The organism is Mycoplasma parvum str. Indiana, assembly GCF_000477415.1.
Lineage (GTDB): Bacteria > Bacillota_I > Bacilli_A > Mycoplasmatales > Mycoplasmoidaceae > Eperythrozoon_A > Eperythrozoon_A parvum.
On sequence record NC_022575.1, the window covers coordinates 403,700 to 461,370 of the forward strand.

50 protein-coding genes and 2 tRNA genes (2 of these 52 running past the window's edge) are annotated in these 57,671 nt (G+C 26.5%); 9 read left to right on the plus strand and 43 right to left on the minus strand.

The features are described from left to right. Positions 1-159, minus strand: the 5' portion of a protein-coding gene (locus PRV_RS02070) for an HAD-IIB family hydrolase (protein WP_022770155.1). 726 nt of this gene lie to the left of the window's left edge; only the first 159 of its 885 coding nucleotides appear in the window; the start codon lies at positions 157-159; the stop codon falls past the left edge of the window. A gap of 3 nt (positions 160-162) precedes the next feature. Further along, positions 163-759 (minus strand): guanylate kinase, encoded by a 597-nt coding sequence (gmk, locus tag PRV_RS02075; RefSeq protein WP_052312108.1) that lies wholly within the window; start codon positions 757-759, stop codon positions 163-165. A gap of 121 nt (positions 760-880) precedes the next feature. Between gmk and ileS the strand changes: the two genes are divergently transcribed. Further along, positions 881-3,613: an isoleucine--tRNA ligase gene (gene ileS / locus PRV_RS02080; protein WP_022770163.1), complete on the plus strand. Its 2,733-nt coding sequence runs from the start codon at positions 881-883 to the stop codon at positions 3,611-3,613. Here ileS and PRV_RS02085 read toward each other — a convergent pair. The 29 genes from PRV_RS02085 to rpsB form a co-directional block, all read right to left on the minus strand. Then, on the minus strand, positions 3,599-4,762 hold the full coding sequence (locus tag PRV_RS02085; RefSeq protein ID WP_022770167.1) for a hypothetical protein: 1,164 nt from the start codon (positions 4,760-4,762) through the stop codon (positions 3,599-3,601). The two genes, ileS and PRV_RS02085, sit on opposite strands and share 15 nt — an antisense overlap. Before the next feature lie 248 nt (positions 4,763-5,010). Continuing rightward, positions 5,011-5,670 carry a hypothetical protein gene (locus tag PRV_RS02090; protein ID WP_144062311.1) on the minus strand — a complete coding sequence of 220 codons (660 nt, stop codon included), beginning with the start codon at positions 5,668-5,670 and terminating at the stop codon, positions 5,011-5,013. Positions 5,671-6,111: 441 nt separating this feature from the next. After that, the gene (locus PRV_RS02095) at positions 6,112-6,768 is read right to left on the minus strand and encodes a hypothetical protein (protein WP_144062312.1); all 657 of its coding nucleotides are present in this window, start codon (positions 6,766-6,768) and stop codon (positions 6,112-6,114) included. Between the two features lie 249 nt (positions 6,769-7,017). Next, positions 7,018-7,668: a hypothetical protein gene (locus PRV_RS02100; protein ID WP_022770183.1), complete on the minus strand. Its 651-nt coding sequence runs from the start codon at positions 7,666-7,668 to the stop codon at positions 7,018-7,020. Positions 7,669-8,162: 494 nt separating this feature from the next. Continuing rightward, positions 8,163-8,816 (minus strand): hypothetical protein, encoded by a 654-nt coding sequence (locus tag PRV_RS02105; RefSeq protein WP_022770185.1) that lies wholly within the window; start codon positions 8,814-8,816, stop codon positions 8,163-8,165. Between the two features lie 434 nt (positions 8,817-9,250). Further along, the gene (locus tag PRV_RS02110) at positions 9,251-9,907 is read right to left on the minus strand and encodes a hypothetical protein (RefSeq protein ID WP_022770187.1); all 657 of its coding nucleotides are present in this window, start codon (positions 9,905-9,907) and stop codon (positions 9,251-9,253) included. A 508-nt stretch (positions 9,908-10,415) separates the two neighbouring features. Beyond that, positions 10,416-11,063 (minus strand): hypothetical protein, encoded by a 648-nt coding sequence (locus PRV_RS02115; RefSeq protein WP_022770195.1) that lies wholly within the window; start codon positions 11,061-11,063, stop codon positions 10,416-10,418. A gap of 573 nt (positions 11,064-11,636) precedes the next feature. Beyond that, a tRNA-Trp gene (locus PRV_RS02120) sits at positions 11,637-11,712 on the minus strand. A gap of 31 nt (positions 11,713-11,743) precedes the next feature. Further along, positions 11,744-11,836, minus strand: a tRNA-Ser gene (locus tag PRV_RS03015). Further along, positions 11,814-12,986, minus strand: a complete 1,173-nt coding sequence (locus PRV_RS02125) for a DHH family phosphoesterase (protein WP_022770199.1) — start codon at positions 12,984-12,986, stop codon at positions 11,814-11,816. The genes PRV_RS03015 and PRV_RS02125 overlap by 23 nt, the downstream gene beginning before the upstream one ends. 36 nt (positions 12,987-13,022) lie before the next feature. Beyond that, complete coding sequence (locus tag PRV_RS02130) at positions 13,023-13,508, minus strand: hypothetical protein (RefSeq protein WP_022770203.1); 486 nt, start codon at positions 13,506-13,508, stop codon at positions 13,023-13,025. A gap of 15 nt (positions 13,509-13,523) precedes the next feature. Next, positions 13,524-13,970, minus strand: coding sequence for a restriction endonuclease subunit S domain-containing protein (locus tag PRV_RS03140; protein WP_022770207.1), 447 nt, complete (start codon positions 13,968-13,970; stop codon positions 13,524-13,526). Next, positions 13,855-14,676 carry a restriction endonuclease subunit S gene (locus PRV_RS02140; RefSeq protein ID WP_022770211.1) on the minus strand — a complete coding sequence of 274 codons (822 nt, stop codon included), beginning with the start codon at positions 14,674-14,676 and terminating at the stop codon, positions 13,855-13,857. The genes PRV_RS03140 and PRV_RS02140 overlap by 116 nt, the downstream gene beginning before the upstream one ends. A gap of 145 nt (positions 14,677-14,821) precedes the next feature. After that, positions 14,822-15,652 (minus strand): hypothetical protein, encoded by an 831-nt coding sequence (locus PRV_RS02145; protein WP_022770215.1) that lies wholly within the window; start codon positions 15,650-15,652, stop codon positions 14,822-14,824. A 77-nt stretch (positions 15,653-15,729) separates the two neighbouring features. Beyond that, on the minus strand, positions 15,730-15,870 hold the full coding sequence (locus tag PRV_RS03055) for a hypothetical protein (protein ID WP_158430850.1): 141 nt from the start codon (positions 15,868-15,870) through the stop codon (positions 15,730-15,732). 206 nt (positions 15,871-16,076) lie between these two features. Continuing rightward, positions 16,077-16,577, minus strand: a complete 501-nt coding sequence (locus PRV_RS02155) for a hypothetical protein (protein WP_144062313.1) — start codon at positions 16,575-16,577, stop codon at positions 16,077-16,079. A 214-nt stretch (positions 16,578-16,791) separates the two neighbouring features. After that, on the minus strand, positions 16,792-17,655 hold the full coding sequence (locus PRV_RS02160) for an MPN551 family DNA-binding protein (RefSeq protein WP_022770230.1): 864 nt from the start codon (positions 17,653-17,655) through the stop codon (positions 16,792-16,794). A 60-nt stretch (positions 17,656-17,715) separates the two neighbouring features. Further along, positions 17,716-19,941 (minus strand): class I tRNA ligase family protein, encoded by a 2,226-nt coding sequence (locus PRV_RS02165; protein WP_022770234.1) that lies wholly within the window; start codon positions 19,939-19,941, stop codon positions 17,716-17,718. Further along, the gene (aspS, locus tag PRV_RS02170; RefSeq protein WP_236608062.1) at positions 19,942-21,579 is read right to left on the minus strand and encodes an aspartate--tRNA ligase; all 1,638 of its coding nucleotides are present in this window, start codon (positions 21,577-21,579) and stop codon (positions 19,942-19,944) included. 1 nt (position 21,580) lies between these two features. Further along, the gene (gene hisS, locus PRV_RS02175; protein WP_022770242.1) at positions 21,581-22,861 is read right to left on the minus strand and encodes a histidine--tRNA ligase; all 1,281 of its coding nucleotides are present in this window, start codon (positions 22,859-22,861) and stop codon (positions 21,581-21,583) included. A 54-nt stretch (positions 22,862-22,915) separates the two neighbouring features. Next, complete coding sequence (locus PRV_RS02180) at positions 22,916-24,496, minus strand: CTP synthase (RefSeq protein WP_022770246.1); 1,581 nt, start codon at positions 24,494-24,496, stop codon at positions 22,916-22,918. A 19-nt stretch (positions 24,497-24,515) separates the two neighbouring features. Next, positions 24,516-25,694: a DUF1967 domain-containing protein gene (locus PRV_RS02185; RefSeq protein WP_022770250.1), complete on the minus strand. Its 1,179-nt coding sequence runs from the start codon at positions 25,692-25,694 to the stop codon at positions 24,516-24,518. Between the two features lie 32 nt (positions 25,695-25,726). Then, entirely contained in the window at positions 25,727-26,578 is an 852-nt protein-coding gene (locus PRV_RS02190) for a hypothetical protein (protein ID WP_022770254.1), read from the minus strand. A 5-nt stretch (positions 26,579-26,583) separates the two neighbouring features. Beyond that, positions 26,584-26,928 (minus strand): ribosome-binding factor A, encoded by a 345-nt coding sequence (locus tag PRV_RS02195; RefSeq protein WP_022770258.1) that lies wholly within the window; start codon positions 26,926-26,928, stop codon positions 26,584-26,586. A 4-nt stretch (positions 26,929-26,932) separates the two neighbouring features. Continuing rightward, a complete protein-coding gene (gene infB, locus PRV_RS02200; protein ID WP_022770262.1) occupies positions 26,933-28,657 on the minus strand; it encodes a translation initiation factor IF-2 in 1,725 nt (574 codons plus the stop codon). 45 nt (positions 28,658-28,702) lie between these two features. After that, the gene (locus PRV_RS02205) at positions 28,703-29,995 is read right to left on the minus strand and encodes a NusA N-terminal domain-containing protein (RefSeq protein WP_022770266.1); all 1,293 of its coding nucleotides are present in this window, start codon (positions 29,993-29,995) and stop codon (positions 28,703-28,705) included. Continuing rightward, the gene (locus tag PRV_RS02210) at positions 29,988-30,320 is read right to left on the minus strand and encodes a hypothetical protein (protein WP_022770270.1); all 333 of its coding nucleotides are present in this window, start codon (positions 30,318-30,320) and stop codon (positions 29,988-29,990) included. Before PRV_RS02210 ends, PRV_RS02205 begins: the two co-directional genes overlap by 8 nt. A gap of 185 nt (positions 30,321-30,505) precedes the next feature. Continuing rightward, positions 30,506-30,952, minus strand: a complete 447-nt coding sequence (locus PRV_RS02215; RefSeq protein ID WP_022770274.1) for a transcription antitermination factor NusB — start codon at positions 30,950-30,952, stop codon at positions 30,506-30,508. A gap of 5 nt (positions 30,953-30,957) precedes the next feature. Further along, a complete protein-coding gene (gene rpsB / locus PRV_RS02220; protein WP_022770276.1) occupies positions 30,958-31,749 on the minus strand; it encodes a 30S ribosomal protein S2 in 792 nt (263 codons plus the stop codon). A gap of 173 nt (positions 31,750-31,922) precedes the next feature. Between rpsB and PRV_RS02225 the strand changes: the two genes are divergently transcribed. Both PRV_RS02225 and nadD read left to right on the plus strand, forming a co-directional pair. Beyond that, positions 31,923-33,437 (plus strand): hypothetical protein, encoded by a 1,515-nt coding sequence (locus PRV_RS02225; RefSeq protein WP_022770279.1) that lies wholly within the window; start codon positions 31,923-31,925, stop codon positions 33,435-33,437. A gap of 16 nt (positions 33,438-33,453) precedes the next feature. Next, the gene (gene nadD, locus PRV_RS02230) at positions 33,454-34,050 is read left to right on the plus strand and encodes a nicotinate (nicotinamide) nucleotide adenylyltransferase (protein WP_022770283.1); all 597 of its coding nucleotides are present in this window, start codon (positions 33,454-33,456) and stop codon (positions 34,048-34,050) included. 10 nt (positions 34,051-34,060) lie between these two features. On the opposite strand, the gene PRV_RS02235 is transcribed toward nadD, so the two are convergent. Further along, complete coding sequence (locus PRV_RS02235; RefSeq protein WP_022770287.1) at positions 34,061-35,530, minus strand: MFS transporter; 1,470 nt, start codon at positions 35,528-35,530, stop codon at positions 34,061-34,063. Between the two features lie 122 nt (positions 35,531-35,652). Between PRV_RS02235 and PRV_RS02240 the strand changes: the two genes are divergently transcribed. Further along, positions 35,653-36,651, plus strand: coding sequence for a CPBP family intramembrane glutamic endopeptidase (locus PRV_RS02240; RefSeq protein ID WP_022770290.1), 999 nt, complete (start codon positions 35,653-35,655; stop codon positions 36,649-36,651). Here PRV_RS02240 and PRV_RS02245 read toward each other — a convergent pair. Continuing rightward, positions 36,648-37,682 carry a nicotinate phosphoribosyltransferase gene (locus PRV_RS02245; protein WP_022770294.1) on the minus strand — a complete coding sequence of 345 codons (1,035 nt, stop codon included), beginning with the start codon at positions 37,680-37,682 and terminating at the stop codon, positions 36,648-36,650. The two genes, PRV_RS02240 and PRV_RS02245, sit on opposite strands and share 4 nt — an antisense overlap. Before the next feature lie 315 nt (positions 37,683-37,997). Between PRV_RS02245 and PRV_RS02250 the strand changes: the two genes are divergently transcribed. Next, positions 37,998-38,624 carry a DJ-1/PfpI family protein gene (locus PRV_RS02250; RefSeq protein ID WP_022770298.1) on the plus strand — a complete coding sequence of 209 codons (627 nt, stop codon included), beginning with the start codon at positions 37,998-38,000 and terminating at the stop codon, positions 38,622-38,624. Here the strand turns inward: PRV_RS02250 and PRV_RS02255 are convergent. Together PRV_RS02255 and PRV_RS02260 are read right to left on the minus strand one after the other, a co-directional pair. Continuing rightward, the gene (locus tag PRV_RS02255) at positions 38,613-42,023 is read right to left on the minus strand and encodes a DUF3713 domain-containing protein (protein ID WP_022770302.1); all 3,411 of its coding nucleotides are present in this window, start codon (positions 42,021-42,023) and stop codon (positions 38,613-38,615) included. The genes PRV_RS02250 and PRV_RS02255 overlap by 12 nt on opposite strands. A 27-nt stretch (positions 42,024-42,050) precedes the next feature. Then, positions 42,051-45,788, minus strand: coding sequence for a DUF3713 domain-containing protein (locus PRV_RS02260; protein WP_022770305.1), 3,738 nt, complete (start codon positions 45,786-45,788; stop codon positions 42,051-42,053). Positions 45,789-45,834: 46 nt separating this feature from the next. Between PRV_RS02260 and lysS the strand changes: the two genes are divergently transcribed. The 4 genes from lysS to PRV_RS02280 all read left to right on the plus strand — a co-directional run bounded on the left by lysS (position 45,835) and on the right by PRV_RS02280 (position 53,178). Further along, positions 45,835-47,256, plus strand: coding sequence for a lysine--tRNA ligase (lysS, locus tag PRV_RS02265; RefSeq protein ID WP_236608063.1), 1,422 nt, complete (start codon positions 45,835-45,837; stop codon positions 47,254-47,256). A 36-nt stretch (positions 47,257-47,292) separates the two neighbouring features. Then, the gene (locus tag PRV_RS02270) at positions 47,293-49,785 is read left to right on the plus strand and encodes a PHP domain-containing protein (protein ID WP_022770312.1); all 2,493 of its coding nucleotides are present in this window, start codon (positions 47,293-47,295) and stop codon (positions 49,783-49,785) included. A 326-nt stretch (positions 49,786-50,111) separates the two neighbouring features. Further along, complete coding sequence (locus PRV_RS02275; RefSeq protein WP_022770316.1) at positions 50,112-52,226, plus strand: hypothetical protein; 2,115 nt, start codon at positions 50,112-50,114, stop codon at positions 52,224-52,226. A gap of 148 nt (positions 52,227-52,374) precedes the next feature. Next, positions 52,375-53,178, plus strand: coding sequence for a 5'-3' exonuclease (locus tag PRV_RS02280; RefSeq protein ID WP_022770319.1), 804 nt, complete (start codon positions 52,375-52,377; stop codon positions 53,176-53,178). A 350-nt stretch (positions 53,179-53,528) separates the two neighbouring features. On the opposite strand, the gene PRV_RS02290 is transcribed toward PRV_RS02280, so the two are convergent. The 8 genes from PRV_RS02290 to tsf all read right to left on the minus strand — a co-directional run. Then, entirely contained in the window at positions 53,529-53,945 is a 417-nt protein-coding gene (locus PRV_RS02290; RefSeq protein ID WP_144062314.1) for a hypothetical protein, read from the minus strand. A gap of 17 nt (positions 53,946-53,962) precedes the next feature. After that, a complete protein-coding gene (locus PRV_RS02295; RefSeq protein ID WP_022770329.1) occupies positions 53,963-54,421 on the minus strand; it encodes a hypothetical protein in 459 nt (152 codons plus the stop codon). A gap of 120 nt (positions 54,422-54,541) precedes the next feature. Continuing rightward, positions 54,542-54,973, minus strand: coding sequence for a hypothetical protein (locus PRV_RS02300; protein ID WP_144062315.1), 432 nt, complete (start codon positions 54,971-54,973; stop codon positions 54,542-54,544). 10 nt (positions 54,974-54,983) lie between these two features. Then, on the minus strand, positions 54,984-55,478 hold the full coding sequence (locus tag PRV_RS02305; RefSeq protein WP_022770337.1) for a hypothetical protein: 495 nt from the start codon (positions 55,476-55,478) through the stop codon (positions 54,984-54,986). A 36-nt stretch (positions 55,479-55,514) separates the two neighbouring features. Then, positions 55,515-56,009: a hypothetical protein gene (locus PRV_RS02310; protein WP_022770341.1), complete on the minus strand. Its 495-nt coding sequence runs from the start codon at positions 56,007-56,009 to the stop codon at positions 55,515-55,517. Between the two features lie 104 nt (positions 56,010-56,113). After that, on the minus strand, positions 56,114-56,518 hold the full coding sequence (locus PRV_RS02315; RefSeq protein ID WP_022770345.1) for a hypothetical protein: 405 nt from the start codon (positions 56,516-56,518) through the stop codon (positions 56,114-56,116). A gap of 151 nt (positions 56,519-56,669) precedes the next feature. Further along, positions 56,670-57,263 (minus strand): hypothetical protein, encoded by a 594-nt coding sequence (locus PRV_RS02320; protein ID WP_022770349.1) that lies wholly within the window; start codon positions 57,261-57,263, stop codon positions 56,670-56,672. A gap of 250 nt (positions 57,264-57,513) precedes the next feature. Beyond that, positions 57,514-57,671: the final stretch of a translation elongation factor Ts gene (gene tsf, locus PRV_RS02325; protein ID WP_022770352.1), read on the minus strand. 721 nt of this gene lie beyond the right edge of the window; 158 of the gene's 879 nt are visible here — the last part of the coding sequence; the start codon falls outside the window, past its right edge; it ends in the stop codon at positions 57,514-57,516.

A 57,671-nucleotide genomic window follows, 5' to 3' on the forward strand; every position in this document is an offset into this window, starting at 1 on the left:
ATGATTTTCACCTTTATCTAAGAAAGAACCTAAAATAGAGAGAGTATGCGTCCTTACTTTCCCCCACAATCAAGGCTTAGGAGAGAGAAGGGTTCCATCTAAATCTGTAAATAATACTCTTATTTTTGTTCTATATTGAGCTCTTTTTTTCTCTGGCATTATTTATCCTTTATTAATTTCTTGAGTGACTATTTGAGTCAAGCTTAAAAGAGCTTGATCAATAGAATCATTCAATACTTTATATTGAAAATTAATAATTTCTTTTAATTCTTCTTCAGCTTTTTGTAATCTTTTCACTATACTTTCCGAATTTTCTGTCTTTCTAAGAAGTAACCTCTCTTTTAAATGTTCTATACTTGGAGGATAAATAAAAATAGAAATAAAATCCTTAACTTTTTCTTTGATTTGATGAAAACCTAAAACTTCTATTTCAAGAATTACATTTCTTCCATTTTCAAGTAATTCTTGAACAGTATCTCTTAAAGTACCATAATATTCTCCGAAAAAATAAGCATATTCTAAAAATTTATTTTCAACTATTAAAGATTGAAATTCTTCTTTAGAGATAAAGTAATAATCTTTTTTATTTATCTCTCCTTTTCTAGGAGATCTAGAAGTGCAAGAGATGTTAATACTTAAATTGAGTTCTTCATTTTTCACTAATTCTGAAAGTAATGTTTTTTTTCCTACCCCACTAGGGCCACTAATAACAAATAACTTGCCTTGTTTTACTATTTTGTTTTGACTACTTCCCTTAATATTGAAAAACTAAAAATTTATTAAATTTTTACTCTGATAAAAACAAAATTAGAGAGCTAAAAAATTAAAAAATTTCAAGAAAACTCATATAATTAAATTTTTATAAAAAAATATTAAATTAATGTCCTCCCTAAAAGAGACATTATTTCTACCAAAAACTAATTTTTCTATGAAAGCTAATCTAGTTCAAAAACAAGAAAAATTCTCTAAATTTTGGTTAAATTCTCAAATTTATCAAAAAAGATTAGAGCAAAATAAAGATAATCCTAAATTTGTAGTTATGGATGGCCCTCCTTATGCTAACGGATCAATTCATATGGGGCATGCTTTAAACAAAATTTTGAAAGACTTAATAGTTAGATGAAAAAATATTTCAGGTTTTTATTCTGATTTAAAACTTGGATGAGATATGCATGGACTACCTATCGAATCCAAATTAGAAAAAGAAATAAAGGATTTTAAATCTCTACCAATTACTGAAAAAATTAAAAAATCTTTAAATTATGCTCTTTCTCAAGTTTCAATACAAGCCAATCAATTATCCAAATTAAATTTATCCTTTCCCTGCATTCCTTCCTATTTAACTTCAAATTCAGACTTTATAGAAAATGAATATTTCATTTTCAAAGAATTATTTGCTAAAAATTTAATTTTTCAAGAATATAAGCCTGTAGCTTGATCTTACTCTTCTTTAACTGCTTTGGCAGATTCTGAATTAAATTATGAAGATAGCGATTGCGATAGCATCTATTTTACTTGAGAAATAATCTCAAACTTACCTTTTGAGCTTGAAAAAGCTCAAATAATTTTGTGAACAACTACACCATATAGCTTGGAAGCTAATTTAGCAATAGTTTTCAATCCTTCTTTGAAATATTCTTTTTTCAAATATCAAGAAAATATTTATTTATCTTCCAACACTTTTATTTCTAATATTCCCGAAATATTAGGATGAGAAAATTCAGAAATAAAGGTTATTGGAGAAATAAATGCTGAAAAATTATCTAATTTGAAATATCATAACAGTTTAACTGGAGAGGAAAATTCTATTTTCCCTGCCAATTTCTTAGTAGAAGGAAAGGGAAGTGGATTTGTTCACACTGCCCCTGGACTAGGAGAAGAAGACTATTTAATTTGCAAAAAAAATAATATTCAACCTTATTGTGCTATTGATGAAAAAGGTATATTTTTCGAAAAAGTTAAATTTTCTCCTATTGCTAAAGTTTTTTACCAAGAAGCTTCAAAAATTGTTATAGAATTCTTACAAAAAAAAGAACAATTATTAAAAGTACATAGAATCAAGCATAGAATAGGTAAAGATTGACGAACAAATTTACCTATTCTTTATAGATCTACTAAACAATGGTTTTTAAATCTTGATACTCTAAAAAGAGAGTTAAATTCTCTTTTTTCCAAGAAAATATTTACTCAACCTCCTTGATTATTTTCTAAATTAAAAGATCAACTCAATTCTAGAGCTGAATGATGTATTTCTAGACAACGAGCTTGAGGTCTTCCAATTCCCATTATTTTCAAAGAAGAAGAAATTTTTGGTGGGCTTGAGCAATTATCAAGAAATATTGAAATTATTACTAAAGAAGGCATTGATAGTTGATATCTTAAGCCAATTTCTTATTTTGTAGAAAATTTATCTCCCGAAGAAGAAAAAAAACTATCTAAATGCACTGACACTTTAGATGTATGATTTGATTCTGGATCTGCTTTCTTTCTTAATAGAAGTGAAAATAATGAAGTTATTCCCTCAGATCTATATGTAGAAGGGGGAGATCAACTGAGAGGTTGATTTAATTCTTCTTCAATTCTTTCTTTGTTGATAAAAAAAGAATTGCCTTTTAAAGCTTTAGTCGCTCATGGTTTTGTATTAGATGAAAAAGGACATAAAATGTCCAAATCAAAAGGTAATGTAATTGATCCATTGGAAATAATTTCCAAATTTGGTTCAGATATTTTCAGATTATGAATTATTAATTCAAATTTTTTAAAAGACCTCAAATTTAGTGAGAATCAAATGAACTCTATTCAATTGCAATATCGAAAAATAAGAAATATTCTATTTAAGTTTTCCCTTTCTGTATTGGGAAAACTTAAATGAGAAGAACTTAAATTAGACTCTAAAAGCTTTAAATATCCAGAAAATGAATATATTTATTTAATTTTTTTAGAAACTATCTCTTTTATTGAAAATGAATTAAATCTTTTCAATTTTCATAAAGTTATTAAAAAAATTATTGATTTTATTGATCTTTACTCTAGTTGATATTTGGAAATAGTAAAACCAATTCTTTACTCTAGCTCTCCAGAAAATCCTTATAAAAAAGAAGTTATTACTGTTATTTCAGTAGTACTGAAATACTCTTTACTTCTTTTCTCTATATTTTTACCTCAGACAGCTGAAGAAGTTTATAGTCATCTTGATTTAGAAAATAAAAAAGATTCTATCTGACTAGAAAATTGGGATGTTAAAAACTTAAATAAAGAGTTTTATTCAGAAAATAGAGAAAAATGAGATACTTTTTTCTCTATCAAAAATAAACTATTTTCTTTGATGGAGGAAAAATATTCAACTAAAGAATTTAACTCATTAAAGGAAGTTTCACTAACTCTTTCAGATAAATTAATTAAAGATTTTGAAACAGAAGATTTAAGAAGAATGCTTGGAGTAGCCGAACTTCACTTAAATTCTGAAGAAAAAGAATTGAAAATTTCTAAAAGTTCTAATTCTGCTTGCGAAAGATGTCTTTTGTATTGTTATAAAGATATTAAATCTCATTTATTTAAAGGGAAAGATTATTTATTGTGCCCTTGTTGTATTGAACTTTTAAGAAAAAGCTAAGGAAGAAGCAATAAGGGCCAAAGCAATATATAAAAGAACTATAGCAAAACTTCAATTAATATTTCAGTAAATACTTTTAATTCCCTTAATAAAAGTCCCTTTCTTATTAATATAAAAGCCCGTCACAAAACAAATATTTATTAATAATATAGTGAAAATTCAAAAAACTAAAGGAATTTGTTCTTTTCCTGTGCCAATACTCTCAAATAATCATCCTCCCTTTATTAATTGAGTTAATGCTGGAAGCATTAAATTAAATAAGGCTGAACCTAAAAAGCCAGAACAAGCTGCATCATAACACTTAGATTGAAATAGAAAAAAGAAAGAAGAGAATTCAGGTAAAGAGGTTACTAGACTTAAAATAGTTCCTAAGCCTATATTTTTATCAATTTTTAATACTTTTTCAAATTTAGAAACTAATTGAAAATTGACAAATGCCAAAATAGCAAAAGCTGCAAAAATTAATAAAAAAACTATAGAGAAGTTGAAACTAGATAACTTTTGAAATATATTTTTATATTTTGGCGGGAGAGCAGAAAAATTAGTTGGTAAAGCGGTTGTAGGAGAGCTTTTTTTAGAAAAAATAAGATATAAAACTCATACAGCTAAATATAAAAAGGGTATAAGGTTGTAACCAAATATATTTATCTCTTTAGAAAAAGAGCTAAATATAAAAAATATTCCCAATAGAGCAAGCTCAATTGTAGAAATAGTTCATAAAAATAATTTTCCTTGAAATACTGAAGTAATAAATTTCTTACATTCTATTTGATCTTTCTTTCTTTTATAAGCTCTTTTTCAAATATATAGGGTAACTATAGCTAAAAATACTATTTGAACTAAATTAGCCCCTGTTAGGTTATATAGAGAATTAAGGGAAAATGGCATATCAAATTGTTGTCCATTTTGTGTTTGAGAAGATCCATCTTTTCTATCATAAAAGCCAGCAGTTATTGCATTAATAGTTTCTGACAATGATGTCCCAATTGCTAATAAACTAGAGCCTACAAATTTTTCAGAGAGATTAAATCTCTCTAAAATATTCTTTATTGATTCAGTAAATAAAAAAGATAAGGAGGCAATGCCTCCACTAACAACTAAAAAAGTAAAGAGTAATACAAAAGGATCTTTATCAAATATAGAAAACATTAAAACTTAAAAGGATTTAAACCCTCTTTGAAGAGGGTATTTTTATTATCCTATTAACCCTTTCTTATAGAAATAATAAGCCTTTCCATTTCTTTTATTTATTATTAAAACCTAAAATCATAAAACTTTTAATAAAAATTGCCAAGACGATTATTTTTATTTATTAGAAAATGCGCTAACCCGCGCATTTTCAAAAATTTAAGTATTTTTTTTAAAAAATAATGTGAATAAATCTATTTGATTAATTTTTATTTTGTTATTATTTTGTCTCAAACTTCACTAACTGATATGCTTTTTCTATTATTGAATTCTTTAAAGTTTTGTCGCACTAAATCACCAATTTTTCAAGCAAACTCAACTCGCGCACTTCAGGTCTTACCATCTTCGCCGCCTCATCAAGCTATTGGAAGCATAACATCTTGTTTTTTGCAATTATTTCTTTTATCACCTACCCCATCACACTTGAATGGACTTCTAAATTTAAACTGATCAACATCACCACGGCCATATCCTTCCTTGGTTGTGCTCAAATGTTTTTCTCATAATTCTCCCATTAACACTTGAAACACTTTCTTTACATTTTTCTTTCATGTCTCAGCATTGTTATCACTGCTATTAACTTTCCATAGTGATTGCATCTGATTTAACTGTTCCTTAGCGTCTTTTTTCCCTACTATACCTCTAGCAAAACTCAAAATCCCAGTACTATCTATCCCAAAGTTTCATCTATGCTTTTTAGATTTGTATTTTCCAGAAATATTAGTAAAAACCGCCTCTTTATTTTGCCCATTATTAGACTCCCTTAAAGAATCCTTTAAAGGGCGCCCCCCCCAAATTGCATAGGAAGTAGGTAAAACTGCTCCGCCGATAACCAAAGGTAAAAAGTAGGTGGCAAGTGCTCTTACCACCTTATTTCAAAAACATATTAATTAAGCCCTTTCTCGTAAACTTCTTTTCTACTTAGCAATAATTTATTATTTATTATAATAATTCTTGATATATCAATGACAAGCTTATCTTTCAAAATAATTTCTTTATCGGGGTTAGCTTTTTCGTCTTCTTACTTTATATCGCTAGTTGCAGACCCAATTTCTCACAAAGTTTCAAAAAATTCAAACTTTGAATTTGTATCTATAAAAACTCCAAACAAATAAATAATCTTTTTTATTAAATTTTTTATTGATTCGATAGGCAATATATAAAACAAAAATATTTTTTTACTGTATTTATTAAGTTAAGAATATACTAGTCTAGCAGAACTAGCTAAATACCCTACCTAACAAGGGGGGTGTTTTTAGTTATTTCATTGGCACTTTTTTGTATAGAAGTAAAAAAATCTCTTTAATTTTTTATTTTATTATTATTTTCTCTCAAATTTGACTAGCTTTTATATTTTTCTTGTCGTGAAATTCTTTAAAATTCTGACGTATTAAATCACCAATTTTCCAAGCAAACTCAACTCGCGCACTTCAAGTCCTGCCATCTTCGCCGCCTCATCAAGCCATCGGAATCATAACATCCTCTTTTTTGCAACCGTTTCTTTTATTACCTATCCCTTCACATTTAAATGGACTTCTAAATTTAAATTGATCAACTCTACCTTGCCCATAATGTTGTCCAGTTGCTTTCAAATGTTTCTCTCATAGACCGCCCATTAATACTTTAAATAAACTTTTTACTTGTTTTTTTCACGCCTCAGCACTTTGCGATCCATTTGTTTTTCATAAAATACTCATTTGATCCAAAGAATCTTTAGCTCCTCTATTTCCCACTATACCTCTAGCAAAACTCAAAATCCCAGTACTATCTATTCCAAAATTCCAACCATGCCCCTTTCCTTCGTATTTTCCAGTAATATCAGTAAAAATTGCTTCATTAGATTTTTGATTATTTAAACCTATTGAAGCTTTTTTCAAGGGTTGCCCCCCCCAAATTGCATAAGAAGTGGGTATTGCGGCCCCGCCAACAACCAAGGGTAAAACAAAAGTAATAAATGTTCTTACCATCTCATTTCAAACATATTTTAGTTAAGCTTTTCTAATAAACTTCTCTTCTACTCAAACAATAATTTACTATTTATTATAACGATTTTCAATATTTTCATTACAAGATCATCTTTCAAAAAATAATTTCTCTTATATATTAAAAATCCATATAATTTTTAAAAAAATTTAAAAAATTGTTATAAATTAAATAAAACTAAAAATTTTTTAAGAACACGCGACAAGCGACGCATATTCTTGAGTTTTAATTTTTTATTTTGTTATTATTTTTTCCCAAACCTGACCAACTGATATTCTTTTTTTATCATTGAATTCTTTAAAATTTTGACGAACTAAATCACCAATTTTTCAAGCAAACTCAACTCTAGCGCTTCATGTCTTACCATCTTCTCCGCCTCATCAAGCCATTGGAAGCATAACATTTTGTTTTGTACAACCTTCTCTCTTTTTTCCATCATCGTTACATTTAAATTGGCTTCTAAATTTAAACTGTTCAATGTCATCTTGACCATATTTTTTTCCAGTAGTCTTCAAATGTTTTTCTCATAATTCTCCCATTAACACTTGAAACACTTTTTTTACATTTTTCTTTCATTCTTCGGCATTATCATTTACGCCATTCCACAACTCACTCATGTTATTCAATTGATCCTTTGCTTTACTGCCCATTATACCTCTAGCAAAACTAAGAATCCCCGTACTATCTATCCCAAAATTTCATCTATATTTCTTAGGTTCATATTTTCCGGAAATGTCAGTAAAAACGGCCTCTTTAGTTTCCACATTTTTAATTCCTTGTAAAGAATCTTTTAAAGGGCGCCCCCCCCAGATTGCATAGGAGGTAGGCACAACTGCTCCCCCAATGACCAAAGGTAAAGCAAAGGTAGCAATAGTTCTTACCATATTATGTCAATTTCAAAAAATCTAAGTCTTTATTCAGAATTATCATTCAATAACAATAATTTATTCTTCATTATAACAATTTTCGATATTTTCATTACAAGATCATCTTTCAAAAAATAATTGCTGCGACAGGATTAGATTTTTCACTCCTCTTGCTGCATCTATTAAGCATAAACTAATTTAACATAAATAACTAAATATCCTCTTTTTTAGGTAGGGCATTTTTAATTACTATTCGCTAAACACTAAAGTCTTTTTAATTTCTTTTATTTATTCGATTACAAAATTGAAACCGAAATATTCTTATATATTAAAATCCACATAATTTTTGAAAATTTAAAAAAATCTATTACAAATAAAAATTAAAAATTTTTATCAGAAAATACGCTAAATAACGCATTTTTTGGAGTTTTAGTTTTTTTAATTTATTCTTACTTTAATATTTACCTTTTTTAAAGAGAGGATTTTAATAGTCAGGAATTGTGATTAATTTTTTATTTTATTATTATCTTCTCTCAAATTTGACTAGCTTTTATATTTTTTTTGTCATGAAATTCTTTAAAATGTTGACGTATTAAATCACCAATTTTTCAAGCAAACTCAACTCGTGCACTTCAATTTTTGCCATCTCACCAAGCCATTGGAAGCATAACATCTTCTTTTTGGCAACCTTCTCTTTTATCTCCTACCTCCCCACACTTAAATGGACTTCTAAATTTAAATTGATCAACTCTACCTTGTCCATGTTTTTGTCGAGCAATTTCCAAATGTTTCTCTCATAATTCACCCATTAACACCTTAAACACATTTCTTACTTGTCCCTTTCATTTTTCAGCAGTATCCGATCCATTTCCATTTACTTTCCATAGAAATTCCATTTCATTTAAAGTTGTTTTTGCGTTTTTGTTACCAACTAATCCCCTAGCAAAACTTAAGATTCCAGTGTTACTTATTACAAAATTCCAACCATGTTTCTTAACTTTAAATTTACCAGCCACATTTGTAAAAACTATCTCTTTATTTTCTCCATTCTTTAAACCTATTGCAGCTTTTTTCAAAGGTTGCCCCCCCCAGATTACATAAGAAGTAGGTATAGCGGCGCCACCAACCACCAAAGGTAAAACAAAAGTGACAAGTGTTCTTACCATCTTATTTAAAAAATATTAATTAATCCTTTCTAATAAACTTCTCTTCTACTTAACACAATAGTTTACTCTTTATTATAACGATTTTCGATATGTTCGTGATAAGCTTATCTTTTAAAATAATCGATTCAATTGGATTAGCTTTTTCATCATTTTACTGCGTCTGTTAAGTATACACTAATTTAACAAAACTCACTAAATGCCCTATCTAAGGGGGGATATTTTTTAATTTTTTATATAGAAATAAGAAATTTTTTTAATTTCTTTTATTTAATTACAAAACTGAAATATTCTTTAAATAAAAAATAACTTTTCCTATATATTAAAAATCCATATAATTTTTAAAAAAAAATTTAAAAAATTGTTATAAATTAAACAAAACTAAAAATTTTTTAAGAACACGCGCCGATCGGCACATATTATTGAGTTTTAATTTTTTATTTTGTTATTATTTTGTCCCAAACTTGACCAACCGATATTCTTTTTTTATCATTAAATTCTTTAAAGTTTTGACGAACTAAATCACCAATTTTTCAAGCAAACTCAACTCTAGCGCTTCAGGTCTTACCATCTTCACCTCCTCATCAAGCCATTGGAAGCATCACATTTTGTTTTTTGCACTCCTCTCTTTTACTTCCATCATTTTTACATTTAAATTGGCTTCTAAATTTAAACTGTTCAATGTCATCTTGACCATATTTTTTTCCAGTAGTCTTCAAATGTTTTTCTCATAATTCACCCATCAACACTTGAAATACTTTCTTTACATTATTCTTTCATTGCTCTGCATCATTATTACCATTTACTTTTCATAGTGAACTCATGTCTTGTAATTTATCCTTAGCTCCTTTACTTCCCATTATACCTCTAGCAAAACTAAGAATCCCCGTACTATCTATCCCAAAATTTCATCTATATTTCTTAGGTTCATATTTTCCGGAAATGTCAGTAAAAACGGCCTCTTTAGTTTCCACATTTTTAATTCCTTGTAAAGAATCTTTTAAAGGACGCCCCCCCCAGATTGCATAGGAGGTAGGCACAACTGCTCCCCCAATGACCAAAGGTAAAGCAAAGGTAGCAATCGTTCTTACCATCTTATGTCCATTTCAAAAAAGCTAAGTCCTTATTTCCAATTACCATCTAATAATAATTTATCATTCATTATAACAATTTTCGATATTTTTAATACAAAATCATCTTCCAAAAAATAATTGATGAGATTAGATTTTTTTATTCTTACTGCACTTTATTGAACATATACTAATTTAATAGAACTAAACTAAATACCCTACTTAAAAAAGGAGAGGTATTTTTATAATGACTTCACCAAAAACTGAAGTTTTTTAATTTCTTTTATTTATGCGATTAAAAAACTGAAACCGAAATACTTTTTAAATAAAAAATATATTAAAAAATCCATATAATTTGTGAAAATTTGAAGAATTGTTACAAGCAAAATTAAAAACTTTTTGTCAAAACACGCGCAAAAAGGCGCATGTTTCGGAATTTTAGTTCATTTTTTTGTTAATATTTTTCAAAATTTACAAATTATTTACTCTCAGTTTAAAAAAATTCTAATAGTTAAAGATTTTGATTAATTTTTTATTTTATTATTATCTTCTCCCAAATTTGACTAGCTTTTATATTTTTCTTATCATGAAATTCTTTAAAGTGTTGACGTATTAAATCACCAATTTTTCAAGCAAATTCAACCCGCGCGCTTCAATTATTTCCATCTCATCAAGCCATTGGAAGCATAACATCTTCTTTCTTGCAACTTCCCCTTTTATCTCCCAATTCCCCACATTTAAATGGACTTCTAAATTTAAATTGATCAACTCTACCTTGTCCATGTTGTTGCCCAGCAACTTTTAAATGTTCTTCCCATAACTCACCCATCAATACCTTAAACACTTCTCTCACTTGTACCTTTCACTGCTCGGCATTTTGCGATCCATTTACATTCCAGAGGAAGCTCATGTCCCTTAAAGTTTCTTTAGCATCTTTATTGCCAACTAATCCCCTCGCAAAACTCAAAATTCCAGTATCATTTATCTTGAAATTTCATCTATGTCTTTTAAATTCATATTTACCAGTTATATTGGTAAAAACTACTTCTTTATTTTCCCCACTCCTTAAACCTATTGCAGCTTTTTTCAAAGGTTGCCCCCCCCAGATTGCATAAGAAGTGGGTATCGCAGCTCCACCAAAAACCAAAGGTAAAACAAAGGTGGCAATGGTTCTTACCATCTTATTTCTATTTCAAAAAAGCTAAATCTTTATCTCCAATTATCATCCAACAGCAACAATAATTTATTCTTCATTATAATAATTTTCGATATGTTATTTACAAGTACATTTTTCAAAATCGCCGCTTCATTAGCAGTAGCTTCTTCAGCGTCTTACTTTATATCACTAACTGCGGACCCAACTTCCCACAAAATTTCAAAAAATTCAAACTTTGAGTTTGTATCTATAAAAGATTCACAGTAAAATGATTTTTTACTACGTTATTTTCTTTTAAACTAAGGTAATCTAACTTCCCTTTCGGGAAGTTTTAGTAAGTAAATTCTAACTAAAGAAGATAAAAAATAAAAGTAAATATTTGACTATTACATTTTTTTTGAAATATTTTTAATTAATTCAATAAAACACCTTTTTTTCGCTTTAATTTAGTATTTATTCTGAATTAATTACACCTATACTAATCTAAAAGAAATTATTGAATGTCCCCCCCTAGGGGGGGTAGTATTTTTACTATCTAACTAATCTTTTTTATAAAAATAAAAAGTCTTTTTTACTTCTATGTACTAAATAATAAAATGGCGGGGGTGGCAGGACTCGAACCCGCAACACTCAGTTTTGAAGACTGATGTTCTGCCAATTGAACTACACCCCCAACCTCTCAAAAAGAGGAAAAAAATAAATTATGGCGGAATAGAGAGGATTCAAACCTCCGCATAGAGTAAACTCTATCTAACAGCTCTCCAAGCTGCCCTCTTAAATCACTTGAGTACTATTCCAGATGTAGCACCCTCTACTTTCTATCTTAGCCCTTCATTTATCTGATTTAACTAAAACTTTGATTATCACTAAGAAAAATTTATATAAATTTAAGAATTTAGATTTACCAAAATTCCTATAGTTAGAAATATTGGTATAACCAAATTTAACTAAATATTTATCAAGAAATATAACCAAATTTAAAAAATCTATTCTTGTTTTAAATAAAACAGAAGCACTTTTTTTATGTCCTCCCCCTTTAAAGAGTTTGGCAATACTATCTATTGCTAACTCCTTAGATCTAATAGAACATTTTCATCTATCAAATGATTCATCTTGAATTAAAATGGCCCATATTTGAATTCCTTCTATTCCTTCGAGATTAGTAATCGCAGATAAATAATCTTGAATTTCATATTTTTTCAATAGTGAAGCTTTAACTATTGAAAAAGCTAATCCATTAGGAGTTACTCTAATATTTCTAACTATTTCTTGATCAAATAATTTTTTATTTAAAGAATTTTCTGAAATTACACTATTAATTTCTTTTCGATTAATTCCTTTTTCAAGAAATTTTCATAAAACATAAAAAGTTTGAGGAGTTAAATGATCTTTAAAAAAATTACTATCAGTAATTACTCCAGCATATAAATATCTAGCTATTCTAGGATCAAAATTTAATTTTTTTTCAGATTTTTCAAATATTAAGAATAATTCTCCTAATATTTCTGCAGTAGAAGAATAAGAATGATTAATAAATTCTAATTGAGCGAAAGCATCCATTTTCGGATGATGATCAATAATAATTAATTCATTACAAAAATAGTGTTTTTGAGTTAATACTCTTTCTTGATTAGGAGTATCAACTATAATTCCTAAACTTTCTTTTAATTCCTTTTCAGGAAATTCTGTTAGAATTTCACCATCTTTTCAATTAAAGAGATATTTTTCATTCTTGCTCATCTCTTCAGGATAAATTCAAAGAGCAATTATTTTGTTTTTGAAATTTATATTTATTCAATAATAAAGAGAAAATAATGATGCATAAGCATCATAATCAGGCTTAATATGCAAAAAAATAGAAATATATTCATATTCATCAATTTTATGGAGAAATTTTTCTCCAAAATCTTTAATTAATCTTCTATTAATTAATTCAGCTCTTCCCATTTATCTAAATTTAAAGGAATACAGTTATTTATTTAATTACTTTGACTTCTTTCTAAAACAACTAACTTCCAGTTTATTGTTATCTTCTTTAGATTTACTTTTAATACAGGTCATTGAATCAGATTCAGTAATTCAAGTTTTTTCATAATTTGATTCTTCATTTCCCAATAAACCATATCTACCAATAATGCCTGTAAAAACATATTCATCTGAAGAAATTCACATTCAAATATCTGGTTTAGATTCCAATTTATTTCACATTTTTTGATTACTTATTAAATCACAATTAACTGTGATCGCTTCAGGTATTAAATCTCTTCCATCGTCTAATATTTTTTTACAAATTTTTTTATTATCTTTGCCGTTTTCAATATATTCAGAAAGTAATTTCTCATTTTTATTTTCTGAATGTTTTTTCAAAATTGTTTGATTTTCTTTTGAATAATAAAGAGTTGTCAAAGTAATAACAGAAGCTCCCGAACCTATTAGTGCAATAGGCAACAAAACTTTTAAATAATGCAATTTAATTATTTATTTTTAAAAAATTTCTAATTTTTCTATAAAAATTCTATTCAACAAATCTTTTTTAGTTCTATCCAATATTTCTATTTTTGACTGTAAATTTTCAATTTTTAATTGAATATTTTCACAAAAATCATTAAATTTTTCTAAAGTTTTGTCATCTGGGATTAGTATTTCAAGATTTTTAATTTTGGACGGCGTTAAACATCTTAGTTGTATACTAGAAACTACAATTTGGTTTAATCTTGGAATATGAATATTTTTTAAAGATTCAAAAATTAAATAAAAATATTCAATATCCTTAGGTATTAATATAAAAACTCCATTACTAGCTTCGAATTTTCCTCTAAAAAGTTTTGTGTGAAAATTTGTCCCTCCTTGAGATATAAAAATAGCAGCAGAGTTTTCACAAAAAGTTGAAGATCTTTTTGTATCAAATGAAGAAGTAAAGAAAGGATACACATTTTCACCATATATATATATATATATATTGATTTTGTAACGCGTGACTTGCTGGTTTTGTTCCTTTTGTAATGCTAGCCATTTCTTCCAGTTTTAATCTTTTTCAATTATTTTGGAAATTATTTAGTAATAATTTTTTATAAAAATAAGTTCTTAAAGCTTCTAATAACTCAATTTGTCGTTCATTATTTTCAGATAATTCATCATAAGCAGAAAGAATATCTCCAATTTTTTGTTGAATTTGAAATAAAGGGTAAGGAAATTTAACAATTTTTAATCTTTCCGTAGTTAAAGAAAGTCTAGTGGTGGCACTCTTGGCGAGAGCAAGGCAAGAATCTTTTATTTGAGAAAAATCAAAACAATATTTGATGAATTTTGGATCTGAAATCCCTTGATAGGAATTGAAGCCATGTATATGACAGGATAAACAAGAGGTCTTACTCAGTAAAGCAGAATCGGCAATATTTCCTTCACTAGAAATACATACAGTATTTATAGGGAACAATTTTCCTTGTTTTAAACCTTTTTGGTTATAAAATTTTTTTACTTTTCTTATAAAAAGCCTTGATGATTTGCAATCTTGTGTTTCTACAAAAGGTATATTTCCATTTTCAAAAAGAGTTGGGTCATTTTTTGGATAATGAGTTTGTTTACCTCTATTAAATGTTCCTAATTTATCTAAAGTCGTTAATTCTCACTTATACATTTATAAAAAAATACTTAAATGGAATTAAAAAATAATTTAATAACTTAAAGAATTTTCTTTTATTTTTTAAAAAATAGAAAAAGTTTCTAATAAAAAATTAAGCTATTGATTTTTGTTATTTTAAAGAGTTATAGAGCAATTAAGACTACTTACTATTTTTTACCAAGCCTATTAAATCAACCAATTCCTTGATAATTTTTTCAGATATAGTGTTTTCAACTTCATATTCAAGCGCTTTTTGCTCTTTTTCCCATAATTCTTTATTTTGTTCTATAGCTCTTTGATTCAATTGAAAATATCAGCTTTGCCCTCGGCTTCTATTTTTAACGTTTTTTAAATTCTCGTAACGAGAATATCTCTCTTGGAACTTCTGCAATTTTTCTTCTCCCAGTATTGCTGCCAGAAGATTCTCTCCACTTTTTTTACTTCCATCTAATCATTGTGATAAATTTAAAGACCTATCAATCATACTATATTCAATCTTTCTAAGGGCAGAAACATTTGATTTTCGTTTCTCAACACTTAAATCATCTAATTCGAGTTTTCCCTCATTTCCTTTTATTTGTTCAAGTTCTTTCAATAATTTTTGTTTTTCATCTTCCAATTCACTATATCTTTTATAAAAGTTATAGATAGCTCCTCTCTTTCAAAAATTTCCATTATTAGACCTAACTTGACCAAGTGCCCCTCCTCTTCCTTGTTTATTCTCTCTTAATTTAATTTCTCCCAAAATCTTCTTGAAGTTATTGCGATAATTATTTAAATACCTATTGTATTCCTCTAACTTCTTCTTCACTTTTTCTCCAATTTCATTAATTCTATCTCCATCGGAATTTCCACTAACAACTCCTTGAACTATTTCTTGAAAGCTGTTAATATTAACCTTTCCTGTTGAAACCTTTAATAAAATAGGCTCATTAAAGCTATTGATTTGTAAATTTTTCGAAAAATCATTTTTAGGAAAATTTACCTCCATTTTTTCTTTAATTGTTTTAGATGAAAAATTATTTAAATTAACAGATTTACCTTTATTAGATAAGTCTTTTAAAGTTACTAAATATTTTCCTCCCCCCCCGCAAAAGGAATATTCGGAATTAAAAATCCTGAATTTTTATTGTTTGGAGATAAAAAATATCAGAAATTCCCTCCAGCTAACAAAGGAAATAACGAATAAATTCCATATTTGTAATTCAAAAAAATAGTTATTAATTATTCAATTTTTTCACTAGTTTCTCAATAACTAAGATAATTGCTTAAAAATATTTTCTTTAAAAATCATTTCAAATAAATCTTCTTTAAATTTTTATCTAAAAAAATAATTAATGGAGATTGAATCTCCACTAATTTCGCCCCTAAATCAACCTTTTAAAGAAAACCATTATCAAACAATTCTTATATTTCTAGGTCTTATGATCAATACCAATTTTTCTAAGATCATCTCCCGCAAACTTTGAGCAACTTATTTCAAATCTATCATGTGAATTTTCAAATTGTTTCTTATTGCATTGAAAACCATTATTAGTTTTTCAAATATTCCCTTCCATTTCATCTCCCAATAAGTTATATCTAGTCAACACCCCAGAAAAACTATCTGATAAAGTTCATAATCAAATATTCGGCCTAGAATTTATTGATTTATCTAAAACTTTATTACTTATCAATTTGCAATCAACTTCTACGGCGTCAGGAATAAAATTTCCAGACTCTTCTATTCTTTTACAAATTGTTTTGCCTTTTTCACCTTGTTCAATATATTCAGAAAGAACCTTCTCGTTCTTTTTTTCTAAATTTTTATCTAAAACTGTTTGATTGCCCCTAGGATAATAAAGGGTTGTAAAGGCAATAGCAGTTGCTCCTCCACCACTCAATGAAATAGGTAATAAAAAATTTAAATATTTCAATTTATCTAATTATTTTTTAATTAGTGTTTTACTTCAGGTGTAGGGCATACAATAATTAATCTTTTTGTAAAAATCCTTCAATTAATAGGAAAATTATTTTATTAATTTATTAATTCTTCTAATTTTTAGTAATCTTTCCTCATTGATTGCCGTAAAAACGGCTTTAAAAAATTTAAAAAAACTAATTAAATATTGAATATTTCGAGCTTAATTTTTATAAAGAAGGGAATCCATATCTAATTCAATTTAGATCTTTAGGGGTCATTGGAGGACTTATTCCTCTAATGATATATTTTTTATACCATTCTTCCGCATAATCAATCACTTTTTTAAAAGCTTGTAAATCTATATTCATTTCTTCAATAACTACGACTTGAGGATTTTCCTTTCCTAACTCCTTTTTGGGAGTGGGATTGAAATTTTCAGGCTTTAAATAATTATTTTGATTTAAAAAGGCTATACAAAAATAACCTTTTTCAATGCCCCTTAAATAAAGATATAAAGCTAATTGATATTGATATTCTTCAGGTATTTTCAATTCATTATTCGAGAAAGCAAACCATTTATGAATATTTCCCTTATATTCCTTAATTATTGGAATTCCCTTAATATCTTTTACTAATTGAAATTCATTATCCTTGAAATCTCAAGAATAACTGTCTAAGGGTGTAGTTTTAATTTCAATAATTGATTTAACTTTGCCATTTTCAAATTCTTCTCCATCGGGAATTCCCCCAAAAATCTCATTATCTGGAAACAAATCATATTGAATTTCATCTGCATTATAGGACTTAAAATGCTTTCTTAATTCTTTTTTCGCATATGTTAATAATGTTTTTTCAATTACTGTTCCAGCATTAGAAAAATAAGGTTCTATTTCGCTATCTACAAAACCTAACATTTCGCATCAAATCTGAAAAGGAGTTTTATATTTATTTCTTCCTATTACAGCTGCAATTCTTGAACCTGTAATTTTTCGTCTATATTTGGCAGATTTAAATCTGCCTAACTTAGTCAAAGAAATTTGATTATTAGCAAAATAAAAATCATCAGGATAAAAATAATTCTTGAACTTCATTAAAAGAACTTAAAAATTATTTTTTTAATAATTTCTATATTTATAAATAACAATATTTTATTAAGAAGGTTTTATAACTAAATTAATTATTTTTCCATAAACAATTATGTATTTATTTAAAAAAACTTCTTTAAGTAAATTTTGACCTAATTCACTTCCTTTTAAATAAGCCATAATTTCTTCATCTTCTTTTAATTCACTAGGAATTTGCAAACTTCCTTTATATTTATTATTTACTTGAACAGAATAATTTAAAAAAGAAGGAGGTTTACTTTCCTCTTGAGAGGGCCAAGAAGAAAGATAAACAGACTCATTATTATCTAATATTTCTCTTCAAATTTCTTCTGCGAGTGAAGGAGCTAAATAACTTAAAAATTGAATAAAAATTGAATGTTCAACTCTATTTTTATTTTCTTTTTCTTTCAAATAATTGAAAAAAATCATTAATTCTGAAACTAAAACATTGAATTTAAAAGAATTAATACTATATTCAACTTTTTCTATAAATTCATTAAGTTTTGAATTATTAAGATTTTTTTCAATTAATTTATTCTTGGTTTCGAGGAAATAAGAATAAATTTTCTTATTTCAAGCAGAAAAAGTGGACAATTGCCTATTATCTCAATATTGAGTAAGTTCCAAAGGACCTAAAAAAGCTACAGCGAGCCTAGTAATATCTCCTCCCCATTCTTTCAGTAGTTCTTCTACTGAAAGATAATTATTTTTAGATTTTGACATTTTTTTACCATCTTCTCCTAAAATCATACCTTGATTAACTAATTTCTTAAAGGGTTCAGAAATACCTTTAAGATTTAGGGCTGAATGAATTACTTTATACCAAAATCTAGCATAAATTAAATGCATAGTTGCATGTTCTTGTCCCCCAATATAAAGGTCGACAGGCATTCATCTTTCTATTAAATCTATAGCTTCTTTGCTTTTTAAGGGGAGATACGAATCTCCCTTTTTAAGTAAATAAGCTAAATAATATCAAGAAGAAGCTGCTCAGTTAGGCATTGTATTAATATCGCGCTTAAAACCCTTTTGAAAATTAACCCAATTTTCATAATGTGCTAATGGTGCGTGATATTTTTTATCAGTATTTTCAATATTTTTATAAGGAGGCAAAACTAAAGGGAGTTTTTCTTCCAAAAAAATATGCCCTTCTTCGTCATAATAAATTGGGAAAGGTTCTCCCCAATATCTTTGTCTCGAAAAAACTCAGTCTTGTAATTTAAAAGTAATTACTTTAGATAAGATTTCCCAATTTAAAAAAGAAGGGATTCTTTTTTTTGCTACAAGATCACTATAAATTGGATGTAATTCTTTTTCTGAAATATTTTCTCCTTCTCTATATTTAATAGGTATTTTGTTTAAAGTTTGAGCATCATTGTAATAAAAAAGAATTTCATTATCTTTGACTGGATGTTTTAACTCCAAAAGATTAAATATTTCAGAATTTTTATAAATATAAAAGCCAGAAATAGCTCTAAGTTTATCTATATCTTCTTCTAAATGTTCAAAAATTCTGCCTTTAAGCTTTAAAGAAAATTTAAAAGCTTCTTTTTCGCCTATTCATTCTTCTTGTATTTTTTTAATTCGGTCAGATCACTCTAAAAGAGATAAATCTTTTTTAAGTAGATGAGCAAATTCTGTAATTTTTAATACCCATTGTTTTAATTTTTTATTAATAACTGGATAATCTCCCCTATTTGAGTAGAATTTACCATCTTTTCCTTGATATATCTCTTCATTAGCTAAAACAGTATGTAATTCCTCTACTCAATTGACTTGTTTAGCTTCTAATGAAGCTAAACCTCTATTATAGAATAAAAGAAATAATTCTTGAGTAATTGCATAATAATTTGGATCAGTGCTATTTATTTCTTTTTCAAAGTCATAACTAAAGAATAATGACTTTAATTCTTCCCTAAATTTAGTAATATTTTTTTCAGTAAAAATGCTGGGATCAGCCTTATTTTGAATGGCATATTGTTCTGCTGGCAGTCCAAAAGCATCCCAACCCATTGGATGTAAAACCGAAAAACCTTTCATTTTTTTATATCTAGCTATTATGTCAGAAGCTAAATATCCTTTAACATGACCTATATGTAATCCAGCCCCAGAAGGGTATGGAAACATGTCTAAGATATAAAACTTAGGCTTATTTAAATCATCGACAAAACTATAAGTTTTTTCTTCATCTCATTTTTTAACTCACTTTTGTTCTAATAATTTAAAAAAATTTTGCTCCCCATTGGGAGCTTTAGAAGAATTATTACTCAATTAAAGAGTTTTTCTTGAGAAACTCATTGAACAATTTCCGTGGCTATTTTTAGGAAAAGCTATTACTTCCCTTATATTTTGAAGATTCAATAATTCTGATAAAAATCTATCTCAACCTATAGCTATTCCTAAATGAGGAGGAACACCATATTCTAAAGCTTCTAAAAATCAACCAAATTCTTCCTTAATTTCTTCTTTTGAATAACCAAGAATAGTGAAAATTTTTTCTTGCAATTCAGCTTTAAAAATTCGTTGCCCTCCGGAAGCTATTTCAACTCCATTTAAAACTAAATCATATCCATGAGATTTTCAATCTAAATAAGAAGGATTTTCTAAACTGTCTTGAATTGGTAGTGTAAAAGGGTGATGACAAGTACTTAATTTTCCATCTTCTCCTTCCTCAAAATATGGCCAATCAATTATTCAGAGAAATGAATAAGAATCATTTGCTCAATTTTTATCGTTTTTCTGCAAATATCTAATTAAAGAAGTTCTTAAAGTTCCCATTTTTAATAATTTTTCTTTTCTATCTTCTTTATTAGCTAATAAATAAAACAAATAATAGTTATCTTCAGAATATTCCAATTTTTCCGAAAAAGAAGATATTCATTTATCATAATTACCTCCTATTATTTTTTCTCTTGTTCTGTAAATATAGTTAAAATCTCAACCTATTTCATTTTTTAATTCTTCAATATTTAATTCCATTTTTTCTACTTTAAGAACAAAACAATATTCTGCTGGCAGAGCTTCAAAAGATCGAAAATTACTAAATAAATTGAAAATGCAAGGAGAAAATCTAAGGTCTGGTTTGTCAGTGCCATATTTTTCCATTGCTTCTTCATAACTAAGTCTCTTAAAAGGTATAGAAGGAAAATCTGCTTTTATTAATTTTTTAACCAAAAAAATTAATAAACCTTCTATTATTTCGAATAATTTTTCTTGAGTAGAAAAAGAAAGCTCTAAATCAAGCTGTGAAAATTCATATTGTCTATCTTCTCTCATTTTTTCAGCTCTAAAACTAGTAGCAAATTGAAAATATTTTTCAAACCCTCCAATCATTAATAATTGTTTATAAATTTGAGGGGATTGCGCTAATGTAAAGCTTTTTGGAACATTTACATTTTCTTGAGTCTTAAATGTTTCTGCTCCTTCTCTAGAAGAAAAAGAAAGAATAGGAGTGGTAATTTCATGAAAATCTAAATTATGTAAATAAGAAGAAGCAAGAAATTTAGCTTTAGAACAAAAAGCTAAATTTTTATGGAGCTTATCTCTTCTTAAATCTAAATAACGATATTTCATTCTGAATTTTTCTTCACTAATTTTTTCTTCACTTAAATCTATTGGAAGAGCTTTTGCAATACTTAAAAGTTCAATACTTTCTCCTATAAGTTCAAATTCTTCAGAATTTCTCTTTTGAGAAAGTATTCCTTGAATTAAAACAGTACTTTCTCTAGTTGGAAGTTCTATCTCTTTTTTTTGAAAAACTACCTGAATTTTTCCACTACTATCTCTAATAACTAGAAAAACCAACTCTTTTAATTTTCTAACTATTTCAACAAAGCCAGCAATAACAACTTTTTGATTTAAGGGGAGAGTTAAATCAGAAATTAATATTCTTTTTTCTAATAATTTCAAATTAATTGTCAAATTCAACGGTTCTTTTAACTTTTTGTATTAAGACCTCTTTATTGTCTAAAGGAAGAATTATTTGATAATTCTTATATTGCCTTTTTAAGATAATTTCTTTATTTAAGCTTTCTTTCTCCCCATAAATTAACAATCATTTAATTCCTAGTTTTTCAGAATATTTGAAATGAGAAGCTAAATCTTGAGAATCTCAATTTGTTTCTACTTTAACTCCTTCATTTTTTAAATCTTGAATTAAATTCAAGATTTTACTTTCCACTTTAGGAAGTAAATAACAAACATAAATTATTTCTTCTTTGTTCCTCAAAAATGGCCATTCATAATTAACTTCATTTAAAGCTAGTTGTAATCTATCAAAGCCAATAGCCATCCCTAGGGATGGGACTGCCTTTTTTTGCGCTTTACCAGTCTGAAATTTATCAAACAATTCATCATATCTTCCCCCTCCAGCTATTGCCAAATCATTTATCTGCCATTCAAAAACTATTCCTGTGTAATAATCTAAACCTCTAACTAAATTCTCATCTCATTGATATTTAAGATTTAGAGATCTTAAGCACTTTTGAATCTCTTTTATTCTTTCTTTCTCTTCTTCTGAAAAAAAATGAGATATTTTAGGAGCATCTTTTATGATTTTTAATTTAGAAACTTGCTTATCATCCAATATTCTTATTGGATTATTAATAATTCTTTCTTTGGATATTTGATTCAATTTATCAGAATGTTCAGTAAAATATTTGGTCAATTCTTTGGATCACTCTTTTTTAATTTTTGAAGAAGAAAGATAATTAAGTTTCAAAATGGGATTAAGTCCCAACTTTTCTCTTAGAAATTTATTCATTGAAAAAATAAGTTCTACTTCATAAAAAATTGAAGAAGCATTCACAATTTCTATCCCAAATTGAGTAAATTCTCTATATCTCCCTTTTTGAGGTCTTTCATATCTAAAACATTGTGTTAAATAGCAAAATTTTAAAGGAGAAGAAACTTTATCTAATGCTTTTTGATTAATAACTTCTCTGGCTATAGAGATTGTTCCTTCGGGCTTTAAAGCATATTTTTTACCTTCTAAAAAAAATATTTCTTTTTCAAGAATATTTTCTCCAACCTCATTACTTCCAACAAAAAGATCACTATATTCGATTGTTGGTAATTGAATTTCTAAAAAATTATTTTTTTGAGCTCACTCAAGCAAAAGATTTCCTAAATGTTTTCGTTGTTCTAGCTCATCTCCTTGAAAACTTCTAGTCCCTCTTGCTGGAGCAAACATTATTTTTTTAAATGTTGAGTTTCTAAAAAATTCTTAAAATTAGTATTTTTTAATTTATTTAATTATTGCAGCTGAAATAGCTCTAAGGAAAATTGGTTCAGCGGCCAAAGGTCTGGAATTAAATTCTGGATGATATTGAACTCCCACGAAGAAAGGATGATTTTTTAATTCAATTCCTTCTAAAATATCATCCTTTCAAGCAGATAAAACTAAATCAGAATTTTTAAATTCTTGATTTTCTTCCGCTAATTTTTTATTAAAAATATATCTACTTCTATGTCTAGCATCCTTTTTAGAAGCTCCATAAATCTTATGTAATAATGTATTTTCTGAGAAAGTAACTTTTATCTCCCCTAATCTCATTTCTTTACTATCTGATCAAGGAATAATTATTGGATAGCTAGTATTAGGATTTATCTCTACACTATTAGCATCTTCAATTTTTAAAGCATTTTTAAAAAATTCAATTATTGCTAATTGCATTCCAAAACAAATACCTAAAAAAGGTACATTTTTCTCTCTAGCATATTTAATTGCTAAGAAAATACCTTTTAAAGATTTTTCTCCAAAACCCGGAGGAATACAAATTAAATTGAACCTTTTCAATTGATCTTCTGTTTTTAAATTCTCGGATTTTAAAACAGAAATATCTAATTCAGCAGAAAGTTCATATCCTGCAAATTTCAACGATTGAATAATAGAATAATAGGATTCGGGACAAGAAGAATATTTTCCAACAATCGCAATTTTTAATTTATGTTTTTTATTAGCTTTAATAGAATCATTAAATTTTTTTCAATTACTTAATGCTCCTTCCTTGAGGGAATGATTGGTTTTCAAATTTAATAAGAAAGATAATTTAGAAAATAATTTTTCTTTTTCATATAAATGTAAAGGAATTTCAAAAATATCTAATTCATAGGAAGAAGAAAAAATATTTTCTCTAGGAATTTGAGGGAAATTAAAGCTTATTTTTGAAATTTCTATTTCACTTAAATTAGTATTACCTTTTAGTATTAAAATATCGGGAGTAATCCCGACTTCTTTCAATATAGCTAAAGAATGTTGAATGGGTTTAGTTTTTTTATCTCCATTGTAATTTAAAGATAAAACTGGAGCTAAATGGACAAAAATCATATCATTTTTTATTTGATTTTTTAAATATTCAGCAGCCAATAAAAAGGGTTTTTGCTCTAAATCAGAAACAGTTCCTCCCAACTCAACTAAAAGAATTTCAGTATCTGTATTTTCAAAATATTTAAATTTTGAGACAATTTCCTGAATTACATGAGGGACTATCTGAACTGTTTCCCCATTATATTCTCCATTCATCTCTTTTTTTAGGACATTGTAGAATATTTTTCCAGCTGTACAGCAAGAGGCAGCACTTAATTCAATTCCTAAAAATCTTTCATAATGTCCTAAGTCTAAATCAGTTTCTTCCCCATCTTTAGTAACAAAAACTTCTCCATGTTGATTTGGAGATAAAAATTTGGAGTTGTAATTTAAATAAGGATCGAATTTCAAAACACTACATTTGAAGCCTTCAAATTGTAGTACTTTTCCAATTGAAGAAAGAGCAACTCCCTTACCTAAAGAAGAATAAACACCACCAGTTAAAAAAATAATTTTCATATTTATTTATTCATAATACTTAATAAAGAGTGGCTTCAAAATTATAAATCTTGATAACTTCCCCCTCAATTCCCCCATTTTTTTTAATGATTTTCATTATTTCTTCAAGTTTTAATTTTTCTTTTAATCTTTCTAAATTATGTCAAGTAGTTTGTGGAATTCTAGAAGTTCAATAATTTAATCTACTAGATTGAATTTCTCAAATATTCTCATTTTTTGATATTTTTAATTCTTCTTTTTCGGGAAAAATTTCATCAGAATATTCTATATATCCTTCTGAATCAATATTTTGATCACTTTTAAAAGAAGGTAGTCCTTGAAATTTAGAAAATTCTTCATTTAATTTAGAAAGCAAAAAAGAATTTTTTGCTTCTAAAGGAATAAAAAAACAATTACTTTTATTTTTTTGATTTTCTTTTATATTATCTGTATAAACTATTTTTAAAAGATATTCAAAACCTTTATTTTGTAATTTTTTTTCTATAGAGGATAATAATTTTTCTAGTTTTTCTAAAAAATCATAATGAAGAATACATATAAATAATCTACATAAATCTAAATGAGAAGAATAAAAATTATTTAACTTTTCTTTTTCAAATATTTCAACTGGAAAATCAAAAAATTCTATTCTGTTATTTTGAAAATAAATCTCTTCTTTAGAATTTTCTCAATACTTTTGTAATTCAGTTTCTTCAATGTTTAATAAATTAAGCACTCCTACTCGCTTAAATTCTGAATGAAGTAATAAAATTTCTTTTTTTTCCCCTTCTTCTCCTAATTCATAAAGTTGAGGAGCTTGATATTTTGAACTTTTAAAAGATTTATTACCTCTGCCTCCTCTGCCTCCTCTGCAAACTGGAAAATCTTCAGAATTAGGAAGAATAGTTATTTTTTTAATTTTTTTTGATAAATCATAAATTTCAGTATTTTCTGGAATACTAATAAAAACATCTTTCCCTGAAAGTCCGGTTTTTCCTTCTTTTCTTCCTGGGCTGCCATTTTCAGCTTTTCAAAAATATTTAGTAATTGAAGAATAATCAGATAATTTTTTATTAATACTTAAAAAAATAGTTCCTCCGTCCCCACCATTTCCACCACTAGGGCCCATTCTAGTGTTGTATCTATTACTTGCTCAAGAAATTATTCCATCTCCACCCCTTCCAGCCTGTAGTTTTAGTTTTATAAAAAGATTGTTCAATTATTTTCTCAAAAACAATTGGCTTTTTTACTTTATTTACTTTTATAAGTAAGATTAATTGGGCCTCAACCGCCCATATAATTTATCCATTGATAAAGTAAAAAATTAAAAAAAGCAGTTAAAAACAAAATTGCTCCAACAAAACCACAGGAAATAATGAAATAGTGAAAATATTTAGTCTTATATAAATAATTAATATTTATGAAATAAAAAATTCCTAGTATTATGTAAGGAAATACTATTGCTATACATGCAATAGCAGAAAGAATTACTATTGCATATGTTCAATTAGAAAAGAAATTTATGTGTTCGCTGGCAAATCTGACTTTTTCTCAATTAAATAAAAAAGTTTTTCCAAATAATAAAAAACCCAACATAGTCAATAAAAGAACAGCTCCATATATTTCAAATTTTTTAAGTTTGTCAAAATTTTGTGGAGCTTTAAGAGTTATTTCTACAAAACCATTAAATTCAATTCAAGCATTTTTTAACTCCCTCTTAAATTGAGCTAAATAAGTATAAAAATATCTATATTCAGTACCTAAAAAAGGTATATTAGAAGAAGAAAGCTCTTCTTCTTTTCTAACTTTAAGACTTAAAGCTGAATTTATTTTTTTAAGAAACTCTTGTTTTTTCTTATATTTTTCAATAGTTTTTTCAATTTTGCTACTTAAAGGTGAATATTCAGCAATTTCTTTTCGTAATTTTTTTTGAAGTGCAAGATCAGGTTCAGGATTTTCTTCAAAAAATTCTTCTCTAGTGTGAGCAAAAAGATCTGAAATTTCAACTTCTTTAGTATTTTTAGAAGCAAAATTCTTATATAAAAAAAGTTTTGCTAACTCATCATCCCCAATTTGTTCTAATGTTCTTTTTCTATCTTCCAAAAGAATTAAATAATTTCTTGGTTTATTAAAGCTTCAACTTTTCTCGCTTGTTTAATAAATGAATCTTCTTCAAAAATTAATTTGAAATGAGTGGGAAGATTCAGCCTTTCAATTAATTTATATTTCAAAAAAGGAGCTAATTTGCGTAATTTATTTAATATCTCGTTAGTTGTATATTGATTTTTAAGCAATTCCAAGTCTAAATAAATTACTATATTACTTAAATTTGGGCTTAACTTAATATGATTTATGCCCAAAAGGGCATAAAGTTTTTCGTCTAATTCAGTTAATCAAATCCGCCTCATGACTATATAAATCTCTTTTGAAAGTTTTTCTGAATTACCTCTCATAAAATTAAATCTTTCGTTCTATTATTTCATAACTTTCTATTACATCATCTAGCTCTATATTATTTCAATTATTTAAAACAATACCACATTCTTGACCTTCTGAAGCTTCTTTTACCTCAAAAGTCTCTATCTTGAAAGATTTAATTGTGGTCTTTACTAATTGATTTCCTTCTCTAATAAGTCGAACTTTATTATCAAAATGAAATTTTCCATAAATTACTGAACAACCTGCAATTGTTCCAATTCTTGAGTGAGTCCATAATCTAATAACTTTACATCTTCCAAGAATTTTTTCAATTTTTTCAATTCTTCTATGTTTTTCTTTATGATCTAATATTTTTTCTTCTAATTCATAAATTGAATTAATATTCCAAAACACAACATTTAAGAAATTTAATTGCTCTTCTACTCTTTTAGGAATTTTTTGCTCAAAATTAATAATTATTGCTTTTTTAATAGAAGCTAATTTAATATCTGCTTCACTTATTTCTCCACTTCCAATAGAAATAACTGAATAACCAAATCTAAGAATAAAAGTTTGAATAGCTTCTGATGAGCCAGAAACTTTACTTTTAATAATAAAAGAAAAGTGAGTTGGATCATCTTTTTTAGCTAAAGCGCTATCTTGTGTAGAATCATATCCTTCGACTTTATTGCTCTCTAATTGGTTATAGTGAGCTAATGCCGCTTCTTTAGTGGGAAAAGAAAAAAATTTCTTTCCAGGAATAGGTAGCTTATCGAAACCAGAAATAGAAACTGGTTTTGAAGGAGATAATACCTCAACTTTTTCTCTATTTTCATCAGAAATAGTTTTTACCTTACAAAATATTCCTTCCCCCGCAATATAATCTCCAGCTTTTAAATTTCCTCTTATAGTTATTATTTCTGCAATAGCTCCCAATCCTTTCTCTATTCTAGATTCAAGAATAACTCCAATAACCGGAGGAGATAAAGTAGTTTTATAATCTTCTATTTCTGATACTAGTGAGATAGTCTCTAGTAATTCAGCAATTCCTTGTCCTGTTTTAGCTGATCCTTTTAAAAGAATTACATCTCCTCCATACTCTTCTAGTTCAATTTCTTCAGTAGTTAATTGTTTTTTTAGATTTTCAATTGAATGTTCGCCTCGATCTACTTTATTTACAAAAACTATAAGTTTCAATTTATGACTTTTGTAATATTCAATAATTTCTTTAGTTTGAGCTTGCACTCCATCATCAATTGCAATAACCAAAACAATAATATTTGCAATAACGCCTCCAATTGTTCTAAGCTTTGAAAATATTTCATGACCTGGAGTATCTAAAAAAGTAATGTAATTATTTTGGAATTTCACTTGATAAGAAGAGATGTGTTGAGTTATATTGGCATATTCCTTTTCAGCTACATTAGTTTTTCTTATTTTGTCCAATAATGTAGTTTTTCCATGATTTACATGCCCCATTACTGCCACTACAGGATCTTTTTTTACTCATTCAAGCTCCAAATCTTCTTCAGAAAGAATTGCTTCTGAATAAATATTTTTTGACTTCTCTTCACTCTCTTTAAGGAATTTCAAACCAAATTCAAGACATAGCTCTTGACATAATTTTTCATCAAGTCAAGAATTTAATTGCATTTCTATTCCTCTCAAAAAGAAATATTTAATAATTTCAATAGTTGGTATATTTGTTTGTTCCGAAAAAAACTTAATGGAAACTGCTTTGTTTTTATATTCAAAGTGGTCCATTTATTCTTTTAATTACCTCTAGGTATTTAACCTAGAGATAAAAATTTAATTATTTAATTTATTGTTTTCGGAATCAAATTCTTCAAGATCTTCTTTGAATTTTGATTTATGTAATTTAAATATTCTTCCTGAAATATCTGAAGCTTTAGAATCCCAATTTTTATCAATTGGAAGATAATTAATTCTTTCTGTTTTAGCCTCTTGTATTGTTTTTAAACATATTTTTCATCCAGTCAAAAGAGAAACTAATTTAACATTAATTCCTCTTTTTCCCACAGCCAAAAGTAAATTTTCTAGAGTAGTAATTAAAAGAATTGAATTTTCCTCCTCCTCTAAAACTTTGTAACCTAAAATTTTTGTTCCTGTAAAAGCATTAACAATATTTTTTATTGGATCAGAATTTCATAGGATTACATCAATTCTTTCATTTAATAGTTGGGAAGAAATAATTTTTAATCTATTACCTTTAGGCCCTATACAACAACCTACTGGATCAATATTATTATTCTTAGTACTTACTAATACTTTACTTCTATTTCCAGAAATTCTGGAAATGGCATTAATTGTTATTAACCCATCATGAACTTCTGAGATATGTTTTTTCATTAAATATTTAACTATAGCTGGACCTGTTCTAGAAAGAATAATTGGACATCCTGCAGAATTTTCCAAAACATCTTTTATTTCAAAAATATATATCTGACCTGGAACCAAATTTTCATAAATTCTATATCCATCATTAGATAGAGATTGAATTAAATCTGGCCTAAAAACAACTCCTTTAGTGATATTATCTTCATTTTCCGGATCTATTAAGCTAACTATTATCTCTCTAGGTAATTTTTCTTTAGTTTCGAAAATTTTTTCTACCATACCTTCAAAAACTTCTCCTTTTCTACTAATTCATTTTTCATAAATTCGCTGATTCATAGTTTCAAGAGTCAATTTTTGAAAATGAAACAAAATATTTTTAACAATTCTTGTACTCAAATCTTCCAAATTAATAGGTTTCAAAAAAATATCTCCTAAAGCAAATTTCTTTTGCTGAATTTTAGGTAATTTATTTATTGGAATTAAACATTCTGCATCTTCCATCCCTTCTCCATAAAAATAGTCAGGAGTAACTATTTTTAATTCTTTTCAAAGTTCTATCTTACAAGCATCAATATCTATTTCCAGTTTTATCTGACTATCAGAATATTCTCTTTCAAAAACATATTTGAAGGACTCTTTTAAGAAATCTGAAATAGTACTTTTTTCCAAAGAATATTCTTTAGAGATCTTAGCTAAAGCATCTAAAAAGTTTTTATTATTAATGTTTAAGCTTGATCTACTCATCAGGAACTATTTTTATCTTTTTGCCTGCAACTTTTTCTAGAAGATTATGTACTAATTCTGTACCTCTTTGACTGTACATAACATCAAAAGCTATACAAAATTCATAAATAGATAAATAAACTATAGTCACTAGACCTAATACTATTATTAAACCTAAAGCAACATACCAAGGAATTGGACTTTTGGTTTGTTGAGCTACTAATCAAAGTGCTAAATAAAAGCTAAAAAGACAAAATGCAGAAAATAATCCATTAAAAAAATATTTAGATCTGGAAGCTTTAATGAGTTCTTTACACTCATAATTTTCTTTAAAAGTTCTGTACACATATAAAAAGAAAAAACTTAAGAATATTGGAGCACTGACGGAAAGAGTAACCCAACTTGCAGTTTCTTCAGGTTTGCAACTATTTGGATTTTTGCAATTTATAGTAATAACTATACTTAAAGCAATTGCAGGGCCAAAAACACTTACTAAAAGGTAATATCAATACTTATGCTTCCACTTAAGTACTAATTGTTGTTTTTCTTTATTTCCTTCTCCTTGATTAATAATTGTTTTATGTAATTATCTATTACAGCATGTACTAATTTATATTCATCTTCTCCATAATCTTTAGCTAATAATACAGATTGTTGAATTAAAATTGCAGGTTCCGTTTTGAAAACTGAATATTCTGAAAAAGCTTCCAGAATAATCGCAAGAATACTCAAATTTAATCTGTGAACACTTCAATCTGTTCTTAAAAGTTGATCAATTTGTTCTAAAAAAAGAGTTTTATCTTTAATGTATCTTTTGTAAATGCGCCATTCAAAGCCAGTCCAACTATCATTTCCATGCTTCTTGCTCTTTTTAGCTTCATCAAAAGAATTTCAAATTAAATCAGAATATATTGCTTCGCATATATTAATTCGCTTCTGAAATCTCGATATTCTATAAGATTGAATTTCACTATCCACTTCATTTATTTCTTACCATGACTAGAAGAAGACAGTAACTCTAAATGTTCAGGAATAGTTACAAGACTATCTTCTTTATAAGCTATTAATGTTTCTTGCCCTACTGCTTCTGCAATGGCATCGCACAATAAATTAGCCAATAAATAAATAGATTTAGGAGAAAAATTATTAGCTGGAATAGAAAAATCAACAATATCAGGATTGTTATTACTATTTATTATTCCTACTACTGGAATATCCATTTTTTTAGCTTCTAATATGGGAATTAAATCATTTACAGGATTAAAAATTACCAGCACATCAGGCAATTTAGTTAAACCTTTAATTCCATCATAATTTTTTTCTATCTTTAGCTTTTTCTTTTTTAATTGAGAAATTTCTTTTTTAGTTAATTGTTGACTAAGATTTTCTTGTTTTAAAAACTCATCTAATTCTGTTAATTTATTTAAGGTTTTATTTACCTGTCTGAAATTAGTGAATAAACCCCCTAGTCATCTTTGAGTAATATAAAAGACATTAACTCTTTTTGCTGATTCTTTAACTATATCAGCAATAATTTTGTTTTTAGAAGAAACAAACATAATTTCTAATCCTGATCTAGATAAGTCATAAAGATAAGAATATGCATTTTGTAAATGTTCCATAGTTTTTTCTAAATTAATAATGTGTCTTTTCTTATATTCTTCTTTCAATAAAAATGGAGCCATCTTTGGCTCTCATAATCTTGATTTAGCCCCTAAATGAAGGTCAAATTCTACCATTTTTTCTATAGAAATTAGATCTCTTTTTTCATTCATTAAATAAACTTGTGCTTCTTTAAAGTACTCAACTTTAAATTTAATACTTAAAAATCAATAAGATAAGATTGATCAGATTTAATTTTTTGATTTTACAGTTATTAAATTATCTCTAAAAGAGTTGTTTTAAGCGATATCTTTAATTTCTTAAGTTAAAAGATATAAAAGATTTAATGTCAAGTAATACTTTAGGAATTCTTCTCGGGATTTGCTTATTAGTAATTATTCTAGGAGCTTGCTACATTCTAAAAATAAATGGTGAATTAAAACATAAGAATTCAAATAACAATGAAGAACTAAATAAAGAAACTATAAATAAATTAAATAGTTTAGAGCAATTCTCTAAAAATTTACAAAAACAACTTTTTTATGAAGAAAAAGAACGACAAGAGAGGGAAATTAGAGCAGAGCTTGAAGAAGCTTATAACCGAAGAATTAAACGAATTGAAGAAGAAAGGAAAGAACAAAATGAAATAATTTATAGACTAAAAGAAAAAATTAAACATCTAACAGAAACACAAGAACAAATAAGTTGAGAAAAAAATAGATTGGAAAGAATTAATTTTGATTTACGCGAAGATCAAAAAAATCATGCTATTTTTATAGATTTTTATGCTGCTTGCAAAGATTGGGGTTTGAGTGAGATAGAAGAGGTAAGAAATTTCATTAAATATTGAAGGGAAAATTTCGAATATATTGAAATAACTAAACGAAAGTCTAAGAGTAAAAAGGGACCCCAAGAAGGGGGAAAAGAAGGAGAAAAAGAATGAGAAAGACTCTTTAAAAAAACTTTTGAAGAATGGCCTTCTTATGAATTTAAATTAACAAAACAACCTAGAGACCAATTAGGGAGAAGGGCCGACTTTAAGATTGAATTTTCTTCAGGCAAAAAATATTTAGATAGTCTAGGAGTACTAAAAATATTAATAGAATTAAAGACTTCGCACAAAAAATTTATTGATGTTAGTAGTACTGATTTCAGAGAACTTACTGAACAAATTATTAAGTTATTAGAAGAAACAAGATACAATAACGAAAAATTTGATATAGCTCTTTTTATTATTGGAGAAAAACTAATACCACAAATATTAGGGGATGAAGATGTTATTTGATTTGGGTTAGGAGGAGAAAGAATTCTCTCTTTAGAGGAATACATAATACGAGGAGATCCTATTCTTGCTTTAACCAGCTTTGAATATTCCCACATTTTGTTAAAACATTTATTCTATTCTTGAAGAATTTTTGCAATTACTTCTGATAACAAAATATTTTCTAAATCAAGAGATATTAAACAATTTGAAGAAAGAATTCCTAATTTAAATAGACAAGCTTTGAATTTATTTCATAGTACAACCAAATTAAAAGATGAACTTCTTGAACAATTAGCAATGATCATTGGAGAGCTTTGAAAGAAAAGTGAAGAATTGAGGCATTGAAAAATTGATATAGATAAAAGAAATGAAATTCTAAAAATTACTGAAAGAGAAGTTCACGCAGCTATTGAATGAGTTCGTTCAATAACTGTAAAACATGATCAATCTTGTACTTGCGATTCTTGCGAACAAAAGCGTTGAATTGATAAAAATTGCAAAGAAATAGATTTATTTAGAAAAGAAATTAGAAGACGAGGGCAAGAATTTTTCTCCTTAAAGAGAAAAATTGAGAGAAAAAATAGAAAAAACTTCTAAAACACCTTTTAGTTAGTTGTACAAATATAAAGCTTTAAAAATAGGGCTATTTGGGGGTTCTTTTAATCCTCCACATTTAGGACATATTTATCTTTCTAAATATGCTATTAAAACACTTAAATTAGACTATTTAATTCTTATACCTACTTTTCAATCAGTAGATAAAGATAAAAATATTTATGCTGATTCTCAAGATAGATTAAATATGTTATTGCTTTCTATAGCAGGAAAAAAAGTAATAATTTCTTCTTATGAATTAAAGCTAGAAAAAGCAATAGAATCAATTATTACAGTTAGACACTTTAAGTCTTTATTTCCTAGCGCAAAACTTTATTTTTTGTTTGGAGAAGATCATTGCTCTTCTCTAAATACTTGAAAAAATATTAAAGAATTATTTTCTTTAACTGCTCCTGTTATTTTTAGAAGAACTAAAAACTTTTCCAAAGAAAAAATTCTTCCTTACTTAACTAAACTAAATATTTTGAATACTAAATTTCTGAATAACCCCTTTTTTCCCATTTCTTCTTCTGAATTTAGAAGAAGTAGAAAAAAAAATTTATTACATAAAGATGTTTACAAATACATCGAAAATAAAAAACTTTATTTAAAGTAAATACAAATTTTTAGTTAATTTTTTTTAAAGAATTAAATCTAAATAATTTAATTAAATCTACATATTCTGGTTTAGATTCTCTCAATTTGGAAGAAAAAATACAAAATAAAAATATTAAAGCTGTTAAAAAGCTTAATGAAACTAAAGAATTAACATTATTTGCTAAAACTGAAGCAATAATATAGTATGCTGTTAGAATAATATATCCTATACCTCAAATACAGCTAAAAAAGGTGGCTGTTTTTTGAGTACTATAATTCTTGTATTCAAGAGGAATAAATAGTAGAACTGATTGAATTCCTAAACCAAAAAAGGCCAGAAAAAAAGCTCCAAGAAAAATAATGACATTCGTAAATCAAAAAATAGTACTATCATTTCCCCAAATATTCATTGCTCAAGCGGCTGCGGACATTACAACTCAAATAGCGAACATAGTATGCAAAGAACATTTAACTATTGAAGTTCTTTGAAATCTTGAAAGATTTAATTTTCCTAAAAAGAAAAGACCAAAACAAGTTCCAGTAAAGAAAATCACTGTATAAAGTGATTTTCAATCAATAGTTTTAAATATTTCTCCTTGCGCTGAACTTAATTTTTCTTTATTTTCGCTAGATAAATGACTAATTAATCCTTTTAATTTATCAGGAACAAAAGTAGAAAATAACACTGAAACCACTAATAAACAGCTATAAGTCAAAATTCATAATCAAGCCTCTTTTTCTCTCAAAAGAGTAAAGTAATTCTCTTTTTTCTCCAAAGATAATTTCTCTGAGAGAGAAATTAATTCAAAGTCTTTTCCATGAATATAAAAGAAAATTAAAGGTAGAAATGCTAATAATGCAGTTACACTTGCAGTTCATCTTCAATATGTAGTTAAAAAATTAGAAATAGGAGAGATCATGAATAATAAATTTACTACCAGCCCTGAGAGAGCAAAAGTAAATCCGTTTCAAGCTACTAATTTTTTTCTCTTTTCAGGAAGAACTAATTTTGACAGTAAAGGAGAAATGTAAATTATTGTCAAAGTTCCTCCTGCAGCCATAATTAATCTCCCTAAAATGAGAACAGTTCAATGGGGACTAAATACTAAAGGCAAAGAAAGAGTAACTAAAGCACATGCCATTAAACATGCTTTCCTAAAACCAAGCTTCATCAATATATAAGAAGCTGGGATTGTGAAAATACCTCTAGCTATGGTAATTGCAAAATTAACTGAATCTGCTGCAGTTCCTTTTGAGATAAATTCAAAAGCTTCACTTCAACCTGTTTTTGTATTTCCCGATGATGATCCTTTTAATTTAGAAAAAATTAATCAATTAGTACAAAACATACAATAAGCAAAAAATAAAGCTATTCACATATTAAAGGCCTTCGGATAGAAGGTCTTTAAATCTAAATTGAGCTGTATCTTATATTTATTAGTTGGTCTTTCAGGAGGTCAAAAAGGAAGATTCCTTCTTTGAACTAAAAAATTAAACAAGTTTTAAAACAAAAACTAAAAGTTTAGAAAAAATGAACTCTCAAGTCTTTTTAGATAAGACCAGAAATAAATGAATTTATTTGACGCAATTGTTCTTCATACTTCCATATTGCTTTGATTTTTTGATATTAATATTCTCAACCATTTCTTTTTTTCAGGAAATGAGAATAAATGGCGCCGCAACAAATAATGGACAACATTCTAAGAGATGATACGAAACACCTCAACTATCTTATCTAAAAATTGGATATCTTTTCATTATTGGTTGCTTATTCATGATTATGAATTGCAAATATAAAAATTGTCATAAATTGGGAAAATATTGCAATTTTTTTTATCCCGAATATAAACTCTGAACATTTTGCTCTATTATCCAACCATTTTTAATTTTGTTATCTCAAATTATTGAAGGAGTGCCAAATTCCGAAGAAAAAAAAGGAGGAGAGGCGATAAGCATCATCTTACTTTTTATTCAAGTGGCGCAATTTTACATTATCTATATTTATTTAAAGAGTTGTTGAAAGCCTGTCAGTCAACAATTTTTCTCGCTATATAGAAATAAATGAGGAATATTTGATTCCGCAAGATTTACTTATTATGCCACGAGAATTTTTGGAATATTGTTTTTAGAAATTATTATTTTCGCTGCTTTTAATTTATTAATTCAAAATTTTTTAACTAATTCTAAAAGTTCAACACCAAGCAATGGAACTGAAAATCAAAACCAAATAGTAGGAAAACTAAATAATATAAAACAAGGTCAAGAAATTGGAAGATTTATTTTTACAGTAATTACATTAATTATTATCTCTCCCTTTATTGAAGAAATAATATATAGGAAAGTAACACTAAAAACTACAAACTTTAATTGAAAAACAATTTTTACTAGTTCTATTATTTTTTCTCTTTCACATATAAATGTCACTAAAGAAACAATTTTTCATCTTTGACCTTATTTATTGGGAGGATTCACCTATGCTTTAACTTATAAATATTTCAAAAATATTTGAGTGGGGATATTAACTCACTCTTTACATAACTTAATTACATTAATAATAGTTTTGTGAAAAATTTTTAATCCTCACTCAGTAAATACAATAGCTACTAACACCATTATTTAATTAATTTCTATTAATCTTTTATTTTCTCTATAACTTCTTCCAAATTTAGATATTTTTTTATCTCCTAATTTAACTAAATCTCCAGTAAAAAAAATATTTATATGAGTTAAAAATTGACCTACACCAAAACCATCAACTCTAACTTTTTCATCAATAAATTCTTTAATTTTTTCTGGAGTAAGTCCAGAAGAAATATAAATCTTTACATGTTTTCCTCCAAAAGAATCTAAGGATTCTCTTAATTTTTTAATTAATGTAGGATTCACTCCCATATATTTTCTTTCCTCGGGAAAATCAATTAAAGAAGAATCTTTAATTGTTGGATGGGTATCCACTCTAACTCCTTTTAATTTTTTTCCAAATTCTTTAAGCACTGTCAACGAATCTTCTATTACATTATTATTGAAATCTACTAATGCTATTAAAGGTAATTTGGGAAAAATTTCATGATATTTTTTCATAGTCTTTAAGATATCTCCTTCAAAAATTTGAATAGCTCCATGAGGAAGAGAATGGTAAACATTTATTTTTTCTTTTTCATTAGAAGATAATTCTTTATAGAAGGGGAAACTTTTTAAATTGGGGGCTGAAAAAGATCTAATCCCTCCCACATAATAAGCTCAACAATCTCCTTCTATATTTCTATAGTGATCTGATCTATCTGCCATACAAATAATTTCTATACCTTGAGCCGCAGAAATGCATTCTTTAGCATTATTTGATAAAGAAGTAGATCTTGAAAGAATTCCATCTATTATTCCTTCATAAATGGAAATATATTGATATTTCCCTTCTAGCTCTAGCACTACTTCTAAATTATTAATTAAAGCTCCTTCTTCTAAATAACGAACTTTAATTCTTTTATTTTCTATTTCTTTCTCTAAAAGTTTTAAAACTTCTTTAATTCCTGATAGAATAACTGAATTTTTTCTCTGAAAAAATTGCATCACTACTATTTCATCAGAATATATAGAAGATAATTTTTGGGCATCAAAAAAATAGCTAGAAATTATTTTTTTGAGATTTCCCACCTTTAAATTAATTTAATTTCTTAAGCTTAAAGATGGGAGTATTTTTACAATTGACGTAAAAATTCAACTTATCCTGCGGCAGGCTTAACAGTGCCTCAAACTGTTTAATTAAATCCAACAAACTTAATTAACTTAGTCGGTAGCGGTCTTAGCAGCTTAACTCAATTAGCTGTTTAGTTTTTAAATAAACTTTTTCTGAAGGGGTTTTAGTCGCATTTAAAGGGATAAGCTAAAACAGGAATTTTTATCGGAGATGGGAGAATGACCCATTACTTCCACCATTTTTATTAACAATAGTTAAATAATTAGATAAGTATGTCTAAAATAGTGAAAATAGGCATTCTTACAGCAAACAATATTGAAGATATGGAATTCATTATTCCTTTTGATATTTGAAGAAGAGCTAAATTTGTTGTAGAAACAATTTCTTGTGAAGTGAAAAATAATGCATTATTGCATTACTCAAATATGAAAATTAGTGCTAATTTCAAATTAAAACTAACAAATTTAGAGCAATATGATCTCCTTTTCTTTCCTGGGGGTCCAGCTTTTAGAGCTTATCTTTCCCCTCCAGCTACTTTTAAAGATTTAGGTGAATCTAAATTGCATACAGCAATTAAAAAATTCTATAAAAGTCCAGACAAATGATTAGTTTCTATTTGTGCTGCTCCAATTTCACTATTAACTATACTAGAAGGAGAACTTCACGAAAACTTTAAATTCACTTGTTACAATGATTCAAAATTAATTGGTGATTATTCTAAATTATGGGTTGATAAGCCAGTTGTTATTCATCAAGAAAGACAATTTATTACTGCTCAAGCAGCTAGTTGTGCTTTACAACTAGCTTTCTTAGTGGTAGAACTATTTACTAGTAAAGAAGAAGCTATTAAATTGGCTAAAACTATTCTTTATGATTATGTTTCTCCTTTAGGAGATTAAATTTAATTGTTTAATTAATTCATTGTTGTAAATTCATTCTCTAGCTTCCGTATTGGAAGCTAAAAGAGCTACAAGTAAATCTAAAGTATCTTCTGATAGTTGTTCTTTTAATTTATCTATATTTTCTCCCAAAAAGTCAAATTGATTTACTTGAAATAAGAAAGTTAAGTAATGTCTTTCCTTATCTCCTTTCTTATCAGTAAATATATAAGGCGTTTTTTGATCTGGAAGGGTTCTAAAAAATCCGGAAAATCTATTTCACATTCTATAAAAATCTTTGTAATTTTTTTTTCCATCTTGAGTTTCAGAAGTTTGAGAAACTTGTTCGCCTGACTGTTTATTTTCTAAAACTTGCTTAATTTTTTCTTTTAACTCACCAATAGTTAAAGCCTCAAGATCAAAATCTTTTTCAACTTGACTACTATCAAATAATTCAGCTAAAGCTTGCAATAAAGTTGGATTAGGTCTAGTTTTATCTTGTAAATTCAAATATTTTAAAATTTTTTTCTTTAATTTAAAAGAATCAAAAATAGTTTTTAGCTCTTCATTACTTTGTAAATGAATTTTTCAATTATCTTCAAAAAATAGACCTTCTAAAAATCCTTTATTCTCTTCTTCTGTTGAAGAAAAATTAGTATTTTTTGAATCATTATTTATTCAAAACTTTTCAAAAATACTTGTTTTAAGCTCTTCTGGAATCTCTTTAGTTGTAAATTTAGGAGTTATTAATCCCATAAATCCACCTAATTTATTTTTCTCTGCTCCATGTACATCATTTTTAATAGCTTGTGCTTCAAAAATTTCTTTGTAAAAACTAAATTCTCTTTTTTTAGAAGAGATTTTTTCTTCCTCTTTGGAAAAGTTTGTAGTTCCAGTTAATAATGGATTTTGTATTTCTGAAGGTAAAGATTGTGTGAAATTAGAAAGTAAATTTTTAGGTTTGCTGGAATCTTCATTTTTGTCTTCTAATTTTTTAGCTATTTCTTCCATTGTTTCCGGATTTATTTCTTTTAATCAAACTAAATAAGAGTTTTTATTGAAACTCTTATTAAAAATATGATTTGTTAATTTAGATAAATTTGAATAATTATTTTTTCTAAGTCAATATATTGAATATAAAAAAGAAATTAATTCTCTAGAATTCAAGGAACTACTTTCATAAGCATCATCACTTAAATAAAAATTTCTTAATATTCAAGAATTTCTTGCTTTAGTAATTCAAGAGTCAATTTTTCGTCCATTATCTTCAGTTGATTTTTCTTCTTCTCCTTCTTCTGGATTATTTTGTAAATTTCCAAATATTGCTCTTTCTTCAACTGGCAAACTTAGTCAACTATCTAAAAATAAAGTCTTATTAATTAAATTCTCCCATTTATTTTTTTCTTCTCCATTTTCGATATTTTCATTATTTGTATTAAGAAAATCTGCAAATCTTTTAATTTGTCCTGCAAGATTTTCATCTTCATTATTAGCCGCGACATTAAGTAATTCTTCTATTTTCTTGGAAAATACTGAATTAACTAATAAAGATTTATTTTCTAATATTTTCTCCAAATTTGCTCTATTAAGTAATTCTGAATGAAAAATATTTTCTAAAGACTTAATTTGAAAATCTTTTTCTCCTTCTTTATTTAATAATTCTTTTAATTTATTGGCCTTTTCTTCTAATCCATAAATATTGTTTTTAATTAAAGAATTAAATAATTTGCTATAAAAAACATAATGATTATTGCCATTTTGTTTTTCTTTATTTTCTTTTTGCCTCAAATTATCAAATTTAATTTCTTCTTCTGAAAAAGAATTTTTATTTCCAAAAATAAGGGGATGAGGATTAAATAATCCATCTTCATCATTTAAAACAATTATTCTTTTATTTTGTGGATCTCCATTTGCAGAATTATTTGGTAGATGTGTTGCAAAAGAAGAAGGAACTTCCCTATATATACTTGAAAGAATGCTTGAAAAATTCTTGATATTTTCCACTCAATAAAGTTTTTCTAAATATTCTTTAATTGCACCAAATATCTCTGAATGTTTCTTGAAATATTCCTCAAAACTTAATTTATCTGTTTTTTGAGCTCTCATTAAATCTAATTTCAATTCAAAAAATAAATTAGTTTGTCCATTTCCATTTTTTTTAGATAGCAAATATTTAAAAAATATATTTTCGAAATTATGATTTAAAAATTTTTCAATATTTTCAAAATCACTTTTAGCTAATTTATCCATAGAAATAGAAGAAAATTGATTTTTTTTCGGAATACCATAAATACTTATTCCTTCTTTTTCTCGAGAAATTATGAATTTATCATTACCCCATTCATTGGATTTTTTATTTTTTAATTCTCTAACACCATACAGACAAGCATATTGATTTGAACTAGGCCATCAACTTCTCCTATTTTCTTCTAATATCTTATTTCAAAAATCCTCTTTAAATATTGATTTTTTAACTAATATACAATCCCCACTAATTTTTTGCTGATTTGTGTAATTTTTATTTTCCTCTAATTTTTCTAAAAATAGAAGCAAAGGATTTTCTTCAAAATTTGTATTAGTTTTATTTCTTAAATTAGATAAATCAAGCTCTGAAAGCTTATCTCCATTAGAAGAAAAAGTAGAGTTTTTATTTTCCAAAATATTGAAAAGATAAAGTAAAGAGGCCAATTTTCTTCCATCTTTTATTTCTTTTAATTTGGAAATAGTTAATACTTTCTTTTGGAAATATTTAGAATCAATTTCTTTTTGATTTTTCAAATTCAAAATGAATTGTCTGTAATTTGAGTGAATTGTTTCAAATGCAGGAAATAAATAATTCTTTATTTCTTCTTTTTCTTTTGCTAAATTATTTGGTTTATTAAAAATATCGCTATTTTCTCCTTTAGTTGAATAATTAATATTTCATTCATAAATTTCAAAAGGTTTTTCTTGTTCTTTCCATTGTTCAAAAACAAAATTTCTAAAATCTTCAAATTTATTTAATAAAAATCATCCTTTTTCTTTAAAAAAGAAATCAATGAAAAAATTTTTAATTAAACCTCAAGAAAAATCATCTAAATTATTCTTACTTTTTCAATAATTTAAGTGATAATCAAAGAAAAATTTATTAATTTTTTGAGAAATTGGATAAAAATCTTTCTGATTTTTCCACATTTTGATAATTCATCCCATTAAAAGCTGTTTAACAACATTTTCTACAGTACTTTTAGAAAAAGTTGTTAAATTCTTTGAAAACAACATAGAAACTTTTTCGGTTTCATTACTTCCTGGAATAATCGAAAGAATATTATTTCAATATTTAATGGTTGAATCAAATTTTTCCATTTTTATATCTTTTTCAGGAATTCCATAAGTTCTATAAAGTGGTATTCCAGCTCCCCCGCCTATTAAAGAAAGCATTAATATTTTTTTAAAAAACAAAGTAATCTAACTTAAATGTCTTTGATCAACATTACTTTGGAATTTAATATCATGAGCTTTTAATTTATAAGTTCCACTGAAGAATTCATTCATTGATTTTTCTTTAGTATTCAATTCTTCAGTTTCTTGAATTATTAATTCAGACAATATTTCTGTAGGAAGTTTTTTAAATAATTGACATAATTTTTCTTCTGAAGAAAAATCTTCTCCCGAAACTTGAATGAAATAATTATCTTTTTTTTCTTTTTTACCATTTCCTCTTTTTCTCTCAAAATATTTATTGTCTAACTTTTTATTTCCGTTTGTTTGAGAACTTTGAGTTATTTCTTCAACTTTTTTATTAAATATTTCTTCTATTTCTTCCTTTTTATAGTATTTGGAGGCATACAAGCTTTTATCAGTATGTAATAATTGATAAATTAAAGCCTTCTTTTTATCTTCCAAATACAATCTCTTTTCTAACAATTTGTTATTTGAATTATCTTCATAATAATGAATTAATTCAGTTTTATAAAAAGAAGGTCAAATATTATTGTTGATTTTTGAAAGTCTAAAAACTATATCATCTAGCTGTCCAAAACTATTAATACTATTTATATACTTGATTAATTTATCTAAACTAGAAAAATTAAATAAATTGCTACTTTCATCTGGAATAGAATCTTTATTTTTTTCTAATTTCAATAAAAATAAAGGTATTTTCTTTTTTTCTGTTGTTCCATTGCCATTTGTGGCGTTGCTGGAATTGGGCGCGCCATTAGATTCATTCTTTTCTTCTTCAACTTCTATTCCTTCTTTTCAAAATTTTCTTATTCCTAATTTCAAATCTTTTTTAGAATCGAAAAATTTAATTGATTGTTCACTTGTTTTATCATCATCCCTCAAAAATGGGTGAACAATAGCTTTATCTTCTTTTTTATCTCTCAATTCAAATAAAAGATAATGATATTTATCTTTATTTCCTAATTCATTACTTAAGGATTTTCTCAAATTCTCAAATTTATTTTTTGTTAAGTAATGTAAAGCGATGAAAAAATCTAATAATGAAGTTTTTTCCTTTACACTTCTTAAATTATTCTTTTGCCAAATATAAAACAATTCAAATTCAGATAATGAATTAGTTTTTTGTAAAACAGAAGTCTCAGTAGATACTCTTACCTGTTGAAGATTATTAGAAGATTTAAATTCAGGGAATTCAACCCAAAAATTGAAGTAATTATCACCCATTCTTCTTAAATAATTCTTAAACAAATATTTTCATAATAAAGAATTAAAAGGTTTTTTCAATTCTTTACCTTCTCGAAAATTTCAATCCTGCAAAACACATTCTTGTTGTAAAGTACTATTTTCTGAGCTACTTTGTTGATTTTGAGAACTATTTCCATTTATACTACTTCCATTATTTTCGGAGGGAGCATCTGCTGTTAATAATTGATGTGATTCATTTTGTATTTTCAAAATATAGTCTCAATCATCATTTGAAGTTTGTTGATCTTTTTTATTAAATAATTTATTTGAACTAAAAAAATTAGACTCTAAAAGTTTTTTTTCTTTAACTATGTAATTAACGAAATCTTTATTAGTCAATAATTTGTCCAATAAATAGTCAAAAATGGGATCTTTTATAAAAATTCTTTGACTATCTTGAACATTGTAATCACTCCCCCTTACTTTCAAATCAATTTTTTTATTCTTTAAAAGTTGATCAACAGAGCTATAATATTCTGCAAGTTTATTTAAAAATTCAGGTTTTTTGGATTTAAGAGTCGAGGCTGAAGATGAAGCTGTCTGTATCATATTTTTTGAACTTTCATTTAAATCTCCTATAGACAACTTAAATATTCCCTCTTGATCTGGAAATCTTTCTTCTTTATCTTCAGCTTTAGAGCTAACTTTATAGGCAAAAGATGAAGATAAACCTTCTTGGGGATGGCTTAAAGGATATTTATTTAAAAAGCTATAATTTCTCAATTCTCAATCCTTTTCTCCATAATTTTTAATAATTTTTTTTCTCAGTTCAATAATTTTGGAATAATTCTTATATTCTCTTTTAAGCTCAATTAATTTTTTAAATATTTCAACATAACTTTGGAAATATTCCTTATCTTTCAATTTCGCAAATAAAGAAGATTTATCATGCTCAAAAACAAAAAATTCCATTAATAATCTATTAAAGTTGGAGTCTAAAAAAGATGAAAATTGTTCCTCTCAATTTTTAGATACTTTAATTGATTTTTCATGAGAATCATAGGTTTTATTATTTCAATTACTTTGAAGATTTCTGAAATTAAATCAATTAAATAAATCTTTAATATTTCCAACACCATTAGAATTATTTTTGCCCCATACATCCTCTCCATCTAATCTAATGGCATGAATTCCCTTTTCATCTCTAAAAAATGTTCATCCTATATCAGTTTCTCTTACATCATAAATATGATTAGAACTATCTTTATTATTTTTTAGAATTCTCGAATCAAATTCAATAGCTTTAACTTGTCTAGAATCCTTCTTATCTAAAAATATTGAAATAGGATCTTCATAAGTTTTAGAAGAACTGCCATTTTTCAGGGATAGTTTATTTATTTCTTTAGAAGCTACATTGTTTGGCTGTGAAGATGTTCCTGTAGAATTCTTGTTATTTAATTTTTTATTTATTAAATAACTGACTACAGAAGCCTCTTCTACTGTATTATTTTCAAAAGAATTTAATAATTCAATAATGGTTCCATTATATGGTTGATCGCTCATTCAAACAGGAATATATTTTTTCTCTAAATTTAACTGATTTTGGTTAGAATTCGAGCCATTATTCCCATGTTGTCCTATTTTTTCCAAAAAAGATTTGAAATTCTTAATTGATTTTTCAGAAAATATTGGGAAAGAATAACTAGCTCTTGCTGGTTTTTTTTCCTTTAAAAAAGAAAAATTGTATTTATTTTTTAATTCATATTCTGTAGCATTTTGGTCATAATTTCAACTAATTAGCCAAAAATATATTGGTAAATTTTCCTCAAATCATTTTCTATAAGCTCAATTGAGAAAATCATATTTTCCTCAAATCATTTTTTCTATTTCGGAGCCCCTTGAATATTGTTTTGTAGGATAAAATCCTACTTTTTCTCAATCTTCCTTATTTTCTATCTGCGAATTTGAAATAACATCACTTCTTTTTAAGAAATATTTAGAGATATCTTCATTATTTGAAGAATTCTGATTTCATTGTTGTTGATTATTAATTCTGAAATCTAATTTACTCATATTAGTTAAAAAAGATTTAACTAATTGATAACTTTTAGACCTTAACTTAAAAGAGTTCATACTTTTTTTAGAACCTCAAAATTGATCTCAAAAATCTCTTTGAGGGTGCGCAGGCTTTATTTTCTCTCAAGCGTGTTGATATTCATCTTCATAATCTTCTTCTCATTCTTGTAATTGTTTATAAGTTCAATCAGTGGATTGAGAAAGATATCATCGCTTGGAAAGTTCTTGCGCAAAAGATTCTATTAAGCCTTCTTGCGCTTCTACATTAATTAAGGATTTTTTCAAAAAAGAAGAGACACTTTCCCCTTCATAAATATCTATATTGTTGAAATCTTTTATATCTTTCTTTAAAGGGGAAATATCAGCATTTCAAGATTGAAATTCTCTAACTATAGGAGAAGTTGCCACTACAGGAGTAATTACTCCTGCCCCTACAATAGAAGTGAATAATATTTTTTTGACTGTAAAAAAAGCTAGCATTTAGTTTTTTATCTTTAAATTAAATAAAGTAAAGCGAGATATGGATTTGAATAACAATAAAAAACTTAATGATCAAGAATTAGTTAGAAGAAAAAAATTAAATGAATTAATTAAGAAGGGCAATTCTCCCTATCAAATTGAAAAAGTTGATATTAATTTTTCTATTGCCGAAATTATCTCTAAAGGATTAGAGCTCACAAATCCTTTTTGTTGTGCAGGTAGAATTTTAGCAATTAGACAAACTTTTTTTGTTCTTTCAGAAAATGGAGAGAAATTGCAGGCATACATAAATATAAAAGAAGATAAAGGAAAAGAATTATTTGAACACTTCAACAAATATATAGATATAGGAGATTATTTAAGTGTTTTTGGTAGTTTATTTACTACCAAAACAGGAATGCTTACTTTAAAAGTTGAAGCTTTTCAACTTATTTCTAAAGCTTTAAAACCTTTACCTGAAAAAAGGGTAGGCATTACTGACCCAGAATTATTAATTAGAAATCGTGTCGGGGCTCTAATTACTAATGAAGAATTATTCAATTCATTGAGTTGAAGATCTAAATTAATTTTTGAATTACGAAATTATCTAAATAATTTAGGTTATTTAGAATTTGAAACTCCAATTTTACATAAAATAGCTGGAGGAGCTATTGCTAAACCCTTTAAAACTTATCATAATTCGCTAAAAGAAGATCTTTTTCTTAGAATTGCACCAGAACTTTATTTAAAAAAATTAATTATTTCTGGCTTTACTAAAGTTTATGAAATTGGCAAATCCTTCAGGAATGAAGGAATTGATAGTATGCATAATCCAGAGTTTACTTCTATAGAAATATATACCTCTTATTTAGATATGGAAGCTACAATAGAACTCACTGCAAATATAATTCAATATCTAAATAAATTAATTTCTAAGGAATCACCTACTTTAAATTTTGAAAAAAAAGCTATTTGAGAATTACTTTCTTCTAAATTAAAAATAGATTTTTTAAATAATCCCCCCTCTTTAAAAGAAATGTTAGAACTTGCTTTTAAATGAAATATTCAATTGGAAGAGCATGAAAAAAATTGGGCCTGTATATATGAAAAATTATTTGAAGAATTAATAATTCCTGAATTAAAAAATCCTACTTTTGTTTATGGATTTAGTTCCGAATTATCTCCATTGGCTAAAAAAGATTTCAAAAATGAAAAATTTTCCAGAAGATTTGAACTTTACATTAATGGAAATGAATTAGCTAATGGATTTTCTGAACAAAATGATCCATCAGTTCAATTAGAGCAATTTAAAATTCAAGCCTCTAGAGAAAGCTCACAAGGAGAAATAGATTATGATTACATTTCTACTCTAGAATACGGACTGCCTCCAACTGGGGGAGTTGGAATAGGATTAGATAGATTAATTACTTTTTTACTTCAAAAAAAATCTATTAAAGAAATTATTGCTTTTCCTCATTTAAAAGGCTAATTTCTAAACTAAAAAGGGAGTAAACTCCCTTTTTAAATGAATAAAAAAGCTTTGGTTTTTCCTCAATTATTCATTAAGTCTAATCATTCTCTTTTTGAATCAACTATTTCAATGGAAGAAATCATTGAATTTAGTTTAAAAAATAATCATAAACATTCTTTTTTTACTGAAAGTCAAGAAATTAAACATTTTCCTACTTTCCATTTAAAAGCTAGCCAAAAAGGATTAATTCCTTTATTATCTTTACATTACATCTGAAAAAATTCTTCAGAATGATTATTAATACCAAAAAATTTTGAAGGATACCAATTCCTTTGCAATTTTCTTAAAAACATATCTTTAGGGGAAGAAAAATGAGATGAAATAATTAAGATTTTCATCTCAGGCGATGAAAATATAAAACCCTGAAAAGATGACATTTTTTATTTATCTAATTCTGAATGTCCTAAAGGAATATTTATTAGAGAGAATTTATTTTTAAAAAAAGAAGATTACGAACTTTACTCTTTAATTACTGCTATTAAAAATAAAAGTAATTACTCTAGGGAATTGGAATTAAATAGACATTTAAGCAATTCATATTTATTAAATAATGAAGCTGATAATAAGAATATTTATTGAACTAAAAACTTAATAAATATTCTTAAAGAATGTAAATATTATTTTTTAAGGTCTCCTCTAATCGAGGAAAAACACGAAAGCATAACACATGAAAGAAAAGAAATAATTTTTTATTGTTCAAGCGAACTAGAAAAATATACTTCTAAATTCCCTCCCGAAAGTAAAAAACAATATCAAGAAAGATTTCAAAGAGAGCTCAATTTATTCGATTCTAAGGGATACTGAGAATATTTCTCAATTATTTGAGCAGTAATTAAATATTTAACCTCTTCCAATATATTAATGGGTCCTGGAAGAGGTTCATCTTGTAGTAGTTTAATTATTTTTCTATTAGGAATTAACAAAATAGATCCCATTAAATATGGATTATTATTAGACAGATTCTTAACAGAATCTTCTAATAGATTACCTGACTTAGATATAGATATTGAAGGATCTAAAAGAGTAGAAGTGCTAAATTTTTTGAAAAATACTTATGGAGAAAAAAACTTTATTGTTCCTTCAATATTAAAAAAAATCAAAAATGTTAATCTAATTTCTCCAACACTATCTAAAGTTTTTCCAGAATGAGAAAATAAACATCAATTATTAAGCAAATTAATTGATATACCTTTTCTCATTCAAGCTCACCCCTCATCCATAATCCCATTATTAAGAAAAAATTCCATTTTTTTAGAAAATACTTATAAAGAAGAAAATTCTATTTTGCCTATAACTCCTTTAGAATACAATACAACTTCTTATATTTTGCTACAAAAATTTGATTTATTATCTTCACAATATTTGGAATTTCTTTCAGAAGTTATTAAAAAAGTTGGATTAACAAGTTCTCAATTATTTGAAATAGATTTTTTAAATAAAAATACTTGAGAGTTATTAAATAAAGGATTAACTTATTATCTTTTTCATTTGGATAGCCCTTATATAAAAAGTATTATTCCTTTATTTAAGCTGGAAACTATTTCCGATTTAGCTCAATTATTGGCCATTATTAGACCAGGCATTAATAAACATATTTCTGCTTTTTTGAACTATAAATCCCCAAACAATATATTTTTTAATCAAACCATAAAAAACATATTGTGCGAAACTAGAGGGATAATACTTTTTCAAGAGCAAGTGATGCTGCTTATTTTTGAAATAACAGGAATGCAATTATCTAATACTGATAAATATAGAATTGCCTTGCAAAAACAAAAAATGGAAGAATTAGAAAATTTAAAAAAAGAATTTTTTCAATTAGCTCTTGAAAATAAAAGAAATATAAATGAAATACAAAAAAGCTGAGATTTTATTAATACTTTCGGAAAATACAGTTTCAATAAATCTCACGCAGTTGCGTATGCTACTTTATCCTTTCAGGCTGCATATTTAAAAGCTAATTACAGTGAAATATTTTTTATTTCTGCCATTAAAAGAGAAGGGTTATCTAAAAATTGTTTAAACGAAATTATTTCTCTTGGATATCAAATAAAATTAAGCAATTGTTTGAAAAAAGTAAGCTATACAGGTTTTTTCGATACAGAAAAAAAAATATTTTATATAGGACTAAATGGAATTAAATTTGGAGCACTTCAATTATTTCAAATGATTGAAAAAAATGAAAAAGAATTAAAAGAAAATGTTTCTCATTTAGAAGCTGCAATATCTTTTCTATTATCTAAAGGAATAACTAAAGAAGATATTCAAAAATTAAATTATTTGAATTGATTTGAACCTATTTTTTCCAAAGGAGAAAATTCTTTATTTCTTGAATATTATTGAGATTTGTTGTATAAAAAGATTGTCTTCGGAAATACTGAAAATGAAAAAAATTTTTCTTTTTCTGAGGATGAAAAAAAGAGTTTTTTAGAAAATAGAGATAAAAACTTAAATTTTGAATGAAATGATTATTTTTCTGATAAATAATTGAATTATTTTGGATGAAAAAATATTGAATTGCCCTTCATTGAATTAAAAACTGGCGTTTTATTTTAATACAACTTTAAGCTATTAGTTTTGAGCTTCTAACCTCTTCATGGTAGAATACTTTTGTGTGTTTTTTAGTTCAATTAAAAGAAACTTGGTTTTAGTTATTTATTTTGGAGAATAGCTTTTCTTTGGGGGGGGCGCTGAAGAGTCAACAAGTGAAATAAAAAAACAAGTTTTGAATAGTCCTAAAGGGCGATTAACTAATTGTTACTAGATTATTTTAAAGCTAAAGCAATAAAAACTATTATTTTTTCAAACTAAATATGGCAGCGTTTCCATGCGCAAAACATTTACTATCAATTTCTTTATTAGGGGGAGTATCTGCTTCTGGCGGTTCAACAATATATTTTGCGAAATATGGAATAGATGGAAATGAAACTAAAGAAATGGTGATTTCTTATCCTCAAAAAAACCTTAAAAATGGACATTTACAAGAAAAGGTTTATAGATATCAAAAGACAGAACCTATTGCTCAAAAGATAAAAGAAGAAGTTTTCGTCTTAGAAGATAAAAGATTTTCTTCGGATAGAAATAAAAATGTAGAAGAAGGAAATTCATTAGTAATTTCTTTCCCAGAAGAAAAAAGAAATGAAGTGCCTCTTACTTATTCTTCGACAACTACTACATTTAGCTCTTTATCTCCAAAATCACAAATCATTACTTCTACTGAATTACAAAATAATTCCAACAAAATATCTTCTAATGTTGTAAGTGATACAGTAAAAGAACTTAAATTCAGGGAGTCAGAGGAAGAAAGTTCTAATTCTGTTGAAATGAAAATTTCATGGGATAGTGATAAAGAAGTAAATCTTTCTAATCAAATTAAAAATAGTTCAATCGTTGAATCAACTGTTCAAAAAGTTGTAATTCCTTCAAAAAGACAAGAAAGCTTCGAAATTACTACTAATGAATTACAACCAAGATTAGAAGAAGCTAAAAAAGAAATTGTTAATAAAGAGATTCAAATGATTTTCCCTTCAGATAATGTAAATTTGGAATCAAAAGTTTATGATTCAAACATTAACGGTCAGAATGTTTCAAAAATATTTTCACCTCAAGAACAAAAAATTCATTCAGAAGAAATAACTGTAAATTACCAAATACCTTCTATTGAATTTTTAAGAAAAGAAGAGAAAAATTTTGTTGGTACAGATATAGAAAATATTTATTTTTCAAATAAAATTCCCGAAATTGAAGGAAAAATTTTCTCTCCCATTATTTCTAATGAATCTAATTGAGAAGAAACTAATTTCATACAAAAAGATGAAGCTGAAGCTCCAATAATTCTTAAAGGTTTTGTTGTAAAAGACAAAAGTATAAAAAATAAGTTTTCAAATAAAGTTGCTACTTATTTAGCATCAACTTTAAAAAAACAAAAGTGAAGTAAAAATCCTTATTGCTCTATAGTTTCTGCAAGAACTGCTAAAAAACGGAAATCTATAGAAAAAGCTAAGGCTTCTAGAAAAAGTTCTAAAGATTATCAACAAAATTCTTCACATGTAAGTGCTCATAATAAAAATGTCTTAAGCCCTGAAAAACAAATTAAAAAAGAAAAATTAGATAATTCTGCAAATCATATTCAAAAGCAAACAATAATAATAAATAACAAGGTGGAGGGGGCAACTGAAATAATATCTATTCTTACAACTCAAACACCAGAAAGAGATCAATCAAGTAAAAATAAAAATTCTAATTCTCAACAAGCTTCTACTAGCCTAAAAACTAATTCAACAAATCAAGTATCCTACTCATCTTTAATCATTGAAAATTCTCCGTCAACCACAAAGACATTAATTAAAAAAACAAAAAATACTGTTCAAAGTAATTCAACATTAAATAAGGGATCTCAAATTATGCAAAAATCCATGCCTTCTCAAAATAATATAAAAACAGTTCCGTTTCAATATTTTTGCCGCGGACATGTTCATTCACCTTGACGTGTACCACTTTATAAAAAAGATTTATGTCCTGAAGATATAAAATGAATGGCTAATCCACAAGTCCAAAAAAATATAACTAAAAGACATTCACAACGCACTCAACAATCTAATCACCATCATTTAAATTCAAGTTCCAATGTACAACACCGTCACAAAGAAATGGGATTAATGGCAAATCCACAAACTGAAAAATATCTATCTCGAAGTAGCGCTAAAAGATATTTGAATTACACTCAATCAACTAACTACCATAACAATAACAATTATCAATCCCATTTGCAACATTATCGCAGACACTCACACTTAAATCCACAACACAAAAACTCTCGCTCTTCAAGTTGTTTTGACAAAAATGAAAATAGATGACAATCTCCGGAAATTAAAAAATATAGCTTTTCTTGATCTCGCTCTAACAGTCACAAAAAAATAAATTTTTAACCAATATTATCCCCTTTAAAAGGGGATATTATAACTTTATTTAAAACTTAATTTTTTCATTTTGTTCTACATTGCCTTTACTAAAAATAAAGAAATTTTTAAAAAATAGATATAAAGTTTAATTTTGAAATAAACTAATTACTAACTTATGATAAAAAGAGCGATTTTAATTGATGGAAGCTCTCTTATATATAGATGTTTTTATGCATTGGATTTAAGAGGAAAAGAAGTTGTTGGGGATGAAAGTAAGAGAAAATTTATGAATTTACTATTATTTCAAACTCGTAAATGAATAAATTTAAATAATTACGCTTATGGGGCAATGCTTTTTGACATTGATAGAAAAAGCTTCAGAACTGAATTACTTCCTGAATATAAAGCTAATAGAGATCCAATGCCCCAAGAGCTTCTAAATTGACTTGCTGAAGCTACTTCCAAAGTATCTGAATTAGGTATGACTGTAATTTTCGCTCCTAAAGGTTATGAAGCTGATGATTTAGCTGGAACTATTTCTAAAAAATTATCAGATTTTGATTTCAAAGTAGATATTTTTACTACTGATAAAGATTTTTTACAATTAGTAACTCATTTAATTTCTATTTATAGAATTAAAAAATCTTTTCAAATAGAAATTAATAATCATTTAAATTTTGCTGAATTAAATGAAAATTTATTGCCTTTTCAGATACCTTTATTTAAAGCTTTAACTGGGGATTCATCGGATAATTATCCTGGAATTCCACAAATTGGAGCTAAAACAGCTCAAAAAATAATTAATCAATTTAAAACAGAAAAAAAGTTTTTTTCTTATTTACAAGAAATCAAAGAAGAAAAAATAAGAAATAGTCTTTTAGAAAATGTAGAACAAATCAAAAAATTTCTGAAAATATCAAGAATAAAAATTGATTTAGATTACAAATTTGAACTTTCAGATTTTGTAATTAATAAATAATTTTTTAGAGAGGGGGGGGAGATATTCTCCCTTTTTTATTTTCTACTTTAAATTATCTATTGTTTTACCAACTTTTTCTTTATTATTTTTACCAATTCACTTAACTTTGATCAAAACTTTAGATGTCTTTAAATTCGTGTATATTCCGATATTCAAATGCACTCTTTAAAGTTAATGTAGTTTTTTTTGGAGCTCCTAAAGGGGGGCCCACGGCATTAAAGTGCTTAGAATTTTTAAAAACATTATTTAAAACTTCTCTTTTAAATTTTTACTTTGAAATTAATTGTAGCCCACTTAAATTTAATTTTCCCCGAAAGGGAGATTTTTAATGAATTATTTAAAAATTTTTATTACCCTTTTTCTCCTCTAGCTATTGCTTCTTTTCGATTTAAATTTGTCTCACAAATAACTTCGTTATTTTTTTCTTTCCCTTCAGCTTCTTTTAAATTTGCATCGAATCCTAGCACTTTACAAATATTTTTTTGAAAGAAAATTGAACTTTCTAGAACTACCCCAAAAATAACAGTTTTTTTGATAGAAGTTTGTGTATTATTATCTTTACTACTATCTTTTTTTAAAACTTCTCCTAATTTATCTATTAAAGATCCCACTCCCTGTACATTTTCTTTCGTTCACTTTATATCTAATTTAGTTTCAGAATTTTTCAAAGTTAAAGGCATTAAATCAACTTCAAAAGTTTTTTTTAATGTTGCGACAACAGGAGCTCCTATTCCGCCGCCAAGTATTAATGTAAATAAAGGTTTCAATAATAACATTTAAATTTCTAACAATTTAAGGCAATTGCTTTATTAACTTGTTCATAATCACTAACTTCTTGTGAGCTATTTTTTAAAACTTCATCTTTTAAATCCTCACACTTAAAGCCTGATAAATAAAACTTTATGGATCCACTAAAATTTTCATCTCCTTTATGAAGCATTTTATTTTTATGGTGCATGGAGTTTCAATGCTGTGATGATTTATTTTCATCTCCGCTTATTCGTCAAGATGTGTTTCTTCCAGAAGTGTAATTAGAGCTTTGATGTTCTCAATATTTATCTCCAACTCTCAAAAGACTTTCAAAATTAAAAAAATTATTTCTGTCGTTTCCTTCCTTTTTACCTATTTTTAACACTTCAGAAACTCCTCTCTTATTGTATAGGTAAATTGTGTGAGCATTCACTTCAGAGCTGCTCGGAACTCAAAATGTGATTCCTCCGCCAATTGAAGAACCTACAGTCAAGAGCCCAATTAATCGTTGATTACTAGTAATTAGTAATTAAAGATTCAAAAAGAATTGTCTTTCTCTCTCCCCCTTTAAATTAGGAGGAAATTTTACAATTTCAATAAATTAAAAATTTTATTAATTATATTCTCCTCTTGCAATTTTTTCTTTTCTATGTAAATTAGTTTCGCAAGATATTTTATTTAACGCTTCCTTTCCTATAGAGTTATTACTTAAGCTTGAATCAAAACCTAAAGTTTTGCAAATATCATCTTCAAAATAAATTGAACTCTCCAAAACTACTCCTAATATCAAAGAATTTTTGTTTCTTTGAGTCTCTAAATTGGTTTTTATTATTCCATCTCCTTTTATTGCTTCTCCAAAATTATCTATTAAAGAAGCTGCTTTCTCGCTCTCTTCTGTGTTAGTTCATTTTATCTCCACTTTAATATCAGAATTTTTTAAAGTTTTTGGCATTAAATCAGCTTCAAAAATCTTTTTTAATGAAGAGACTAAAGGAATACCCATGCCACTCCCCAAAGTTAATGTAAGTAAGGATTTTAAAAACATAATTTATAAATTATTTCTTTTTTACTGATTCACAAATAAACAAATTCTTTTCTTTTTCTGTTTGTTTAGGAACTTCTTGGTTGAAATTTTTTAAAACTTTTTCTTTTAAAGTTTGACATTCATAACCAGATAAATAAAACTTTATGGAGCCTCTAAAATTGCTATTATTTTCGGTAAATGCGGATTTATGCATAGATTTTCAATGTGAAGATTGTTTGGAATCTTTACCAATTATCCTTCATGTTGTATTGGAATTTATGTTTGAATTGTAACGTTCACTTTGGTGTTCTCATCGTTTTTTCCCTACTTTTAAAAGACTTTCAAAATTAATAGGAAAAGTTTTTACATTGGATTCTCCTATTTTCAAGACATCAGCAATTCCATTCTCATTGTATAGATAGATGGTTCGGGCATTAACCTCAGAGCTATTTGGAATTCAAAAAGTAATGCCCCCCCCAATGACAGTTCCTGATGTCAATAAAACTATTAATGATTGATTACTCATGATATTAAAAATAGAGATTCTGAAAAATCATTGAATTTAATTTCTTACTTCTGAATCTTCTTTACAGGTAAAGGAAACTGAATTACTCTTATTATCTGGACTATTTTCCCTAACTTTATCTTCCATTTCCTTACATTTGATTCCAGTTGCATAAAACGTGATAGATCCGTTAAAACCACCTTTATTTTCAGAATTTAAATTTCCGTGCATAGATGATCAATTGTAAGATTCTGGAATACTAACTCCTTCTATTCGTCAAGAAGTATTAGATAGCTTACCGAGACTATAATTAAGACTTTTATGCTCTCATCTATTATCCCCAACTTTTAAAAGACTTTCAAAATTTTCAAAAAAATTTTCACTAAACTGAGATTTTTTCCCTATCTTCAAAACATTAGAAATTCCTTTTTCGTTATAAAGATAAATAGTATGTGCAATTGTTTCTGATCTGGGAGGAACTCAGAAAGTAACTCCTCCTCCAACTACAGCTCCTGTAGAAAATAATGCTGATAAAGTATGAAAAGTATTCAAAATACTTTCTTAAAAAATTAATACTTTACTTATTTTAGGGGACTTACGGGAATATTTCAATAAGACAAATTTCTTCAACTTCAAGAAAATAATTAAATCTTTTATTATTTATTTCCCTTAGAAAGGGCTTCCTTTCTATCCAAATTTGTTTCACAAATTACTCTCCTTCCCTCTTCATTTTTTATATTGTTTCCTAAATTGGAATCAAAGCCCAATGATTTGCAAATCTTATTTTCGAAAGGTATTGAAGTTGTCAAAACAACTCCCAAAATTACAGTATTATTAGATTTTTCTTGTTTTTTTGCAATTCTAGTTTCACCTAATTTATCTATTAAAGCTCCTACGTTATTTTTGGAATTCTTTTTTGATCATTTTATCTCTGCTTTAATTTCAGAATTTCTTAATACAGCAGGCATTAAATCCATTTCAAAAATTTTTTTCATAGTAATCATTAAGGGAGCGCCTACTCCACTTCCTAGAACTAAAGTGAAAAAAGACTTTAAAAACATAACTTAATTGTTTATTTTTTCTACTAATAATTAATAATTAGAAGTCTTTAAAAGTATAAGTTATTTAATTTTTTAAATCACTAATAAAGCTTTCTAGTTACAAAACTAATTTCATTTAAGTATTTAAAGAGAAAATATTTCTCTTATAAACTTAATAGTCAAATGTTGTTCTTATCTTTTGATCTAATATTTCCAATTTTCGATTTCATTCATCACATTTAACATCTGATAAATAACGTTTTACAGGGTAAATCTCTTTATTTCCAAAAATTTTTATTTTTCTAAATTTTCGTTTTCTTTTTCTGAAAGCTTTTCACTTTTCTGCTGCACAAAGTTCCAATAAAAATCATATTGCCACAATAAAGAGCATTACTAATATAGTCAAAAATAAAACTATGGGATCTCTTTCACTTCAATCCCACTCAAATTCATTTATAGCGAAAAGAAGATATAACATCATTGCAGGTATAGTTTGAAATATTAGGAATATAATCATTTTTCACCAATTTCTTTTACAAAACTTTTGAGTTTTTATTTTTTGAATAGGTGTTTTTATTTTTCAATTTTTAAGCTTTTCAATTATTTTTTCTATTGCATGTGTAAATAGCTCTCTTTCTAATTGACTGTAATTTATTTGTTTAAATTTACTATTAAATTTCCTAAATTTTGGACCCCTCAAGGGCCTTTTTATATTTTTTAGAAGATTTTTCTCTTTTCTTTTAAAAAGCTCCATCTCCCCCCCCAAATCTATTCAGCATAAAAATATTAAAAACTAATCTTATTAAAATTTTCATCATTATCTTTTAATAAATTTTTTCGTGTTGTTTAAAAGCTTTTATTGATAATTTCTATATTTTTTTAACTTACTCTTAATAATTAATTTTCAACACTAACACTAAAGAATAAACAGAAAAATTTTAAAACTTAGCTTAATTAAGCTAAAGTTTTTTCTTTTTCTTCTAAAAAACTAAATTATTTTAAAGCTATTTAAGTATTTAAGAAGAAAGGACAATTTTTTTTCCTCAAATAGGAGTTAAATCATTATGAAATAATATTTGAGAAATAGAGAGACTTGGATCTAATATAAAAGGTTGTTCTGAAAAAGTAACTTTAGATACAATTTGTTTAATTTGTTTATTAATAATATTGTCAA